A 49,432-nucleotide genomic window follows, 5' to 3' on the forward strand; every position below is an offset into this window, starting at 1 on the left:
CTTGTCTGACGAGCGCGACAGCATCTTTTCTGAACTCTTCCGAGTATTTGGCCATGATCCATATCCTCCCAGCCAGTCCTACAGAACTGGCGGACAAGAGTCAATCAAACCTTCAGCAGACCCCGTCCATATCGGCGGCCATTCGGGAGACCTGCGACTTTGACAGGGAATGGATGCCAAGGGTCTTCACGAGTTTGTCCATCCGCCTCGTTGAGACGCCAGCGAGGTAGGCGTCAGCGACGACGGTGATCATCGCCGCTTCTGAGCGTTTGCGACGTTCGAGGAGCCACTCGGGGAAATACGTGCCTGAGCGGAGCTTCGGGATCGCGACGTCTATGGTTCCGACACGCGTATCGAGTTCACGGGTGCGGTATCCGTTGCGGGAATTCACTCGGTCAGCAGAGGGCTTCCCGTACTCGGCGCCGCAGATCGCATCTGCTTCAGCTGAGAGGAGAGTGTTGATCATGGTTTGCAGCAGGGTGCGCATCAGATCCGGTGATGCGTCGCCCAGCGCGTTGGTGAGGACGGTGGCAGGGTCGACAATAGAGGGAGTGGTCATCGGTGTGACGCCTTTCGAGTGGGATGTGAGAGTTTCCTCGAAGGAAGATCCCGGTGGCCACGCTGACGTTTACTGGCCGGGATCGTTACACCACTCTACGGGGCACTACTGCGCGGCGACGGCGCAACTGGCACCGTCACCACGGCGGCAGAGCTGCACCGTGCCGCCGCAGCGTTCGATGCCGCCTCGGCCGCGCTGCGCGAAGCGCACGCAGCCAACGGCGTCGTGCGCTGGTACGACGATCCCCAGTGAGTCACGACGTGGACGGCCCGGATGCCGACACCGAGGAGCGCACCCGCATCGGGCAGGTGCTCGATGCAGCTCTGCCGCCGACGAGCGCCGACCGATAACGGTGGCAGTCTCAACCGGTCAACGCATCACCAGACCTCGATGCGGAGACCATACCTTGTCCACTCGCGACCTTCGATACGCTCACCTTGTGCAGAGCCTTCCCGATGATCTGATCGCCCTCCCAGCCGGAAAGGTAACGCTTCACGATGCGCGACGCTCCGAGCATCGCACCGTGGCGCTGGAGGCGTTCTCTCTCGGCCGTACTCCCGTCACGGTCGACACCTGCGATCTGCCGCTCAGCGGGATCACGTGGAAGCAAGCCGTGAGTATCTGCAACGAGCTTTCCGAGGCGCATGGACTGTCGACGGCATATCGCATCTCAGGCGATGAGGTGCAGTGGAAGCTCGAGTCTGACGGCTTCCGCCTGCCCACAGAGGCCGAGTGGGAGTACGGGTGCCGCGCGGGCACGAAGGGTCCACACTACGGCCCGCTTTCCGGCGTCGCCTGGACCACTCTGGACGCGGGGGAGGGACCGCACCGCGTCGCCCTGAAGGAGCCCAACGCCTTCGGCCTGTACGACACTCTCGGCAACGTCTGGGAGTGGTGCTGGGACTACCTCGATCCCGCGCGCTATGGGAACTACCGGGTCTTTCGTGGCGGAAGCTGGGCTGACAAACCGTGGAGTGTCCGCGCGTCGGTCAGGCGAGGCAGCGCCCCGGATGCACTGCTGGAAGGCAGCGGGTTGCGACTCGCCCGAGGCGCCCTTCGCTCCGGTCGGGAAGTCCAGGGGTGGTCCGAAGCGAGAGATCGCGAACGAGCGGCAGTGTCTGGTCCTTTACCGCTCGGCTGGACGCCCTTGTCCCTGCCTGGTTCGCGCTAGGAAGATTTGGAATCCTGATACCGCCGTCGTTAACGACGCTCCGGGCCGTGCTGCTGAGGTATATCCAGTGCGACAGATGTGTCGCAAAAGTGCGCACTCGGGTCCTATTGGGAACCGTAAACGACGGTCCGGTAACTGTCCTGCTGTGGTGCCCCAGATTGGTACCTACCTCGCGACGGCGCGAGTGACTCCTTCCCGCGCATCAGTCCCTACTGCCACAACTAGAGCTACGGGATTAGCTCATTCTTTTCCAAAATCCCTGACATAGGTTTCGTGCCGAACCATCACGGTACCGTGCTTATGGTTGGAAGTGCGCTCTAGTCGATAGGTGGACGGAATGGGGTCGAGGAATGTGTCGCACCCATAGTGTCCTGGAATATTGCTTATTAGCAATGTATCCGGGAGGGCGGCAGCGAGTGCCTGGGAATAGATTTCCGCACCACCAAACACGAAGATCGACTCGACGTCTGACATCTCTCCGCACACCCTCAGTGCTTCATCGACGGAGGTGGCAACACCAACTGGCTCCCCAATGCTCCGAGAAGTAATTACGAGGCTGTGGCGGCCTGGGAGGGGGCGCCGGTGAGGGGGTAGGGACTCATATGTCTTTCGCCCCATAATGAGCGCATTGATCATGTCCGGAGAAGATGTTCTAAGCGTGCGCTGCGCTGTGTATTTAGCCTCCCCTGGGATCTTCCAGGGCATTGAACCTCTTAGGCCGATGCCACGATCGTTATCGATCGCGGCGATCAGGATTACTGGCTTCATGTGACGAGCATACCGTCTGGTTCCCGTTCGTCTCCTTCAAATCCATCCTACTCGGGACCAGACGCTTCCAGAAGTGTGCGGTGCATGGGCGCTGGGAGCTTGCTCGCATGGTGTCGGAGGAGGAGTGGACGCCCGAGGTGATCGCGCAAGCAGAAGCGCATCGCGATTCCAACGTCATCTGATTCGGCAGCTGCAAGTTCACGCCGCTGAGAGGTCGATCGTCGACCGAGTCTCGGGTGTCAGGCGATGAGGACATCGCGGAGTCGGTCCTGGCTGGTGTCCCATCCGAGAACGTAGCGCGGGCGTGTGTTGATCTTCTCTGCGATCCGGTCGAGGTCGACCTGGGTGTACCGAGACAAGTCTGCTTGTTTTGGAAGGTACTGGCGCAGGAGCCGGTTAGTGTTCTCGTTCGAGCCCCGTTGCCAGGGTGAGCGGGGGTCGCAGAAGTAAACCTGGATGCCGAGCTCATGGGCGATTCGCTCGTGCTCGGACATCTCTCTTCCGCGGTCCCAGGTGAGCGACCGCAAGAGCCACGGCGGAAGATTCTGAAGGTTCCGGATCAGAGCGTCGCGTACGTCCGGGCCTTTGATCCCCGGTAGCTTCACTAAGCGAACTGCACGGGTGGAGCGCTCGACAAGCGTCGCTACGGCGCTGGGCCGGCGGCCCATCACGAGGTCACCTTCCCAGTGTCCGACCTCGTCACGTGTCTCAATGCGTGTCGGGCGATCATGGATCGAGACCATGTTCCGCAAGCGACCGCGTCCGTGTCCGGTGCGGCGCGACTGGCGCGACGTGCGGAGTCGACGGCCGGAGCGCAGGTGGACGCTCATCTCGGAGGGTAGGGCCGGGCAGGTGGCGGTGTAGAGGGTCCGATAGATCGCCTCGTGAGAGATCTGCATCGTCGGGTCGTCAGAGAAGTCCCGTCGTAGCCAGGCCGCGATTTGTTCCGGCGACCAGTCCTCATGCAGTTTCTGCTTCACGGCGGTGCGCAGCTCATCGTTCGCATCGAGCTTGCTGAGTTTGGGGCGTTGCGCGAGCTGCCAAGCGCGCTCATCTGCCTTGGCAGCCCTGTACTGGTCACGGCCGCCGTTCCGGGAGATCTCCCGCGAGATCGAGGAGTCTGACCGTCCGAGTCGAGCAGCGATCGTTCGAGCGGAATCACCGGCCGCGATTCCCCGGGAAATCTCCTCCCTCTGCGCCAGTGACAACCGCAGAGCAGCGCGACGGCGCGGTGCTGGGCGGATCCCACCAGAGTTTGCCAGGCGTCTCCGTACCGCTTCGCGGCTGCAGCGCACCGTTCTGGCAATCACGCGCATCGGCTCGCCCGCTCGCCATCTCTCCCACACGGCATCTTGCTCTTCCATGCTCAATGCCATCCCAACCGTCTCCTTCCGTCCAAGCGCATACTGCCATCACGGGTGATGCCTTGATCGGTTGAGACTGCCGTCGTTTTCGGTGCGCAGCTCGTCGAAGACGCCGAGCTGCGCGACACGCCGAGAGACGACGCACCGAAAACCCCCACCGAAACTGAATCGCACCGATACTGAGCGCGTACCGTTTATGGCATGGCCGAAGTATTTGGGTACGCGCGAGTCTCGCGCAAAGAGCAAGATCCGGGCGCACAGGAAGCCGAGCTGCGAGCGGCCGGCTGCAGTCGCGTGTTCGTCGACCACGGCGAATCGAGCCGCATCGCCGATCGCCCCGAGTGGCGCAAGCTCATCGACGTAGCCGCGCGCCCCGGCGACACGATCAAGGTCCGCAAGCTCGACAGGCTCGCCGGCAGTGAGCGCCTGATGATCGAGGTGCTATCCGAGCTGAACGATAGAGGCCTGAATATCGTGAGTCTCACGGAGCCAGCCATCGACACCACTACGCCGATGGGGAAGGCGCTCTACGGCATCGTCGTGGTCTTCGCGCAGCTCCGTGTCGACACGATCAGAGAGAACACGCGCCTTGGCTTAGAGCACGCACGGAGCCAGGGGAGAGTCGGCGGCCGCCCAACCGTGATGACGGCCGAGCGGATCGCCGCGGCCAAGAAGATGCGGGCAGAGAATCAGAGCTACGCCCAGATCGGGCGCGTGCTCGGAGTCGGCACATCGAGCGTCATGCGCGCGCTCGCAAAATAGCAGTATAACTATGGTTATATTTTCGGTAGACTGGAAGCGGAGGTGGACACTATGACGATCACAGAGATTCCCGTCGAGGCGGTCGCTGCACGGAAGGCGCAGCACTTGCGGAACATCGGAGAGCTGGACTACCGTCGCAGTCTGCTGCGGCTGAAACAGCGTGGATTGCGGCAGAAGGCGATCGCCGATCTAGTGAAGGTCTCGCAGCCGAACGTGCAGAAGGTGTTGCAGCGGGCCGCCGCAACCCCGATGCCTCGTGAAGGTTTCTCAGGTGCAGATCCTTACGAGATTTGCGAGCGGTACGCAGCCGGCCTGATCGACCGGGCGCAGCTCGTCGATGAGCTGACGCGCTGGGAGTACGTGCCGCAGGCGCAGACCAAGGATGCGTTCGACGATCTGCTGATGGATGTTGCGGGCTCGGTCGATGACCTGGACCGCGCGCTGAGCCGTGGGCTGATCGACGACGAGCTGTACGACGAGATTGGCGATCGCATCGAAGCACGGATGACGGCCGCGTGACCCCAGAGGAGCAGCGGCATATCGAGGTTGTCCAAGCGCTCTCTACTGCCGGCGGACCACTCGACAAGGATGGCCCACACGCGACTACCCGAAACCCAGCTTGGTATCGCTCCAATGGGTCGCGTAAAGCCGGACGACGGGCGACGCACGAACGCATCAAGGCCGCGGTAGTGAGCCAGTCTCCGAACGCGAAAGATGAAGGTCGAGCACTCGTGCTGGCTGGCCCGCCAGGTGCCGGTAAAGGGCGGGTCGCTGACACCGTGCTCGGTGCGGATCGTGACCACTACGTGAACATTGACGCGGACGAGTTCAAGAAGCTGTTGCTGCGCGAAGCGATGGCAGATGGCAGCTATGAGGAGTGGATCAAACCGCCCGCGGTGCGCGACTTAGAGGCGCAGGGGGAGCGGTTTTATCCGCTTGAACTTGCCTCACTCGTGCATGAAGAATCGTCGATGCTTGCACGTGCGCTGCGCACAGAGATGATCGACCAGGGAACGAACATTATCGTCGACACGGTACTGAGCGACCCAGACAAAGCAGTGGAGCTTGGTGCGTATCTTGCGGAAGCCGGCTACCAGGTAACCGTCGTCGACGTTGAGGTGCCGTTCGAGGTATCGCAGGATCGGATCGTGCAGCGCTGGCAGCACGCGATGCAGGAAGCCGAGGCGGGCAAAGCAGACGCACTCGGCGGACGATGGGTGCCGAGCGCTTACGCTCGGCCGCTGTTCGACACTGAGCATGGACGCTCGAAGTCACAGGATGCGGCAGCCCAGCTCGCGCAGACATGCCCACGAGTGATCCGTTACGAGCGCCACTACACGAGCGCCGAGGAGCACCAAGCATCGTTGGATGAGGGGCGCGAAGCCCAGCCCATTCGTGAGGTCGCACAGGTGCGATTGAAGCCTGGCGGAAAGCTCGAAGCAGAGCAGTCGGTGAGCCGTCTAACCGCGGCCAGTTTCAGTACCGACAGATCCGCACCGCGTAGCGCAGGTGCGCATGAGCAGAGGCCAGGGCCGCGTGCTGAACGAGCACCAGAGAACGGCATTGAGCGATAGACCAACCGTTCTTTTCTCTTCCCCTGATAAAAGCCGCCCCGAACAAGATAGCCACCTGTCAAGGGTGCGGCGCAGCCGCATCACGGAGTGACGCGAAGCGCCCTTGACAGGTGGCTATCTTGTGCCAGTATCTCGGGCTCAGGGGGAGGGGAAAGCCCCACCGCAAGCGAACAACTAGACCGTTGCCGGCTGCTGCGATGCAGCATCGTCGGAGAGCTTGAAATCAGATTCGAGGCCCGAAGCCGTCGTCGATACAGCGGGCGTTCGAGATGAAGTCTGAGCCGTGTTCTTACGCGGTGCCCGCTTGCGCGTGCGAGCCTTCTTATCGGGCTCTGCAAACCCGATCTTGCGCAGCTCATCGGGGCTCCATCCGGCACTGACGGCCGCGTTATACGCCTTCACATCATCGCGTTCGGCGGACGTCACTCGCTCGCTGATTCGAGCTTGCAGCTCCGCCAGCTCACGAGCACCATCCTCACGGATTGTATCGAGTTCGTTGCGCGCCTCAGCGAGCACACGGATTGCCTCGATGCGATCCTCCTGAGCACGACGGGCACGGTCCATTGCTTCTTCGATTGAAAGTTCCTTAGCCATGTCTCCATCCTACGGATGAAGACAGCTCGCGTCGACGTTCGTCGACCATATGCGAGCACGCCGCGGCGAAGCCGCGACCGCTCCCGGCTGCCACCGTGAGCGACCCTAGGGGGAGCCCCAGACGGAGCAAGCTATACAATTAGGTGACCTAATTGGGATTGATCCTCGATTTTCCGTCGAGGATGCGGCACACTGGAAGTGTGGTCACCGCGGTTGCGGTGTCGCTGCGCTGGGCTGGAGGGAGGTGCTGGGTTGTCTGCTGATTCGAATGAGGATGCTGAACCGAAGCGCCGTCAGGCTCGACGTCGTAACGTCAAGGGCGGTCGGGTTGCTCGGCACATTGTGAAGGTCAGCCCGGAGGAAGAGGGCCAGCTTCTCGCGCTCGCATTGCAGTACAAGGTGACCGTTCCTAAGCTGCTTGTCGACTCAGCATTGGCAGGGGGAGCGGCCGCTGCTGCTGCGAACGAGTCTGTGCGTCACGAGGTCATCGCACAGATGTTCGCGACGCATCGTTTGCTCGCGGGTTTGGCGAACAACGTGAACCAGATGGCGAAGGCAACGAACGCTACGGGCTCGGTGCAGGCAGAGATGGTTGCAACACTCACGAAGGTGCGTGAGGTCGCCGATCACATCGACAGATTCGTCGATGAGTTGAGTGAGGCATCGTCATGATGCCGAACATCACCCGCGGCGATCGCATGGCCGGTCTCATGACGTATCTTGTCGGAGCGGGCCGAGCTAACGAGCACACCGAACCTCACCTTGTAGCTGGGGATGCAGCGATGATGGCTTGGCACGATGATGCTGAGTTGGGCCGTGATTCTGCACTGGCGATCGCGCGACACTTGGACCGCCCTCGTAAGGCATTCGATGTTGACGTGAAGGGCGGTCACGTCTGGCATTGCTCACTGTCATTGCGCGCAGAAGAGGGCACGCTTACCGATGAACAGTGGAACGCGATAGCTAACGACTTCGTACGTGAGATGGGCTTTGACGATCACGAGGGAACCAAAGCGCCGTGCCGTTGGGTTGCCGTGCGTCACGGTGTCTCGAAGAACGGGAACGATCACATCCACATTGCAGTGAACCTGGTGCGTGAGGATGGCACCAAGGCTCCCATTCACATGGACTACAAGCGGGCGCAGACCGTTGCACGTGCGCTCGAAGTTGCGCACGGTTTGGAGTCGCTGGAATCGGTGCAGGCTGATCGCGCCACCCGTGGGTATGACCCCGCTGAACGTGAGGTGCAAGCACGTTGGCGCGCACGGGCGAAGTACGAACGTAACCGCCACTCTGCCGGCACCGATGCGCCGGAGTGGGCGAAGCTCGACGGTGCACTGCGACAGGTCTTGATCGGTGCCGAGATGCGCGCAGATCAGCCGCGGTACTTGCTCAGCTTGAAGGTGCGCGGATGCGCGGAGGCCAGCGCAGATGAGGGCGAGTTCGTACGTCGAATGCGACGTGAAGGACTCATCGTTCGCCCACGCTACGCTGACGGACGCACGGACGTCATCACTGGGTACTCGGTCGCTGAGCGCCCGACTGCAGGCGAGCGGCCTATCTGGTACGGCGGCGGCAATCTCAGCCGTGACCTGACGCTCCCACGGCTGCGTGACGGGTGGCCTGACACCCCGACTGGTGCCACTACTGCGGCAGCGGAATGGAACGCCGCGAAGCGGGGCCGGCGCGTAGTCGCACCGGGCCGGGAGACCCAAGAGCCCAACCCTGAACAGTGGACACGCAGCAGTGAAGAGCTGACCGCTCTCGTCGACCGACTGCGATCTGTGCCGATCGAGGATCGGAGCACATGGGCGACCGTTGCGCGGCAGACTGCCGGCGCTCTGGCCGCATGGTCGAACGCGACCGAGGAGACGCCAGGCGACCTCGCTGCGGCATCGGAGGCGCTGTCACGATCCGCTCAGACGTACCAGCGCACCGTGCGCCCTCAGCAGGCCGGCACGGTAGCCATCTCTGGTGCAGCAATGCTGCTTGCAAGCGCAGTGCGCGGCGGGCAGGGTGCCGTCGCTCAGGCCGCGATGATCCGGTCATTGCTGACCCTCACTCAGGCGGTGTACGCGGCATCCGTCGCGGCGTCGCAGGCGCGCCAGGCTCGATTGCTTGCGGAGGATACGCGCGCTCGCCTGAGCCGCGTTCGTGCGGCGCTGCCGGCTCCCATGAAGGGCACCGATGCGACGGCACAGCAGCAGACGGCGACGGCGACTATCGAGCGTGCGCTGCTCGATGCTGAGGCGCAGGCGGTACTTGACCGTGTGCGCGCGAGCCAGGCGCGGCCGGCTACTGAAATCGGGTCGCCTGTGCCGAACCGAGTACAACCGAACGAGCGACCGAAGACGACCCAGCCGAGGCTTCCGGGCCGCGACGGTATCGAGCGATAGAACACAACGAGAGGAGATCCCATCATGGCTGAAAGCGACGGCATCGAAGAGGCGATGGAGGGGCAGCTACGCATCCTTGTGACGGCAGCCTCGCAGGTCGGTCAGATGATGACTCGCCTACGTGAGGAGGCTCTGCGCCGTGCACGTGAGCACAGCATCCAGGAGCATCGCGAGCTGCAATCCCGCCTCGATGCGGAACGTGCAGCGGCGCGCGCTGAGCTGAGCAACGTGCATCAGCCGGAGTGGTGGGATCGAGCGACCCCGGAACAGATTGGCCATTCGTACCAGGTTGCTCGGGGCTGGGCCGGCGAGGACCAGGAGGCAGCTCGCGCCGAGATGCGGATGCGTGCCGAGCTGCAAAGTCGGTACGCGATCGACGTCGACAACACAGGCATAGATCCCAGCTCGGTACAGCAGATGGTGCGCCTACAGTTGGAACGTGCCGAACGTGACCTCGCGAACGCGGCTGAGGAACGCAACCGGGCGGCCGCTGAGGAGGCCGAAGCCGCACGGTTGATGGCGGATGCGAACCAGGCTGAGCAGGCGGCTGAGAACGCCCGTGCGATCGCGTCAGAACCGGGCCACGATAGCGAAGCATTCATCGCCGACGCCGAGCTGCGCGAACGAGAGGCTACCCGGTATCGGGAGGACTCACAGAACACCTACGACAGCTCGCAGCGACGCGATGCTACGGCTGCAAGCTTGGAACGGCAGGGGATCAGCGAACAGGCGATCGGGGCGCGTATGCGCTCCGACGTCAGCAATGCGAAGCCGGCTACTGAGGCGGCCCGCAACGGGGCAGCGAAGAAGACGAGCGCGAAGGCTCGACCCTCTCGCGGCCGCGGCGCTCAGGTGCAGCGCGCTGGCCTCGAACGGTAACCGCCTACAACGACGGAGGGCCGCACCCGATTGGGTGCGGCCCTCCGTGTTTGTGGTGGCGATCGCTTAGCCGGCGTCGTTGAGCTCAACGGGTTCGTCAGGCAGCCGCACGTCGCGGAATAACCCCTCTGGCGGTGCGGTGTACGGCAGCGGAGCGCCCTTGCGCGACTGGTTGGTTTCGTCGTTCGCGTCGGCGGCCGCGAACGGGCCGTCAGGGTCCATAAGCACGGCCATGTGGTGGTCGGCGTGATCCCGCCACCACACACTCATGCCCGTGCTCGCGTCCTGGCGCAGCTCCTCCCAGGACCGCCACAGCGCTTCGAGGCGGATCACCGCTTCGTCATAGTTCCACCAGTCGGCCGCCCACACGCGAGCGCGGCCGTTGATCGGCCGGCGGTACGCGAGACGCAGATACTCGCGGTAGAACTCGTCGACGGAACCGTAGTACAGCGGCGGTGCATCGTCGCCGCTCGATTGTTCCTCTGGGGTGCCGGCGTCGTTTGCTTCCACCTGATCGGTGATCGCGGCGGCCGCGGCGTCCTCTGCCTGAGCGCGCAGTGCCTCCACCAGCTCTTCTGTCAGCGCTTCATCTACGGCGGCCGCGGCGACTTCTGCCACTTGTTTCTTGACGGCCGCTTTCACCGCGGCGTCGACGTACTCGCTGGCTAAGCCGCCGACGTCGACGCCGAACACGTTGGTCGACGTCGACGAGCTGCGCGGTGCGACCGGCGCCGATGGTGCCGGCGTTTCCTCCCAGGAAGTCTCGCCCCAGCTCTCATCTTCGCCCCAGCCGCTCATCGGGTCGCCTCCGCTGCGGCCACGGCCGCCAGCTCCTGATCCGCTTGCTGCATCGTGTACTCGGCTTGTGGGTCATTCGCGGCCAGAGACGCGCGTACCGCGGCATCGTGCGGGCCACCCATCCACGGCACTGTGCGAATCAGCGTCGGCCTTGAGCCGGACGCGAGGACCACGGCGCGGCCCTTCGGGAGCGCCGAGAGTGCGTCGACGTCGAGGATGCGTTCGCGATGGAGCTGCGTGGAGACGGTGCGCTGCCCGCGCGACGTCGACGAGGACGAGGAGAGACGATCGTAATCGCCGATCAGCTCGGCAAGCTCTTTTAGAAACCCAACCTCGGCGACACCGCCGCCGTACACCTTCACGTTCGAGGCCGACCAAAGTTTCTTGATGCCGGCCTCGCCCCAGACTTCTGCGCCCTGTGACCAGGACTGCAGAACGGTATCGAGCACGATTCCGCGTGAGCCGTAGTGCGAGTAGAGGTTCGGAAGATCCCGCCACCGGCATACGTTCGCGGCCTCATCGAGCACGCCCACGAGGGGCATTTCCAGGCGACCGCCTCTCGAGCGAGCGGCCAGCTCTTCGGCGGCCTCGACGACCGCGACAGTGAGCGCGGTAACGAGCGGGCCGGCGGTGCCGCGGCCCTCGCGAGAGAGGGAGTAGAGCGTGCCGCCGTCGGCCTTCACGAACTCCTCGGGGCTGAACTGCGGGCGCTTATCGTCGTCGCCCAAGGGGTTCACCCACTGGGCGACCTGGCGATTCGTCAAGCAGGAGACCATCTGCTGTGCAGATCCGTAGACGCCGCCACGCTGCTTCTCGGGAGCGGTGATGACGCCGGCCACCTGATCGGCGATGAGGCGCTGCCCGTGCTCGCGCAGAATCTCCACGGGCTCTTCCTCGGTCGGGCGGGTGATCCACGTGAACACTTGCGTGATCGGGCGGCCGCCGAGCGCCGCGGCGAGGAGGAGGCCAGCGAGCAGATCTTGCGCAGCGGTGTCGAAGTAGGCATCGGCTTTCGCGCCGGGGTCACGTGAGCCGGCGGCGAAGTGATCGGCGAGCTTGGCTGCTTTCACTTCGTCGGTGACGTACGTGAGCGGGTTCCACCACCACGACGGGGGCTCATTCGCGACCGACTGCGGATCAAATACCCAAACCGGGCCACGCTCTGAGCGCGGCCCGCGGGTGTGGTCCACAATGTCTCGCTTGTTCGATGTCGCGAGCACCGAACCGGGAGCATCGAGTATTTCCGGCACGACCATCGAGGTGGTCTTTCCCGTACGGGGGCCGGCAATGGTGATCCGCATGTCCTCCCACGAGCTGAGGAGCGGCTGCCGCGTCGCGACGGTGACACCGATGGGAAGACCGGGGGCGGCGGTGACGCCCAGCCGTTCCGCCTTCGCGGTGACGGCTTTACGGCTCAGATCCTCAATGTCTCGGCCGCGCCCCATGTAGGCGGCTTGCTGATCGACGCGAGTACGTCGCTTGGCGCGGCGTGCCCGCCATACGAGCACCAAAGTGCCGAGCGTGACCACCACGGCGACGAGGCCGCCGAGCACCCACCAGCCGGCCGCACCAGGCCACTCGTACTTGCCACCGAACAGGCCGAACACCACCCCGAACGGGTCGGCGGGCACCTCCACGCCCGTACCGGCGAGGCGGTGCCCGAGGTGCATCGCAGCGTAGAGAGCTGCGACGATCACGGCCACGGCGAAGATGACGACCAGGCCCAGGATCGCTTCTGAGCTGAGGCCGCCGGGATCGCGTCTGCGGTTGTTGTTCGGGCTGCTCATGCGTTGGCCTCCTCGGGGATCGCTGCCTCTTCGTGCGCGCGCCGGCCGACGCGCGACTGCGCCGCCCACCGCTTGTTCGTGTCGTTGATAGCTCGCTCCGCCTCGGTCAGCTTCACCGCAAGCGGGATACCGGGGCGGCCGCCGACCTTCACGAGGAACCGGCCACGGCCGGGAGGTTCGCTCTCACGGCCCGTAGCGGAGTCCCAGGAGGGCGGGGCAGACCATCCGGTGAGGAGGCGCTGTTCCGTGCGTGAGAACGGCACAGCGGCCGTCAGGAGCGGCATTTCAGCCTGTGGGAGGCCGCCACAGATGAGCATGCCGGCGCGCTCGACGAAACCGCGGGCTTTCGCGCGATCTTCCTCGGGGAGCCCTTCAAGATCGTGCATCGTGTGCGTAATCATCGCCTGCCCGACGCCGAACTGACGGTTCAGGCGCGTCAGTGCGTCGATGCGGTCGACCATGCCGGCACCAGAGCGCAGCGCTTGCCACAGCTCGTCCATGATGACGAAGTAGTGGCGCTGCGGTTCTAGGCCGGCCTCAGCGAGCGCGTGAGCCACGTTCACCGTGGCGAACCCGTTGGACCAGCACGCGAGCAAGGTTGCGGCGCGCAGATCCGTGTCGGTTTCCTTCAACCCTGAAATGTCGTAGACCACGGGGCGATCGCGCACCATCGGGTTTGTCGTGTGCCTGGCGAACGTCTCGCCCAGACGACCACCGCGGGTGAGGCTGATGAGCGACGCTTCGAGGCCGCGGGTGATCTTCTGGTACTCGTTCCAGTCGCCGCGGTCGACGGCGACCTCGCGCAGTTCCTCCGGCCCTTCCTGCACCACGGCGAGGAGATCCGCGAGCACCGGCACGGTATCGGTGAACTTCCGATCCAAGACGCGCAGCGCGGCGTCGATGATGGACTCTTCGACGTCGGAGGGCGACTGCTTGCGGAGAATCGACAGGAGCGCTGACACCATCGTGAGCCGTCGCCCGTGGGCGTCGGCTTCGACTTCCTCGGCCTCTTTCACGAAGCCGGCAGCTCGCAGTGCATTGGATGCGTCGGTTGACTCGCCAGGATCGAGCACGTTCAGGTATCCGCGGCCGCGGCCGAGCCGGATCACCTGCCCGCCTAGCGCCTCGATGAGGTCGACGTAATCGGGTTTCAGATCGCCGAGAATGAACGGGATCGACCCGTACCCGGCGAGGCCGGCCGCCATGCGGCGAACCGTCGTCGACTTTCCCAGCGCCGGCAGACCCAGCACGAAGCAGCTTGGGTTGCTGATGAGCTTTGCGCGCTGGAACCAGGAGATGGGATCGGCGCACACCGTCGAGCCGGTGAACAGGTGACGGCCGAGCGGTACGCCGATCATCGGCGTACCCGTGCCGACCGAGTACGGCCACAGGCCGCACACCTGCACCGTTGTGCCGCGCCACTCGTCGGCTTGCTGCACGTACGCGGACTGGCCACGGCCGCGCCCCAGCCACCCGCGCATCGGCGGGCGACTGGGGCGGACCTCGGCCTGCTCCTTGGTGGTCTGCGCAGCGCGCTTAGCTCGCCGCGGCGACTCGTGCTTCTTCGTGCTCTTCTTGCTCACAGCTTCTCCCTCAGCTCGGCGGGAACCTTCAAGTGCTTCGGCAGCACCAGGCCCAGAGGCAGTGCGGCAGCGAACGCGCTGTCCTGAGACCCGTAAACGGGGCGCACGCGCAGGCGTGCGCCGGCCGCCAGGCTGTCGATCGCAGCTTTCGCGTCTTCGTACTTGGCAGGATCGGTGACGGTCGCGGTGATGAGCATGCCGAACTGGACCAGGCCGGCTCCGCTCGCCTCTTCGGTTGCGGTTGCGGCCGCGGCCCGCACAGCGAGGCTGTCGCGGGCGGCCGGCTTGTTCGTCGACGTCAACCGGAACTCGGCAGCGCGCAGATCCGCTTCAACGATCGCCGCGGCGCGCGCCGATTCGAGCGGCCGGTACAGGATCGACACCCGCTTGCGGGCAATCTCCTGGTGGGGGGCGAGCAGTTCGCGCAGCACTCCCGACTGGACGTTGCCGCGCGGTGCGCCCGTCATCGCCCAGGTGCAGGAGAACGCGGAATCGTGACGGTAGCCCGACCACGACGCCTCGGCCGCCGACGGTCCGACGTCCGGCCAGGTCAGCTCCGGCGTCTCGCCCTCGGCGTGCGCCTCGTCGATCAGCACTGCCGCGGCAGGATCGTAGGCAATACGGATCGCCTCGCACAGCGATTGCGCCGAGAGTGGGTTCGCAGCACCCGCTCCGGTCGCTTGCAGGCTGCCGGTGAGACCGGGCAGACGGGCGGCCAGCTCGTGCCCCATCTCGTCGTGCTTGCGCTTCTTCCCGCCGGCACGATGTGCCGCGCTCCACGTGAGCGTCACGTACGCTTTCACCGTCGACGAGCCCGACGGGTACGTGGCGATCACCTGGTGCAGCATCTCGCGCGCGAACTCGGGAGCGTCATCGTCGAGGTTCGTCAGCACCTCGCGGCGCAGCCGAGTGCCAGAGTCAGGGGCCGTCTCGATCGTCACGGATGCCGCCTCGATCCCAGGCGTATCGCCCAGGTTCGACAGCCAGTGCCCCCAGTCGGCCACCCATGCGTCGATCTGTTCCTGGTCGACGAGCGCGGCCCCGTCCGGCTCTGTGCCAATGACCACAGAGTACGAGCCCGTGGCAGGTGTGTAGAGCAACGCGAACGGGCGACCGTACGAATCGGTGTACTCATACAGTCGAGTCGCGGCCGCAAGGCCGGGGAGCTGATACGTGCCCCACAGCGCACGGCCGAGAGGCCCGCTGCGGTAGATGTTCGAGCCGTTCGACCGGGCTGCCCACCAGCCCACGCGCGCAGACCCACGAGACAGTGTGCTCTTGCCGTGAGCATCCTTGACGACCACCATCAACATAACGACCGCCAGCACCGCAAAGGCGATGACGCCTTCCAGGAGGCCGGCCGTCATGACGACGATGACAATGAGCATCAGGCCGCCGAGCAGGATCACCGTACCTACAGAGCCCAGCCCCAAGATGCCGGCACTGGTCGGCTTGCGCCAGTTGCCGTAGGTCCGCGGACCTCGATTCACTTCTGCGGTAGTCACGAACCGCTCCCTTCTGCAGTTGCTTGTTCGCCCAGATCCTTAGCTGCACCGGATGCAGCCTGACCAGCTTGTTTCGCGGCACCGAGTGCGGCACCGGCAGCCGCACCCCACGGGCCGCCTGCGGCACCCGCCGATGCTCCGGCAGCAACACCACCGCCGGCAGCCGCGCCGCCGGCAGCTGCGCCGCCCGCGGCAGCTCCGCCACCTGCGGCCGCTGCGCCTCCGCCCGCTGCGGCAGCGCCGCCACCGGCACCACCGCCTGTGGTCGCTGCACCGCCACCGCTCTTCGCAGCCGCGGTGCCAGCGCCCTGACTACCGGGCGACTGCTGCGGTGCGGACTGTGTAGCTCCCGTCGACATGGAGCTGCTACCCGTTGCACCCTGCGCGCCGTCTTCACCCTTCGAGCCGGCTAGCCGTCCGAGCTGCGCGGCACCCGTCGGGAGAGCCGCTGCGCCGCCCGCCATAGCAGCAGCGCCCATACCGGCACCGCCGGCAGCCATCGCGCCCACCATCGGCGTTACGAAGCGCATCAGGGCGGGCATCGCAAACAGCGCGAGCACCATCAAAATCATGCCCGTCAGAATCGACAACAAGCCGGTGCCGTCATCCTTGAACACGTCCGATCCGGTCAGGTAGAACGCCGTGGCATAGATGATCGCTGCGGCAGGTTTGTAGAGGATAAACGCGGCCAGCCATGCGATGCACTTCTTGAACCAGGTCTTACCCGATTCGGTGTTCGTGATCGAGGCCGCCAGCGGCAAGATCCCCGACAAGATCACGAGCATGCCGCCACGAGCGATCATCAAAATGATCTGCGTGATGGACGCGAAGATCGCGATAAGGCCTAGCAGGATGATGAGGATTGCTCCGAGCCCAGATCCTCCACCGAAGGCGAGCAGCGTTGTGACGCTGCGGCCGAAGCAGGCTCCGTCCTCAACAACGCTGCAGTCCAGCGACTTGTCGATGATCCACGCGGAGAAGCCGTCGGCGGCCGCCACCAGCAAGGCTGTGATAGTCACGCCCGCACCAGCAACAACGACAAGGGTAAGCAGGCTCCGCACCGTGTCCTTGCCCGGTTCGGCACGCTGTTCCCACACCATGCGGATACCGCCCAGGATGACCGACAGAACCGCGAACGCTCCGGTGTAGTACCAGAGCGCGGACTGTAGGAACATCACCGCGCCGCCGGCATTCGTTGGGCCATTCGGCAGCAACCCCGCGACGATCGACGAAGCTCCGCCCATCAGGACCACCGCCCCCAGGATCAGCCCGAGCTTGCCGAGTGACGCGAACCCTTCACCACGGCGCTGCTTGACCGCAATGAGAGCACCAAGAGCGAACAACGAGAGGACCGCGACCACAAGGCCGATCCAAAACACATACCCCATGACGAGGGTCAGGAACCCAGATCCCGCGCCTGCATCACCGGCCTGCACCGACGAAGAATCGCCCTCGCTGAACGTCAGAATCGGTGTACCAACGTTCACCCACATAGTGCCCAGCGAAGCAACAGCCTTACCGAGACCCTCCATGACAGCCGCCGCCATGTCTTCAAGAGCGCCACCCAGCAACTCCGAGATTGCATCTTGCGTGCATTTTCCGGGGTCGCTGAACAGTTCGATTGGGTTACAGGCCATGTGTAATCACTCCCTCCAGGCGATGTATCCGGCCAAATTTTTCAGGGGAACCACACTGATAGGTTCAGCCGAATCGGTACTGCTCTTCCAATCGCCTTCCGACCAAACCAGCTCATAGACGATTGAGGCCGTGCCTGTGCCGCTGCTACTTGAAACTTCAGTAGCGATGTCAACGCGAGCCGACTCGCCGTCATACGCGAGTAGCCTAAAACCGGCAATTTGCATACGGGTGTCGGTCTGCGATGAGCTGGTGTCGGTGTCCAAGCTCGGCCCGTCAGCGAGGAGCCGATCGCGGTACGCACCTGGTGCCAGGAAATAGTCGATCCACGCTGCTGTTGCCTGGGGGGTCTCCTGGGCAGCCACAGCGCTTGCAGCCGCGAATACCGCTCCCTCGGGTGAGCGCTGGAAGCAGTACTTGAAGCCTGATGAGTCGGTCTCTCCCGGCCCGTATTCATTTGAGACCGGGTAGGCGGTAGTGCCGCGGTAGAGCCATTCATCCGCGGTTGGTGCTTTACTCAGACGCGCCTCTTCGAGCACGTCTCCTTCGAGGCCGCAAACGCTACTGCCGCTCTCCACTCCCTCATCAGGAGCGGGAGCGGCAGTAGTCGCCGGCTTCGAGGGGTTTGAGTCAGCATCATCGTCACCGCCTAGCGTGAAGATAATCGAGAGCACGACGCCCGCGATCACCAGGAGCATGACCAGCGCTCCGGCCATCAGGAAGCTCGGTCGCGTCCAGGGGCTCTGCTGGGTTTCCTCGTTAGCCATGAGTCACGCCTTCCGATCAGGCACCCGAGAGGAAACCGACGAGAGCAACCGCGGCCGAGATGAGTACGACACCGCCAAGGATCATGCCGATCTTGCCGACATGCTCTCCGCCCTCTCCGCGGCGTGAGTTGAGACCCATCATGGCTCCGACGGCGAACAACGCGAGGATCGCGACGGCGAGGGCTACCCACTTGGCCCAGCCCATGATCGAGGTGAAGCCATCGGTGCCGGGAGGCTGCACGGGATCGGGGTTCGGCAGATCCGCCGGCAGCACTGCTGCGACTTCCACCGCTGTCTGAATGGCGGTCACAAGAACGCTCATCGTGTTTCCTTCTCTCAATTCGGGGTGCCGGCGGCACCAGTTTGGGTGAGCGTGGTCAGCTCGTCGACCATGCGACGAACCTCCCGCGGAGCGTTAGGAAGAGTGATGGGCTCCCCCAGACGCCACGATTCGATCCACGGCACCGACCAGGTGCGCGGAACACCCCCGCCGACCAGACGCGCGAAGTCGCGCAATGGTCGCGGGAGTCGGCCCGGTGCGTCGGCGACGATCGCCAGGCCGAGAACTTCAACATTCGGCACCAAGCCGGCAGCCCACTGGGTTGCCGCTGCCTGTGCCGCTTGCAGCCCACTCATCGACGAGCGGGCCACCAGTACGACGCGCGTAGGTGTCGGCGAGGCCGCGTGCGGCCACATGTGGCTGGCAGCGGGCCAGCTCGGTACGAGCTGCGACAGGCTCGACTCTCCTGATCCCCCATGCACGCCCAGCCAGCACAACGTAGCCAGCGGTGCGCGGTCGACTACGGGGATCTGCACAGCCGGCGTGGGGATGCCACGCTGCGGTGCTGTCGGGCCAGGGGGCTGCTCCACCGGCCCCACAGCTACAGGCGTCGCCGTAGGCTCAGGGTTCGCGGGTCGCGATACCCACGGATTTACTCCATCGGTCAAGACAACTCCTTGGATAATGGTATTGAGATCATTCTCAAGTCTACCATTATATAGGGTCAATTGGGGTAAGTATGCGTAAAATGATGCAAAATTATACAGATTATCGAACTTGGTGTAATCTGGTGCTATGCACAGAAGGTGGATGGCGATGAGCGCGGCGGCATCTGACGCGCTTGACGCGCTGTTCGCAGATAAACCCGAGACGCTGACCGTTGCCGAGGTGTCGACCTTGCTGCGCAAGACGACAACCGGGGTCTATGGCATGTGCAGGGCCGGCAAACTGCCGGCCTACCAAGTCGCCGGCCACTGGCTGATCCTCCGAGACGCGCTCAAAGAACAGATGCGTCAAGGGGCCTCAATCGGCCAGGCGGACGAAGAAGAGGAACCCCAAGAATAGGAGACAGTATGCGGCGGAGTGTACTTGCGGCGGCGCTGATGCTTAGTGCCGTACTCGTGACAGGGTGCGCGGGCGACTCAAAACCCGCAGATACCACTCCGTCGCCTAGTGCAAACGCGCACGCACAGGAGCAGTTCGAGGACGGGCACAGGCCGATCCCCTCGCCATCCTGGGAGGAATCGGACCGGGCCGCCGCGATCGTCGCAGCGGAAACCGCGATGCGCACGTATGCACGGCCCACCATCACCCAGGAGGAGTGGTGGGCCGGTATAGAGCCGCTGCTGAACCAGCAGGCCAGTCTCGACTACGCGTACGTGCAGCCTCAGTCCATTCCGGCAACCAAGGTGACCGGGCCAGGCTCCATCACAGATGATGAGAGCGCCCTGGTCGTGTTCGTCGACGTGCCCACGGATGCCGGTACGTACAACATCATCTTGAACCGCGACGGCGCAGGGGAACCGTGGCTCGTCGCCCGGTTCGTTCCCCCAGAGTCAGCGGGGAACTGATGGCCGGCGACAGTCAGAAGAAACTCGGCCCCATCGCGATTCTCACGGTGCCACTGTTCATCGTGGCACTTGTGTTCACCGTTGTTCTGACGGGCAGCGCTGCAAACTGCAACCCGTCGGGATCCGGCGGCGACAGCGTATCTGTCGACCCGGATAGTGTGCCCGACATCAACATCGGCAGCTACGGTCACGAACAACTCGTCAACGCCGCCCATATCATCACAGCCGGCGAAGACCTCGGCCTGAACGCCCGAGACCAGACCATCGGTGTCATGACCGCAATGGGCGAGTCGAGCCTGACCAACATTGACTATGGTGACTGGGAAACTGGCGGGGTTACTAACCCTGATGGTTCCGCAACCACGTCAATAGGGCTGTTCCAGCAGCAGGCTGGGTGGGGATCAGCCGAAGATCGGATGGACCCGTACAAGAGCGCCACCATGTTCTTCGAAGCGATGGTCAGGAATGTGCCCGAGGCGGAACGCGAAAGCCTCGCGCCGACGATCGTCGCTCACCGCACGCAGATCAACGCTGACCCATACCACTACGAAAAATACTGGGACACGGCCGTGCAGATCGTCGAGGAGCTGTCCGGCAAGACCACCCAGCTCGGCGCGGGCGGCGCAACCTGCAAAGACGACACTACGCCAGGACACGTCGGCAAGGACGGCTGGGCAAGCCCCGGAGACGGGCCGATCAACGACCGATACGGACCCCGAGCCGCAATCCCCGGAGTGATCGGCGCAGGATTCCACACAGGTCTCGATCTCGAAGCTGGCGGTTGCTACGGTCCGATTTGGGCCGCCCACGACGGCACCGTCAGCAACGTCTTTATCGACTCGTATAGCAACTGGTTCCTCATCGTCGACCACGGCGGAGGCGTCATGACGCACTACGTCCACATGTACGCCGATGGGCTGATCGCGAAAACTGGCGACAAAGTAAAAGCCGGCGAACAGATCGCCCGCACCGGATCGAGCGGCGCAAGCTCCGGCTGCCACCTCCACTTCGAGGTGCAGATCGACGGCGAATTCACTGACCCCGAACCGTTCCTCGCCGAACGCGGAATCACTTACTAGGAGAAGGAGATCCCCCATGAGCACAGACACCACGGCCGCATGGCCCCGCGTCGCTGCCGTCATCAAGGACGACGGCAGCGGAGAGGTCAACATCAGCGGGAAAACGCACCCGGTACAGGCCGAAGACCTCCCCGGAGCTCGAGCTGCAGTCGTCGAGCTCGTCGCTGAAACAGCCGACAAGCTCGGCCGCAGCGTCCGCGCCACAATGACTGACCCCGACGGCGATTGGCCCGTCATTATCGCCGCAGACGGCACCGTCGAAGCCGACGACAGCGCACCCGCGCGCCCGCGTGAGCGCGACGCCGAGGACGACGAACCAGCGTCAGCCGAAGATCCCGCGATCGCCACAGACACTCCGGCGGCCGCCGCCGTCGTGCCGTCTCCCGGCCATGCCGAAGTGCCGGCGATCGCCACGGCGACGTCGACGTCGGCCACCAGGCGCGAGGCCCGCCAGTCGTTCCTCACTCAGGAGCAGACCGAGGAGCCGGCAACTCGCGGATGGCGCGGTGCTCTCTCCCGCGTCGGGCTCCGCATGAGCCCGAGCGACGCCGAGCGCGCCGAGCGCGCCGACGTCCACGAGGTAAGCCAACACTGGCCAGGACCCCGCACAATCGCCATCGTCAACGCGAAGGGAGGGGCCGGCAAGACGCCCTCAACTGTTTTGCTTGCCGCAGTTTTCGCACGTTACGGCGGTGCCGGTGTCCTCACATGGGATAACAACCAAACGAGGGGCACACTCGGATGGCGGACCGAGCAAGGGCCGCACGAGGCTACGTTGCTTGACCTTCTCCCCCAAACTGACCGGCTCCTGAGCACGGGTGCTCAGTCAGCCGACCTCGCCCACTTCGTGCACCACCAGACGCGCGACCGCTACGACGTGCTGCGCTCAAAGCCGATGGAGCTGGCAAGCGCGCAGCGCGTCGACGCCGCCGACGTCGACGCCATCCACCAGGTAGCCAGCAAGTATTACCGGCTGATCTTCATCGACAGCGGCAACGACGAGTCAGACCCGATGTGGCGGCGCATGATCGACCACACCGACCAACTCGTGGTCGCGACCACGACCCGCGACGACCACGCAGAGGCCGGCGCGCTTCTCCTCGAAGCCCTCGCCGAACGCGACGAGCACACCGCGCAGCTCACCAAAAACGCTGTTGTCGTTGTGAACCAGGCAGACCCCAAGGCCAACAACGCCGCCCGCGTCGCAGACGGCTACCGCGCGATCGCACGCGACGCCATCACGATCCCCCACGACCCGGCAATGATCGACGGGGTACTGCGATACGGCTCCCTCCGACCCGCGACACAGCGCGCCTGGCTCGCCGCCGGAGCCGCCGTCGCACGCGGACTATGACCACCCCCGATAAGACCCACCGGGTTGCGGACTGGCCGCGCATCAGCGCGACCGTCCGCCCCGATGGGGCCGGTGTGCTCACCATCAACAAGACCGATCGACTCTGCCACGCTGCCAGCGTCGACGAACTGCGCACCGGCATGATCGCCCGCTGCGCAGTGATCGCGCAGCAGCTCCGACGCCCCGTACGGTTCGAGGTCACCGACGACACCCAAACATGGCAGCTCGCCATCCGGCCAGAGGGCTACGTGCAGCTCATCGACGACGCCGGCAAGATCCCGCCCGCATACGGGCTCACCGTCCACAACGGCCCCTGCCGAGTCTGCCGGCACACCCAGCCCATCACCGCGGCAAAGTGCGAGCAATGCGGCATCGCTGGCCCACATCGCGTCGACGTACAGGTAGTCGGCCCACCCGCAGAACACGCCATCGAGCAGACGCCGCCCACAGGCACGCCAGCGCCGGCCACCCGGCTGACGCTGCGCCTCTTCCTCAGCACAGCCCACGAACCCATCGACGTCGACAGCGCTGCAATCGGTCGACGGCCCGAGCCCGTCGACGGCCGTCGACCCATCGCCCTACACAGCCCCGGCCGCATGCTCTCCCGCACCCATGCACTCGTCGACGTCGACAACGCAGGCCAGATCCTCGTCACCGACCACCACAGCGGCAACGGCGTACAGACCGCCACCGAGCCGCCCATGATCTTCCAGCCCGGACGCCCCTACGTCGTCCAACCAGGAACCACGCTCGTGCTCGGCGACGTCACATGCAGAATTGAGCTGCATTAATGTAGATCAACACGCCGGGCACTCAATCTATGTAGATGTAGGCGCATCGGGGTAGTGTTGATGCATGGCCAGTCAACAGTACCGACGCCCCAGGGGGACACCGAAGGTTGCTCTCAACCTTTTCGTTGCCCCTGAGGTGAAGGAACTCATCGACACCTACTCGAAGAGCGCAAACGCCCCTATCTGGGCAATTGTTGAGGCAGCGATCCGGTCCGGCAAACCCGGTCCCGATGGCATTCCCGAAGGCTGGGATCTGCCGGTTGACGGCGACACCCTGCCGGGTCTGCAACGGCCGCGTACAGTGACCGTTGCTCACGATAGCGATACGGAAGGCGGTTCTATCTCGAAGACCGCATAAATGAACGATCCCCCACTCCGGGGAGTGGGGGATCGGAAGTCAGTACCTGAGCCGCAGAAGTTTGGCGACAGAAACGGATCAGGTGATTCAAAAGCCCCGAGGGGCTTTTGCCTGCCTTGTAGGAGGTGCGTTAATCATATCATTAGAGCCAGCTAACCGTACGTGTACGCCTATCGGCGTGGCGTGGGCGCTCACTGCTGAGCTGAGCCCGCGCCCCCGTGTGCGCGTCGCTGTCGAAGACGTCGAGGGCACGACCCTGAACCTCTACGCCTCCACCGCGGCGATCACCGGCCCTGCCCCCGCAGGACCGTGGGCAGTTATGCTCGCCGACCGAGACGGTCAATTCCACCTGATCGCGTTCGACCTCGACGCGAAAGCAGGCTCGTCCGCGGCCGCCGAAGACGCCCACACCATCTCCGAATACCTCACACAGTTCGGCATCGAGCACGTGATTTGCGAGTCCGGGCCGACCGGCGGCCGACACGTATGGATCGCACTCGCCGAGCCCGCAGACGCGCAGCTCGTGAAAGACCTCGGCATCTCATTCGCACGCGCCTGCCCGAGCCTGGACCGCACGCCCATCAGTAACCCGTCGACGGGCTCGGTGCGCCCCCCAGGAGCACCCCACCGACTCGGCGGGCACTCCCACGTGCTCAGCGGCGACGTCGCCACGCTCACCACGCCGACAACTACGCCAGCGCAGCTCGTGCAGCTCGCCTCACAGCTCAACACCGACTACCCGACCGACAGCAGCGCCGCTGCCCGCCCGGAAGCCGGCCCGCTACCCGTCGACGAGACCGGGCAGGTGTACCTCCCCGGCCCACGCCGGCCCCTGCCGGCCGGAAGCGCCGAAGCCCTGCACCAGGACGTCACCCGCGACACAGACGCCTCAGCAGTGCTCTGGCGCGTACTCATCGGTGCCGCTGCCGCGCGCTGGCGCTACGCCGACGTCGCAGCACTCCTGCCCACAGCTCCCGGCCTAGAGCACGCCCGCACTGAGCGCCGCAGCAAGGGCTCCGCGCAGCGCCGCCCCCGCCCCGTACACGGCTCGCACTCCTCACAAGGCGTCCTCCGCGCCCAGTGGACCCGCGCAGTGCGCCGCGTGGCCACGACTCCCCGCCAGGTCGGAGAAGACCCCACGTTCGAGCCACGCGCCCAGGCGATCGCCGAGCACGTCGACCAGGTGCAGACACGCGCCGATGCCTCCGTAGGACGCTGGACGCGCGGCGGCGGCCCCTCAGACCGCCGCATCCTCGATACCCTCTGCCTCCTCGCTCTACAGGCCGTCAGCGCCTCTGTGGAGGCCGATACCCGCCGCCTCGCTGTCCTGGCAGGCGTCGGCCGAGAAACCGCGCGCACTGCGCTTCTGCGCCTCGCGGAAAGCGGATGGATCACCCGCACTCTCGGCGCCGATGGCCCCAACGGAGCGCACTGGACCATCGACCCCCAGAACGCTATCCACAGCCCCTTAGACACCGCCCGGTCACAAGCGGGCGCACGCCCCGCAGGGGCGGCGGCCGCACACCGGGATCTACTCATCACGACCTTGACCACCCGACTGCAGCACTCTCGACACGACGTATTCACCTGCACTCGGGCTCTCGGACTCCACGCTGGAAACACCTATGCTCGGCTCTCCCTCCCCCTCACACTGGAAGACATAGCCCTGGCCACCGCCCAAACCATGCTCAGTGCTCAGCGCACCCTCCACCGTCTCGCCTCATACGGACTCGTACGCCTCACCCGTGCCGGCTGGACGTCAACTCACCCCGACGAGCGCGACCGCGTAGCCGTGCAGCTCGGTGTCCACGGCCGCCTGGCTGCACGCGCCGACGCCTACACCGTCGAGCGCGTGCATTGGGGATGGTGGCAAGCAGAAGTGCTCAGACTCAGCAGCCCCGGCAAGAACGCGAACAAACGCCCCGCCAGGCACGAACAGCAAGCATTCGTACTCGGCCGCGCATGGGATCGCTACCCCGCCTACCCCCGCACCGCCGACGGCCGCCCCGATCACGAAGCCGCCAAAATCGCCATCCGAACCGGCCTACTCCCCCAGTTCTACGAACTCGCCGCATAACCCTGCCCTGCACAGCTCCACCGCAACCAAACCCCATCTGAGGGCAAGGGGTTCGCTTGCGAAACCCGCGGCAGCCCCACCGCACCCGTTGTCGTGCGCCAACACGTGGACGGCTGCACGCACCCGACCACCTGGTGACGACGACTGTTCGGCTCGCCCGCCGCACAATGGGCACAGCTCAGCTATCGCAGGGCTGACCTGCACCCAGTGTGGACGGCCGAGCATCGTCATGGTCGGCCGCAGGCCTCCCCCCAGCAGCTCGTCGAGCTGCACCGGCCGCATCCGCGGCCGACGGCCGGCGACCGAGGCCGGCCGATTCGAGCAGGCCGCTGCGCGGCCGCACTCCCCCGCGCTGACGCGCTCATTCTTTTGCCGTTGATGCCTTCGGCAGCATAGCGACCGCTCTGCTTCTCGCATCCGTCCGGTCACCCGCTGCGCGGCCTCCCTTGACGCGCCGGCCTCGCCCGTCTCTCGCTGCGCTCGGCCGTGCGGGTTCGTCACTACGGTTGCGCTCCGCGGCCGCGCTCGCGCTGGCACAGGGTGCCATCAACGGCAAAAAGAAATCGAGGGAGAACCGGGAACACCCGACAAGCCCACCAAATAGAGGCATTATCCCTAATAGAGACAATGGAGACATTGACATGCTGACCATCACCCACACGCACGAAGCCGGAACCATCATCGAGGGCACCGAGCGCGGCGACGGCACCGCGCAGATCCTCAAAGCGAACGGATGGCGCTGGGGCCGCAGCATCTCCGCCTGGTACGTGCCGCACAGCCGCGACCGCCTGCCCAAGGATTACGTCATCACCCGCACCGCCTCAGCCCTCGAAACCGCAGGCTACGCGCTGGCCCTCGAAATCGACCGCACCACCCGCAGCGCCGGAGAGGTCGAAGCAGGCAAGGCCATGCGCCAGGCCAACCGCGCCGACGCGCTCGAAGCGAAGGCGCTGCGCAAGAGCGCAGACGCACAGCAGGCATGGAACCGGGCAGACGCGGCCGGTAACGCGCTCCCCGAGGGCGGCGAGCCCATCAAGATCGGCCACCACTCCGAGCAGCGCCACCGCAACGCCATCGAGACGGCACACCGCCGCATGGGGCAGGCCATCGCAGCCGACGCCGAGGCCGAGGAAACCGCACGGCGCGCACGCGTCGCGGCCGCCACCACGAGCGCCCGCTACAAGCCCGTGACCGTCGCGAACCGCATCGAGAAAATTACCGCCGACATTCGCCGAGTCGAGCGCAGCATCTCGGCCGACGTCTACGACCGCGAAACCGGCTACAAGCCCGCCACCGCAGAGCAGCAGGCCAAGCGCGCCGAGCACTACGCGCCCCAGCTCGCCGAGCTGCGCGACCAGCTCGCCTACTGGCAGCAGATCCGCGCCGACCAGATCGCCACCGGCCAGGCCACCAACTACAGCCGCGAGACCGTCAAGAAAGGCGACGCCGTGAAGATCCGCGGCACCTGGTCACTCGTGCAGCGCGCCAACCCCAAGACCGTACGAATCCAGGTCGAAGCCGGATGGGATCTGGCCTACGCCTGGGCCGAGGTGCAGGACCACCGCCACGCCGCAGAATAGAGGCATTATCCCTATAAGAGGTATTAGAGGTATTAGGGGCATAGGGGCCGCGCGCAGAGCGTGGCCCCAGCCGCGCCCCGATAGGGCGCGGCGCGAGGGTGCGACCCCCTCGCGCTCCCCCAGTTCGAGCCGACGGAGCGGCCCGAGCCAGACGCCGGCCGGCAAGCCGGCCGCAGTAGGCGCAAGCGCCCAATTTATTGCCGTTGATGCCTTCGGCACTGTAGCAACCGCTCCGCTGCGCGCATCCGTCCGGGCGGTCGCTGCGCGGCCTTCCTAGACGCGCCGGCCTCACCCGTCTCTCGCTCCGCTCGGCCGTGCAGGACCAGCACTACTCCTGCACTCCGCTACTGCGCTCGCTGTGGCACTACGTGCCATCAACGGCAAAAAAATGAGAGGGAGAGAGAACATGGCAACCACCTAGGGGTCTTGGTAGTAACGGGGACGGATTGAGCGCTAAGCCCTGCGAGGGCGCGAGGTAGCGTGGTGATATGCCGACTGATCAATATTTGACCGAGGAACAAGCGGTGGTGTTCGGGCGGTTCGTAGGCGAACCATCTCAGGCGGAGCTGGAGCAGTTCTTCTATCTCGACGCGGCTGACCTGGAAAGGATTGCTGGGCGCCGCGGTGACCACAACCGGCTCGGTTTTGCGCTTCAGGTTGGGACAGTGCGGTTCTTGGGTGCTTTCCTGTCGGATCCGCTGGATGTTCCGTGGTCCGTGGTGGAATATTTGGCGGCACAGCTCCGAATCAATGATCCCTCGATGATCAAGCGGTACCCCGAGCGCGTTGCGACTCCGAACGCTCATGCGCGGGAGATCCGCCGGCTCTATGGCTACGGGGACTTCACGGGAGCTGCGGTCGAGGATTTGAGCGAGTTCGTTTACTCGCGCGCCTGGACGCATGGTGAGGGGCCGAAGGCGTTGTTCGCCCATGCGGTGGCCTGGTTGCGTCGGAAACAGGTACTCCTTCCTGGCGTGACGAGACTACTGAAGTCGGTTCAGGCTGCTCGTGAACGTGCAGTGTCGGAGCTGCACGAGCGACTGGCTGGGGCAGCAATGGTCGCGGATCCTCAGTTGCCGGGACGTTTGCTTGGATTGCTGGCCGTTGATGAGGGTGCCCGTGGGTCCAGGTTAGAAGCATTACGCGCAGGGCCTGTGAGGTTATCCGGGCCTGCCTTGAACAAGGCCCTGACACGGGTCGAGCAAGTCAGTGCCCTGGGGATTGACGCGGTGGAGACTTCAGGAATGCCGGCATCTCGGTTACGGGCGCTGGCACGGTATGGGGTGGAAGCAAAGGCGCAGTCGCTGCGCCGATTGGCGGAGCCGCGCCGCACGGCCACGTTGGTTGCGACAGTGGAAGCGTTGTCAGTGGCGGCGGTCGATGATGCGTTGGACTTGTTCGATGCACTGATGGCATCGAAGGTATTGGGGCCCTCGAAGCGGGCTGCGGTCGCGGCACGGTTGGAGACACTGCCCGAGCTGGAGAAAGCCTCGGCTGTTCTTGCCCGTGTCGGCCGTGAATTGGTCTGTCTGCTGGAGGAAGCGGGCGAGCAAGTCGATGTAGCGACGGTATGGGCGCGGCTGGAAAAGGTCGCCGCAAGGGATCAGATCACGCAGTACGCCGACACGGTCGGTGCTCTCATCCCGGATGCCTCTGGACTGGAGGGCGCGATGCGTGTGCAGGTGGCCCGCCGATACCGGACGGTTGCCCCGTTCCTGGGGTTGTTGGCTACCGTGTTGCCACTGCGGGCAACGGCAACGGGACAGCCTGTGCTTGATGCCCTGGCCGGATTGGAAGCCCTGCGTGGCCGCCGGCAGCTCCACAAGGACGACGTTACCGAGGCCTTGGTACCGGCTGCCTGGCGCGCGGCGGTGTTCGGTCGCGACGGGGTAGAAGTTGACCGGGAAGCATGGATTTTGTGCGTGTTGGAGCAGCTACGCGTTTGCCTGCGCCGTCGGGACGTGTTTGCCACACCATCGACCCGGTGGGGCGACCCACGCGCCCAGCTGCTCGACGGTGAGCAGTGGGAACAGGTACGTGATCGGGCGCTGACCAGCTTGGGCCTGGAAGGGCCGGCTGCTGAACACCTGAACGATCGTGTTGAGGTACTGGATACGGCCTGGAAGAACTTGACGGCAAGCCTCGAGGAAGCGGGCCCAAACGGTTCAGTACGGGTGGAACCCTCAAGTACGGACGGGCGCACACGTTTGAAGGTTGACCGTCTGGATGCCCTGGAGATCCCGGACTCGCTGCGTGAACTCCGTGGGCAGGTCGCCTCGATGCTGCCACGGGTAGATCTTCCCGAGCTGCTGCTGGAGGTTCATTCCTGGACCGGGTTCCTCGACGCCTACACTCACATCGGGCAGTCCAGGGCCCGTATGGATGATCTGCCGCGCTCGGTTGCGGCGCTGCTGGTTGCAGAGGCCTGCAACGTTGGCCTGACACCCGTGGTTGCTGAGGGCCACCCGTCTCTGACGCGCGCTCGGCTTGGACACGTGGATGCGAACTACCTGCGCAGCGAGACTCACGCCGCCGCGAACGCGACCTTGATCAAGGCCCAGGGTGAGATCCCTGTCGCTCAGGTGTGGGGCGGTGGGCTGCTGGCCTCGGTCGATGGTCTGCGGTTCGTGGTACCGGTACGCACGATTAACGCTGCCCCGAACCCGAAGTATTTCGGCCGTGGACGCGGGCTGACGTGGTTCAACGCGGTCAACGACCAGGTGGCCGGCATCGGCGCCACTGTCGTGCCCGGCACCGTGCGTGATTCACTCTACGTGCTGGACACGATATTGAACCTCGACGGCGGCCCCCGACCGGAAACGATCACCTCGGACACGGCTTCCTACTCCGACATGGTCTTCGGGATCTTCGCCCTGCTGGGCTACCGGTTCTCGCCACGGATCGCCAATCTGTCCGACCAACGCCTCTGGCGCGCAACCCCGCGTGGCACCACGGACTCCGATTACGGGTCGCTGAACGATGTCGCCCGCAACCGGATCAACTTAGCCAGGATCGCCGCACACTGGGATGACATGACCCGCGTCGCTGCGTCTCTGGCGACAGGGACGGTGCGCGCCTACGACTTGCTGCGCGTGCTCTCGCGTGACGGCAGCCCGTCCCCACTGGGTGCCGCGATCACCGAATACGGGCGCATCGACAAGACCATCCACCTGCTCGCCCTCATCGACCCACTCGAGGAAACATACCGGCGAACGACCCATACGCAGCAGACCGTCCAGGAATCACGCCACCGTCTGGCACGCGCCATCTTCCACGGGCGGCGCGGGCAGATCTACCAGCGCTACCGCGAGGGCCAGGAGGACCAGCTCGGTGCACTTGGCTTGGTCCTGAACGCCATCGTGCTCTGGAACACCCGCTACACAGATGCCTCCATCAATGCACTGCGCGAGGACGGCAACCTCGTGGATGACGCCGATATCGTCCGGTTGTCCCCGCTCGGCGATCAACACGTCAACATGCTCGGTCGCTATGCCTTCACCACCACCACACCAAGCGGGCTTCGCCCCCTGCGTATCTCCCCTGATAGCGCTGACTGAACCATAGGTAGCGGGTCTGATACTGGTATGGACCACGCTGCTCTGAACGTAACCAGTCCCGCAAGAACCCAAGGAACGTCTACTGGGACAGCTCCTTTTGGCGAACCTGTCTGTGCGCGGTTCACAGCGATTTGGAACATTCAATTCTTGGCAGCGTGCTCGTGAGTTCTGGACTTGTGGCAGCGGGATTGCCTCCTGCCTGCCCCTCGTGGGCGTGGAAGCATCCTTAGCGGACTCCCACGCCCAGGTGATGAACATTTGCACCTGTGAGGGGGGTTATTCGTGTTCCTGACGTATCAACTCGATGGGGTCTTGGCTCTCAGTGGTGGCATTGAGAGGATGCTTCATTTCGTCTCGTCGCATTCTCCCGGCGAGTACGGCAAGGACCGCGATCAATACCGGTGTTGTCCCTGCTACGGCGAAGATGACGGTTGCGGGTACCACCATTGCGATGGGACCGACCAGGGCAATCGAAAGTGGCATCAGCGCGATCGAAATGAAAAAGTCCAGGCTTGCGACGCGGCCAATCATGTTTATCGGAACCCGCTGTTGCAGAAGCGTGCCCCAGATGACCATTCCTGCCCCTGAGCTGAATCCGACAATGAACAGGGCAGCTGCCATCACCCAGAACGATGTAGTGATACCCAGGAATGCTAGTGGGATGGTCCCGGCACCCCAGCCAAGCACCATGACACTCAGGTAGCGGCGTGGCATTCGCAGGGAAGAAACAACCAGCGATCCAACCGCCCCTCCCATCCCGAACGCAGTGAGGAGAAACCCAAAAACCTGCTCGCCATTGCCGAAGTTGTCTCGTGCAATGAAGGGAATGAGCACTTCTATCGGCCCCATGATGATCAATGTCATGAGGCACGCAAAGATGAGTGTCCAAAGCAGCCATCTCGTTTTCACCGTAAAGGAAATACCTTCACCCAGATCCGCAAAGATACCTTGTGACGCTGCGGCTCGATCTAGTTCTTTGGGGCCTCTCGGGTCTGGACGTATGAAGACCACCAGGCTCAGTGCTATCGCATAGAGTGCGGCGACGACCAACGCGCCGTGCATCGGAAGAAATGCTCCCACGATCATTCCTCCGATCGCCGGCCCGATTCCTTGCCCCATAGTGGGTCTGAGTGCACCTTCCAAACCGTTGGCCGCTAAGAGTTCATCCGGGGGCAAAATGGTGGGTAGGAAAGCACTGCAGGCCGGGTAGAAGAACGCGCTCCCAGCCCCGAGCATTGCTGAGGCAAGGGCCATGTGCCAAAGCTGGATACCTCCACTGAACGCCATAAGGGTCACCATTGCCACGGCAGCCAAGTTCGTTGCCTGGACCGAGATGATGATGGTCCGTTTCGAGAAGCGGTCGGCGGTGACACCTCCGACCAGAGCGAAGGCGAAGAGGCCGCCGCTGAGGCAGGCCGCGACCATTGATAGTGCCGTGGGTGAGTTGTCGATCGAGAGTACCTGGAAAACCATCACGATGGTCCACATGCCGGTTCCGAAAAGTGATAGACCCACCGCGCCTAGTAGTAGGCGGTAGTCACGATGATGAAGCGGGGCCAAGGCTCGCCATTTTGATGCAGAAGCGGGTTTGTGATGTGGTGACGTATTCATGAGGTGCGCCCTTCGAATGTTGAGCTTCCAGACCAGTTTTCTTTGGGGTTTGCCAAGTTGATGTGCTGCCAGCTTGCAAGGTCGCGGCGAAGTTGACGGTCGTGGGTCGCTACTATTACGGCGGCCTTCGTCAGGTGTAGCCCCTCGGTGAGTTCATCAACAAGGGATATGGACAGGTGGTTACTGGGTTCATCGAGCAACAGCACATGAGGTTTGGTTGCCAGTGCCATCGCAAGATCGAGACGGCGCTGTTGGCCCATGGATAGCTCCCGCACGGGACGGTTAAGATCGGCCGAGGATAGAATCCCGAGCGACTTGAGGGAAATCATTTCGCCTTCTTTGAGCGTTCCGGCGCTGGTCAAGGTGCCGAGGTGGGCGTTGAATGCGTCGCGTGCCCGCAATGTCGTTGCGGTAGGAGATTCCTGGGCAAGGTATGCGATTCTTGCTCCACGGGCATGATGGATTTCTCCGGTAGAAGGTGCGAGGGTTCCGGCCAACACGTTAAGGAAGGTTGATTTTCCGGCACCGTTCGGCCCGGAGACCACAAACTTGCTGCCCGACTCGAGGAAAAGCGTCGTCACTGAGGGCATCCGCCCATCGACTGCGACTTCCACCGCCTGGATCAGTGTGACACCAGGCCGCGCGGAAAGTTCGGGCATTCGAAATTCAAGCGGTGGCTCGGGAGCAGTGATTCTGTGATTTTCAAGGTCATCGCGCCGTCTGTGCACCGAACGAACAAGACCTGGGGCACGGGTTTGCCGCTGGTGTTTCCCTGTTCCCTTGGGCGGTCGCCATCCCGACACGAGCCGGTTCTGAGCGGTTGCCAGGTCTTGGGTCAGTCGGGAATGTTCGGCTTGTTGCTGTTCGTATTCATCGACCCACCGTTCACGCTCTGCTGCGCGTCCTTCCTTGTACCCCAAATACCCTCCGCCGTAGAGGCGCGGAATCCCGTCTCGGCTCGGGTCAAGATCCAAGATGTGGGTTGCAACATCTGTCAGGAGTGCCCGGTCGTGGCTCACGACGACGATTCCTCCTGGGCTACCACGCAGCTGCTCGGTGAGATAGTCCAGCCCCTGCTGATCGAGGTGGTTCGTCGGTTCGTCCAGGAGAAGGAAATCATGTTCAGCGCCCAATAGGCAGGCAAGCCTGACGCGATAGCGCTGACCCACAGATAGTTCAGACAGCAGTTTCTCTCTGTCGGTGACGGCACCCAGAGCTTCGAGAGCGACGTCAACCCGGCGATCCGCGTCCCAGGCATCAAGCGTCTCGGCCGCATTCAGGGCTTCGGTGAATATCTCCTCCGCTCCTGGTGACTGGGCCGCCAAGGCTTCTGCGCCAAGATCAAATGCGCGCAGCGCAGCGCGGGAATCGGCCAGTTGCTCGGTGATGAGATCCCCGACCGTGCGGCCGTCATCGGTGGGCATTTCTTGTTCGGCGATGCCGAGCGTGCCAACGCGTAGCACTGTGCCTGAGTCAGGTGCCAGTATCTCGGCAAGGACGTGAAGCAGGGTTGATTTTCCGCGGCCGTTTTCGCCGACGATCCCCACTCGGGTTCCTGGTGTGATGGTGAGGTCAACGTTGGTCAGGACCCTACGCCCGCCACGGACAACATGAATAGTGGAAGCTATGAGCTGCGCGCGGGCGCGTGCAGGCAAGCTAATTGTGATGGTCATTATTCCTCCGAAAGGGAGGCGCAACCGCTCGGTTAGAAAACACCCATGGTTAGAAGTGATGGGCGTGATGTGGAGCGGGAAATGCGCTCAGATCTGCTGGGACGCCACACATGACAGAAATGTCGGTGACGATGGCATGAAAAACCAGCCCGCAGCCTCGGAAAACTCACAAGGAGCAGACTGGTGTTAGCCCCAGTAGACGAAGAATAAATAATTCACAGTTGCAATTGTACCATGGCAAGTGTTCAGTGGCGGGCTCCGTTTAGACTGTCGATTGAAGCTGTCCCGCAAGCTGGTCCCCTTGCGGACGCGAAATCGTAGTGCAGAGGACTTCGGACAGTCAGTGCAGTCGGCTTAGGGAAATGACAGCGTGTTTCCGCAGGGGCGCATTCCTGTATACCCGGTGCCCGGGAAAATGCCCGGTGATGCGGGTGCTAACCGGGATACACTGCGGCCGGACGTAGCATGTCGAGAAACGGTCATTTGACGACATCCCGAACCCGTCGACGACACGCCGCGGAAACCATGTCGGAAACCCGTGCCGAAAATCAACGTCGTCAAACCCTCCAGCACCGGTATTATCGACACATGTTGATCGGATACGCGCGGGTCTCCACCGCCGACCAAAACCCTGACCACCAAACGGACGCCCTGGCCCGCGCCGGCGTCGACCCGGCAAACATCTACCTCGACCACGCCAGCGGCGCCAAGGCCAGCCGGCCCGAGCTCGACAAGGCCCTCGCCTCGGCCAACCGCGCCGGCGACCAGCTGGTCATCACCCGTCTGGACAGGCTCGGACGCTCGGTGCTCCACCTGGTGACCCTCGGTGCGGCCCTCCGCGAGCGTGGTGTGGGATTACGAGTCCTTGAGCAGGGCATCGACACCACGACCGCGGAAGGACGCGCGATGTTCGGAATGCTCTCCGTCCTGGCCGAATTCCAACGAGAACTCATCGTCGCCAACACCCGCGACGGACTCGCCGCCGCCCGCGCCCGCGGGCGAACAGGAGGAAGACGCCCGAAGCTCACCGCCGACCAGGCCCACCACGCCCAGCAGCTCTACGACGCGGGGACCCATACGGTCCAACGCATCGCCGACCTGCTCCAGGTCCCGCGCTCCACCATCTACGGGCATCTCAACAAGGCAAGCATCGGACGGCGCCCCACCGCCAAAGCGACCCTGGAGGCTTAGCGCTCAATCCGTCCCCATTACTACCAACACCCCACCTACATCTGCAAGAGCTGCGCCGGACTGGCACCCGTTGGAATCGGCTACGCGGCCGAGGGCACCGCCGCCGAGGCGCAGCAGTGCGCCGAGCGGATCGCGTGCGAGTGCGGCCAGAGCCGAACCGCGAACGCTTGGGCCGTGCTCAACTGCCCATGCACCCGCATTCTTGGCCTGTACTCGATCGAGGAAGCAGCGACGGCCGCCGCCGAATGGTTCGGCTCGTGCAGCTTCGCCTACCGACTGGACGACGCCGAGCGTGACCGGCTCATCGCCGCCTAACTAGACCTATAAACCCTATAAGACCTAACGAAAGGTAAGACCATGAAGCCCACCCGAGTTATCCCGTTCGACACCGCACACATCGCCGGAGCTGACGAGTTCCACCGCTCGACCGCCGAACAGTTCCGCCAGGCAATCGGCCCCGGCGTGTTTATGTCGCTTGGTGCAAGCCAGCTCGCAGCAGTGCCCGGCCGCTACGACCGCGGCGGCCTACTGTTCACCGCCCGCATCCTTCCATTCACGCGAACCGGCGACCGCTACGCGGCCGCTCGCAACATGGCCGTGCTCGTGAGTACGACCCCGCTCGATGAAATCGAAATCGAGGTGCGCGAGTACGCCCGCGGCATCGAGCACGCGAAGATCGAAGGCGTCTACATTGACCAGCTCGCCCGCGTCCTGCTCGCCCTGGACTACGACGGCACCGAGGCACTGAACCCCCGCTACTGGCAGCAATAGACCTATAAGGGCTATTAGAGCCAGTCGCAGCCCGCCGCCAGCTCGGCGGCGGGCGAAGGGGTCACCCCCTCGCGCTCCCCCCGCCGGTCGCATCCGCGACCGGGGCCGCCGACAGAGGGCGGCCATGCGTCGGCCGCTGCGCGGCCGCCCTCATTTCAGCTATCGCATTTTCTTGCCGTGAAGCCTTCGGCAGCATACGTTCGCTCCACCTATGCGCAAGTGCTTTCGCGGCATATCCTCGCTCGCTGCGCTCGCTCCGGTATTCCACGGTCACTTGCACTCCGGCTGCGCTCTCTGCGCGGCACATTCGTGCCTTCACGGCAAAAAAACGTGAGGGGTAGTTGGTAGTCCGAGACACCGGGAGGTTCATCATGGCACGCACGATCAAGACCCAGAAGACCGCAGAGCAGCGCCGCGCCGAGGCCGACGCCCTGCACGAGTCCATCGCTCAGCAGGTAGAGCAGCTGCGCGACTCCGACGCCTGGCAGCGATTCCTCGACTTCGCCCGTTCGTTTCACTCCTACAGCTTGAACAATGTGCTGTTGATCCTCTCGCAGATGCCGACCGCGACCCGCGTAGCCGGGTTCCGCAAGTGGCAGCAGCTCGGCCGCCAGGTGCGCAAGGGAGAGCGCAGCCTGAAAATCTTCGGGTTCCGTGAGCGTAAGGCCAAGGCCGACGAAGAGAACGAAGACGGCACGCTCGACCAGCTCGACACAGGCGAGCGCGTCGTGCGCTACTTCCCGATGCTCAGCGTGTTCGACATGAGCCAGACCGACCCCACCGACGAATGGATCGACCCGAACCCCGCGCAGCGGCTCGACGGAAACGACGAGGCCGGAATCTACGCCGCCACCGCCGACTACCTCACCGCCCAGGGCTGGACAGTCACCCGTGAGACGATCCCCGGCGAAACCAACGGATACACCACGACAGACGGCACCAAGCGCGTAGTCGTAGACGCAGCGCTCAGCGACGCGCAGGCCGCTAAGACGATCCTGCACGAGGCCGCGCACGTCATCCTGCACAGCTCGGAGGATCACGCCGAGTACGTCGCGCACCGAGGCTTGAAAGAGTGCGAGGCGGAAAGCGTCGCCTACATCGTCGCCGGGATCATCGGCCTTGACACGAGCGCCTACAGCGTCGGCTACGTGGCCGGATGGATCGGAGACGACACCGACACCATCAAGCAGACCGCCGCAAACGTGCTGCGCGCTGCGCACACCATCGCAGACGCGATCACCGAGGCCGACGAAGAGCAGGAAGCCAAGGCCGCCTAAATAGGCCTATAAGACCTATAAGGGATGCCCGAGCAGCCCGCCGCCAGCCAGGCGGCGGGCGAGGGGGTGCCCTCGCGCTCCCCACCACATCGACGGCCGCAAGCGGCCGCAGGGCTTGAACGCTTCGCGTTTCTTGCCGTGAAGCCTGGCGGCACACTACATTCGCTCCACCTACGCGCAAGTGCTTTCGCGGCATATCCTCGCTCGCTGCGCTCGCTCCGGTATTCCACGGTCACTTGCACTCCGGCATCGCTCATTACGAAGGCGTAAACGCCTTCACGGCAAAAAAACGAGAGGGAGAGAGACACCATGCAGAGCATCAGCACCATCACGACCATCGTTCCCATCGTGGATGACACCGAGATTCCGCGACAGCTTCGCAAGCTCGCAGAGCGCGACGAAGACCTGATGAGCTACGCCCGCAGCGGCTACCGGCTCGCAAGCACCGTGGCGATCACCGGCCCTGAGTTCGTCACGTTCGTAGACACGCTGACCCGTGACCCCGAGCACAGCTAAATAGACCTATTAGACCCAAAGGAGATAAAAGTATGTTCAAGTTCCGCTCGCAGCTCACTGCCGCCCAATGGGCGACGATCCGCGACCTATGCCTGCACGAGCGGCAGCGCCCAGCAGCGCAGCGGCAGGCATTCGGCAGCATTGAAATCATCGTCATCGAGGACGACTTGACCGTGGAGAGCATCACCGTGCACCCGGACGGCCGCGCCGAGAAGTCGGTACTCAACGGCATTGGGGAGGGCTGGACAGAAAGTCAGCTCGATCAGTCCGAAATGGAGTGGATCGAAACCTAGACACCATTAGACCTATTAGGTACAATAGACCTATAAACCCCATAACCCCGAAACCGAACCGAGAGGTTGCACCCATGACCATCACCGCCGAGCACCTGACCATCACTCTCGAAGACGGCCGCGAGCTGACCGGCCGAACCCCCGTCGAGCTGGCGCACAAGTGGGCAGAGACCGAGCACGGCGAAGAGTGGCAGCAGCTCAGCGCCGCAAAGCAGAGCATCGAAATCACCGCGGCGCTCGATGCGCTCAACAGGGCAGCGCAGGAGTGCAGCGAATGAGTGCCCGCCGCCCGCGGCCGTTCGGCCGCGGGCACCAGGCGGCAGCGCCTAAGCGCTGCACCGGCCGCATCCGCGACCGGTGCAGCCGACAGAGGGCGGCCATGCGTCGGCCGCTGCGCGGCCGCCCCTCTTTCAAATCGTATTTTGCCGTGAAGCCTGCGGCATTCTACGTTCGCTCCACCTACACGCAAGTGCTTTCGCGGCATATCCTCGCGTCTCTCGCTGGCGCTCGGCCGCTCCGGTATTCCACGGTCACTTGCCCTCCGGCTGCGCTCGCTACGAAGGCACATGGTGCCTTCACGGCAAAAAAACGTGGGGGGAGTGTCAGAGGGAACCGAGGCACTGGGCAGGAAAGGAACCGATCATGAGCTTTACAGTCACCGTCTACAGCAAGCCGAGCTGCGTGCAGTGCAACGCGACCTATCGGGCGCTCGATAACAAGGGCATCAACTACCAGGTGATCGACGTGACCGCCGACGATGCGGCCGCCGAGTACGTCAAGGGGCTGGGCTACATGCAGGCACCCGTCGTCGTCACCGATGACGAGCACTGGTCAGGCTTTCGCCCCGACAAGATCGAAGCGCTCTCGCAGCGACTCACTGACACCGCGGAATAGACCCATAAGACCCATAAGGGGGAAATATCATGCTGACCAAAGAAGAGCGCGCCGCGTGGATCGCGAAGCGCGAGGCCGAGCACCAGAAGATCAAAGACCGCATCCGTGCAGCCGGGATCAAGTACCCGCTGGGCTGGGATGAAATGGGATCGAGTGAGAAAGATATGTGGGAAGACCGCATGATCCGCTCTATCGACCGGCTCGAAGGGAAGAGCAAGTGAGGGCGGGCGCGCTGCGCACGATCCTTGCAGGTGTGCTCGCAATCGCAAGTGCCACCGGCCTACAGAGCTGCACCGAGACGAGCGCGGCCGACGCCGAGCTGCTGCCCGCTGAGAGCGCACAAGTGATCGCCGTAGTGGACGGCGACACCATCGACGTGCAGACGGCCGGGGGAGAGGCGCGCGTGCGCCTCATCGGCCTCGATACACCCGAAATCAACCGTGACGGCGGGCAGGATGACTGCTACGCGCAAGAGGCGCGCGACGAGCTGAACACAATGGTCTACGGGCAGGCGGTCGAGCTGCGCGCCGATCCTACTCAGGATGACACCGACCGCTACGGGCGACTGCTGCGCCACGTCTACATCGACGGGCAGAGCGCAGCCGTCGTGCTGCTCGAAGCAGGAGCCGCGCACGAGTACACCTACGATGCGCCCTACATCGGCCAGGCCGAGCACCGCGACGCAGAGCGCGCAGCGCAGGCCGACGCGCTGGGAATGTGGGGGAGCTGCACCGGGTAATCTGCCGAAACCATAGACACGACTAGACCTATTAGGTACAATAGACCTATAAACCCCATAATCCCGAATACCGAACCGAGAGGAAAGATCATGACCACCTTCATCAGCTTCACCGGGAACCTGGCCAAGGCACCCGAGCTGCGCACCGACAAGAACGGCCGCCCCTACACCTTCGCTCGCGTCATCCGCACGGATCGCGTGAACAAGGGCGGTGAGTTCGAGGACGGCGGCACCGAGGGTTACGACGTTGCAGTCTGGGGAGCCGACGCCGAGGCGCTGTGCGACCTCGCTGAGCGTTGCGGGAACGTGCGCGTGAACGTCGCGGGCGAAGAGCTGCTGGACACCTACACGAACGACGAGGGCAACACCCGCACCGTTCGCAAGGTGCTCGATGCAGAAGTGACCGTGAGCCTTCGCGGGCAGACCGTCACCGTCGAGCGCCGGAACTAGACCGCCGAGATAGTGGGCTGCCAAGGTGCAGCCCACTATCTGCCCCCAATAGGGGTATTAGTACCATTAGACCTGAAAGAAGGGCACCATGATTCTTGCGTATTGCAACCAGAAGGGCGGAGTGGGGAAGTCCACCACCGTCTACCACCACGCCCGCGCCGCGATCCTCGACGGACAGCGCGTGCTTGTGATCGACGCCGACCCGCAGGGGAACATCACCAGCGTTCTCACCGAAGACATGCAAGAGGGCGACGTCGGAGTGGCAGACGCGCTCAGCAGCCGCAGCGAAGACACGCTGGCCGACGTGCTCGTGCCCGGTATCTGGGAAGGCCTCACAGTCGCGCCGACCGTGGGCGACAACCTGGCCGACGTGCGAAACGAACTCGTTATCTCATCGGAGCCAGGCCGCGAATCGCGGCTGCGCGCGCAGCTCGCCGCGATCCAGGCCGAATATGACCTGGTGCTCATCGACTGTGGCCCCGCTATCGACCCGCTAACGATCAGCGCACTCACGGCCGCCGAGGCAGTCGTGATCGTCTCACAGTCGAAGCTGTGGAGCGTCAACGGCCTCGCGAAGCTCATGACCACCGTGAGTCAGGTGCGCGAGCACTATAACCCGCAGCTCACGGTCGCCGGTCTGGTGCTCAACGCGCACGAGGCGCACACACTCGCAGGAGGCTACTGGGCCGACGAGCTGACGGCGGCCGCCGAGGCCGCACAGCTCCCGATTCTTACCCCACCCGTGCCGAAGCGGCAGGCAATCGCAGATGCCACCGAGACGGCCCGCGGCTTGGACGAAGGCGACGCGCAGGCGCGCGACCTCGCCGCGATCTACGCCGCACACATCGACCAGCTCATGAAGGGAACTGCTCATGTCTAAGAAACCCGAACGCCGACGCTCACAACTCGGCGGCCTGTCGCCCGTAGCGCCGATGAGCGGCCGCGTTGAGACGGCACAGCCGGCCCCTGAGAGAACAGCACCCGCAGCGGCCGCGCCCGCTGCGCCAAAGCGCACCGTGGCGGCCGCCAGCTCGAAGCCTGGCACCCGCACGAAGATGGGCTATTACGCGGCCCCGGAGGATAGCGAACGCATCCGTGCAGCGTTCATTGCAGCGAGGAACGCAGGGCGGCCGTATCGGTCACTCTCTGACTTCCAGCTCGAAGCAATTCTCGACAAGGTAGTGCAGCTCGAAGCCGAGCTGAACGGCGGCCGACCGTTCGAGGGCGCACCCGCGCACAGCCTGTCACCCGGCCGCCCGATGGAGTAGGGGAGTAACCACAATGGCAATCAACGAGGAACAGCGGCAGCTCGAAATCGCCGCCGAGGTCGAAGAGCTGGCGCGTGCGCTCGCGCACTCAACCCGTGACGTACCGCACCCGCGCGACTCATACCGGCTGCTCGGTGAGCTGGGCGCGACTATCGACCACCTGGCGCAGGTGATCGACCAGCTCGGCAAGTGGCACAGCCGCACCGAGGACGGCACGCACTACGACGGCGAAGACGGCGACGGCACCGGCAGCGCCCGTGCGGCCGCTGACGAGCTGACCACCGCAGCAAACATGCTCAGGCTGGCATCGAGTCACGTTCACCGGGCACACGGCCATAACGGCGTCGTGCGTTGGTATCAGGAGCCGCAGGAGAGCTGATGAGCGCGCTACAGATCATCGGCTCTGTTGCAAAGATTGGCGGCAGTCAGAGGTAGGCTGTCGCTCTGCGCCGATCAGGCGGCTGCTGCGAAATGGTGGTTGAGCATGCCCATGGCCTCCGTCAGCGCCGAGGGCCCAATGCCAAAAGCTCTCTCCACAAGGCGCACCTCGCCCCTGATGCCGGGCTGCAGGCACCAGGGGCGAGCCTGTCCTTTGCGCAGGGCTCGCATGACTTCGAATCCCTTGATCGTGGCATAGGCCGTGGGGATCGATTTGAAACCGCGCACCGGCTTGATCAGTATCTTGAGCTTTCCGTGATCGGCCTCGATCACGTTATTGAGATACTTCACCTGCCGGTGGGCCGTCTCCCGGTCCAGCTTTCCTTCGCGCTTCAATTCGGTGATCGCTGCACCATAGCTCGGCGCTTTGTCGGTATTGAGCGTGGCAGGCTTTTCCCAGTGCTTCAGGCCTCGCAGGGCCTTGCCCAGGAACCGCTTCGCTGCCTTGGCGCTGCGGGTCGGCGACAGGTAGAAATCGATCGTGTCGCCCCGCTTGTCGACTGCCCGGTACAGGTAGGTCCACTTGCCCCGCACCTTGACGTAGGTTTCATCCAGGCGCCAGCTCGGATCAAAGCCACGCCGCCAGAACCAGCGCAGCCGCTTCTCCATCTCCGGGGCGTAGCACTGGACCCAGCGATAGATCGTCGTATGGTCGACCGAAATGCCGCGTTCCGCCAGCATTTCCTCAAGGTCGCGATAGCTGATCGGATAGCGACAATACCAGCGCACCGCCCACAGGATCACATCACCCTGGAAATGGCGCCACTTGAAATCCGTCATCGTTCCGTCCGTCCAATCTCCGCCAAGCATGCTCAAGCTTCACGATTTTTGCAACAGAGCCCCCGCGTCCTCGATGACGCGACGGCGCTGCACGCTGTACTGAGGCGTACGGCCGGTGCGCAGTTCGGGAGGTATGTCGGCGTCGACGTACCCATGCTCGGCCAGCTCGCGGCCTGGCATGAGCGCGTCGTCGACGGGACGCACTACAACGGCGAGGACGGGCGCGGCGGGTCAAGTCCCGGGTGGTGGTGTAACGGTTGGTCCTTCGTGGTGATGGGGTCAGGCGCTGAGCTCGAGAACGGTATCGATCACCCCCTCGACGTCGTTGTCTGTGACGAGGGTGAGGCGGCTCTTCGCGAGGATGTCGAGGCCGAGGTAGCGGCGTCCTTCGGCCCATTCGTCGGTTTGCTCGGCGAGGACCGCGCCGACGAGGCGGATAATCGCGTCCCGGTTCGGGAAGATCCCGACGGAGTCAGTGCGGCGGCGGATTTCCCGGTTGAGACGCTCATTCGGGTTGTTGGACCAGATCTGCTGCCACAGGCCTTCCGGGAACTGCGCGAAGGCGAGAATATCGGCGCGGGCCGCGTCGAGGTGCTCGTGAGCGTCGGGCAGTTTCCCGTCGACGTAGTCCAGGAGCCGGTCGAACTGAGCGTGGACCGCGTCGGCGTCGGGCTGGTCGTAGACGGAGTGCAGCATCGCTTTCACCGCCGGCCACATGGCCTTCGGTGTCACACTCATCAGGTTCGCTGCGTAGTGCGTGCGACAACGCTGCCAAACAGCACCGGGCAGGTTCGCTGCGATTGCTTCGACGAGTCCTTGGTGGGCGTCGCTGGTGACGAGGCGGACGCCTCCGAGACCGCGGGCGACGAGGTCGGCGAAGAACGAGTTCCAGGCTGCTCCTGTCTCGCTGGTGGCCACGCGCAGGCCGAGCACCTCGCGACGCCCGTCGGCATTGACACCGGTCGCGACGAGCACCACTGCACCTATGACGCGGCCGCCCTCGCGAACTTTCATGGTGAGAGCGTCGGCAGCAACGAAGGTAAACGGACCGGCGTCGTCGAGCGGTCGGTGTCGGAACTGCTCGACGTGTGCATCGAGCTCCGCCGCCATCCGGGACACCTGCGACTTCGACAGGGAATGGATGCCGAGGGTCTTGACGAGCTTGTCCATCCGGCGTGTGGACACGCCGGCAAGGTAACAGTCGGCGACGACGGTGATCAGCGCGGTCTCGGCGCGTTTGCGGCGCTCGAGCAGCCATTCGGGGAAATAGGTTCCCTGCCGAAGCTTCGGGATCGCGACATCGATCGTACCGACCCGGGTGTCGAGGTCGCGGTGTCGGTAGCCATTGCGCTGCGTGATCCGGTCGGATGAGGGCTTGCCCCATTCAGCGCCGACCACGGCGTCCGCGTCCGCGGACAAGAGCGCGTTGATCATGGTCTGCAACAGACTGCGCATCAGATCCGGGGACGCGTCGGTGAGAGCTTCGCTGAGCAGGCCGGCAGGGTCGACAATAGTAGGAGCGGTCATCGTGTTGATGCCTTTCGAGTGGGTTGTAGGAGATTCCTCGAAGGATCACACGGTGACCGCGTCCACGTTCTACGACGTGCTGGCCACCGTGCGCTACACCACTTTACGGGGCACTACTCGCTAGTCGGCCATGGCGAAGCAGCGTCGCCGCCGTGTTGCTCCTGCTCACGCCTCACAACTCACATCGAGTCGCCGCTCGCCCATGAGCCGAACTTCGGGGACGCTGCTGTACCACGCATGATGAGAATCACGCAGGGCACGTAGAGTGCTGCGGCGCAGAGCCAGAGGAAGCCGTCGGCGTTGATGTAAGTGAGCGCGAAGATCGTTGTGAAAGCGACCGGTCCGAAGATCGATGTGATGCTGTTGATGCTGGCGAGCACACCCTGGAGGCGCCCTTGGTGCTGTTCATCGACGCGCTGGGAGAGAAGGGTTTGCAGAGCGGGGAGGCCGATGCCACCGATCCCCAGTGCCGCCAAGATAGGCGCCATGGAAAATGCGTCAGTGACAATCGCCAGGCCTACGAGACCCAAGGCGTCGGTAACACACCCGATGATGACTGTTTTTGCCTCACCGATCCACTCCACGATGCGGCCAGTAAGGAGGGCCTGCACGAGAACCTGTACGATCCCGAAGACGGACAGGGAGATTCCAACTTCGACGGGACTCCAGTCGAGGCGGTGTTCAGTAAACAGCACCCAGGTCGCACCTGGAGCCTGCCCAATGAATTGAACAAGGCCGAATGCGACTAATAGGAAGGTAATCCCAGGCACCGCGCTGAGGCCGGGGCGACCACGATGCTGAGCGAGCGACGCAGAGCGCGCAGGGGAATCAGGACGGGTCTCGCGTAACAGGATAAAGGTGAGTGCCAGATTGCTCGCTGAGAGAAGAGCAGCGAGCAAAAACGGCAGATGTGGTGAGATGGCACCGAACAGTCCACCCATGGCTGGCCCCGCGATCATTCCGCCGCCATAGCAGGCACTGAGTAAACCGAAACGCTTGGCGCGCTGGTGGGGTGGCGTGATGTCGGCGATCACGGTGGCGGTGACCGCATTGGTCGCTCCGGTTATCCCAGCCACTGCGCGGGCGATATAGAACACCGACAGAGCGGACGTCGTGGCGAGCACGAGATAGTCGACGGTCGCACCGGCCAGGGAAACAAGCAGCACCCGGCGGCGGCCGAATCGGTCCGACAGTGTTCCCAGTACGGGGGCAAAGATGAACTGCATTACCGCGTAGAGCGCGATCAGCACTCCGACGTTCAGCGGAACCGCATCAGCGGTGACCCCTGCCTCGTGTAGCAGTGCGGGGAGAATCGGCATCACCAGGCCCATGCCGGCGGCGTCGAGGCTAGCCGTGATGAGGACCGTGGCCAACGAGCCACGAGCGGAAGTGAGAGATGACACCTTATCAACGATAAAGTTATCGATGATAAAGTGCAAGCATGGCTCAGAAACAAGCGCGACTCGATCGTGCAGCAGTCTTGCGCGGTGCGAGGCATGTGCTCAATAACACGGGGATCGACGGTTTCACCACGCGGGCGCTGGCTGCGCATCTGCGGGTGCAGCAGCCAGCGCTCTACTGGCACTTTCGGACAAAGGCCCACCTGCTCGGATCGCTCGCAGCTGATGTGCTTGATCGCGAACACCACGCCTCACTCCCAGAGCCAGGGGAGCGCTGGGACGACTTTCTCCTGCGCAACGCGCGGAGCTTCCGGACAGCGCTTCTGGCAGTCCGGGATGGAGCACGGCTGCACGCAGAGTTTCACCGTCAAAAGAGTGACCAGATGCCAGCGGGCTCGGATGCCCCCGAAAGTCAGATCGAGTTTCTCGTGTCCGAAGGATTCGCTGAGGGCTCTGCGGTCCGAGCTCTCATGGCTATCAGCCGCTATACGGTCGGTTTCGTACTAGAAGAACAAACAGCGCTCGACAACGGATGTGAGCCTGTCGATCAAGACCTAGATTTCGAGTTCGGGTTAGTTGCAATGGTTGAAGGGCTGGCATCAAAGCGATGAGGGATGCTCGCACTTTGGGTCTCTGCGTCAGTAAGGTCAATCCTTTCCCGCTCCCGCAGCACCTTCTCCGCGATACTGACGATTCGCTCATGGCTACGGGGCTCACAAACGAGCAAATCAGGGACCGTATGCATGTCGCGTCGCGATCGCGGAACGGCACATCAGCAGCATCTTCACCATGCTCGACCTTAACGAGCGCACAGGGAACAAGCGCGTCATCGCCGTCCTCGAGTACCTCAAGAACTAAGCGTCGAGTGCGCGACCGGCGCGATGACCATAGGTAACGGCGGTTTAGCATCGGTGCCGCATCTTGACACGACTCAATCCGCGACAGCTAACCTCCGCATATGGAGTTCGACGGAATGGAGATCCCCGACGATATCGAGGTCACGGTCTGGGGGAGCAACGAGCACCGGCTCTGTAACGTCTGCCGCGCAGAATGCGACCCCGAGCCGAGCGGCGCCGACGGGTACGGCGTGCGAATCATCTACGTCTGCCGCGACCACGGACTCCAATCCGTCGTGGACCCATTCGAGCATCTCCGTTGAAGCGCGTTCTTCGCTATCTCCCTGCATTGACGCAAACATCGCGCTCTCCGCCTTCCGAGGGTAGATCCCAAGATCTGCGGCGCACCTGCCCAGTGTGACGATTTCGATCAGGGTCATGACCGCTGGGGACGGGTACCGGTACCTGCTGAACGCAGTTGTCGCTGGCGACGGGGATCGCGATGCGTCGTCAGCGCTGACAAGGTACTACCTTGAAGCAGGGACGCCTCCCGGCATCTGGCTCGGGGCCGGCCTCCCAGGACTCGCCGGAGAGATCGCCGTCGGTGCCTCGGTGAGCGAGGAGCAGTTACGGCGCCTCATGGGGCACGGGCAGGATCCGAACAGCGGCGAGCAACTGGGGCGTCCGTGCCGAAAGTTTGCCACCGCGGGCGAGCGGACGCAGCGCCGCCTCGATCAGCTCCCGAAGTCACTCACCGCAGGTGAGCGTACCGCGCAGCAAGCGCTGATCGAGGCGGAGGAAGCACAGAAGCCGACCAATGCGCCGGTCGCAGGGTTCGATCTCACGTTCTCGGTCCCGAAGTCCGTCTCGACCCTCTGGGCAGTTGCCGACGGCGGGACACAAGCACTCATCGCTCAAGCCCACCACGCAGCGATCCATGACGTAATCGCTCTGCTCGAACGCGACGTCGCGATGACCCGGGTCGGCGCGAAAGGACCGCGCGGCGCCGTCGCGCAAGTCGACGTGCGGGGTGTGATCGCGACCGCCTACGATCACTACGATTCCCGCGCCGCGGACCCACAACTCCACACGCACGTCGTCGTCGCCAACCGGGTGCAAGCCGTCGATGACGGGAAGTGGCGTACGCTCGATTCCCGCGCCATCCACGCCGCCGTCACGGGCCTATCGGAGCACTACAACGCCGTCCTCTCGGACCGTCTCACCCAGATCCTCAGTGTCGGGTGGGAAGGCCGCGACCGCGGTGCCGGGCGCTCCACGGCGTGGGAGATCGTCGGCGTGCCGCAGGAGCTGATGGACGAGTTCTCTTCCCGCACACGCGATATCGAGCAGGTCAAAGACCGGCTGGTCGACGACTACGTCATGAAGCACGGGAGGCAGCCGTCCCCGAAGCTGGTGTGGCAGTTCCGGCAGCAGGCCACGCTCGAGACCCGGCCGCCGAAGCAGCAGCACTCCCTCAGCGACCTCACCTCCCAGTGGCGAGAACGCGCGACCGCGTTGCTGGGTGAGGACGCGCCAACCTGGGCGTCGGCACTGCTCGCCGGCAGCGCGGGCGAACCGTTGCTGCGGGCGGACGATATCCCGTTGGAGGATCTCGAGGAGGTCGCCGAGGTTGTGGTGCAGCAGGTCGGTGATCGGCGGGCGACGTGGAAGCGGTGGAACCTCCACGCGGAGGCGGTGCGACAGACGATGGATCTCCGCTTCGCGTCCGCGAACGACCGGGACTCGATCACCCAGCAGATCGTCGATGCCGCAGAGCGGGTCTCGCTGCGTCTCACCCCGCCCGAGCTCGCGACGAGCCCCTCGCTGTTTCGTCGCGCGGACGGGTCGAGCGTGTTCCGACCCAAAGCCGGAACGGTGTTCTCCTCCGAGCAGGTGCTCGCGGCAGGGTCAAGTCCCGTGGAGTGGTGTAACCGTTTCGTGATCCTTCAAGGATGTGGGGGCTAGTTTTCGTTGTGATTGCAGATGCTCGCGACGAGCTCACTCACGGTGTCGGAGTACAGCCCAGGAGTGGGGGCGCTCATGCTGCGGCCCCGAGCTCGGGGAGCTCATGGTGCTGGCCGATCGTGTCGGTGTCCACGAGCGTGAGGCGGCACCTCGCGAGAACGTCAAGGCCGAGGTAACGGCGACCCTCGGCCCATTCGTCAGACTGCTCCGCAAGAACGGCCCCGACGAGGCGGGTGATCGCGGCCCGGTTCGGGAAGATCCCCACCACATCGGTCCTGCGGCGGATCTCACGGTTCAGACGCTCGTTCGGGTTATTCGACCAGATCTGCTGCCACACATCTTTCGGGAACGTGGTGAACGCGAGAATGTCAGCCCGGGCAGCATCGAGGTGGTCGTGCACTTCGGGGAGTTTGTCCTCGACGTAGTCCAGGAGCCGGTCGAATTGGGCCTCAACACTTTTCTGGTCGGGTTGGTCGTACACGGAATGCAGCATCGCTTTCACCGCCGGCCACATGCTCTTCGGGGTCACTGACATCAGGTTCGCAGCGTAGTGCGTGCGACACCGTTGCCACGACGTCCCAGGGAAGTTCGCGCGCATCGCTTCAACGAGGCCAGCGTGCGCGTCAGAGGTGATGAGTTTCACCCCGGTGAGGCCGCGCGCGACAAGGTCCGCGAAGAACGCGTTCCACGACATCGTGGTCTCCGCGGTCGCCACTTGCATGCCCAGGACTTCCCGATGCCCGTCAGCGTTCACCCCGGTCGCGACGAGCACCATGGTGTTGATCACCCGCCCGCCCTCACGCACTTTCATCGTGAGTGCGTCGCACGCGACGAACGTGAACGGGCCGGCCTCACCTAACGGCCTCGTGCGAAACTCACGCACATGCTCGTGGGTCTGCTGAAGCTTTGATTGACTCTGGTTTCTTCACGCCGCGAGTGCGACGCTGCCTACATTAACAACTTCAAACTCGACCGGGGTCAACTTCCCAAGCCCACGCTGGCGACGCTTGCGAT

Annotated in this window: 50 protein-coding genes and 2 pseudogenes; 33 read left to right on the top strand and 19 right to left on the bottom strand. The window is 64.0% G+C overall.

Annotated elements, in window-relative coordinates:
- Positions 1-124: 124 nt before the first annotated feature.
- Positions 125-559 (bottom strand): annotated as a pseudogene (locus AC1C2N_RS15600) (transposase); the annotation flags it as partial.
- A gap of 439 nt (positions 560-998) precedes the next feature.
- On the opposite strand from AC1C2N_RS15600, the gene AC1C2N_RS15605 reads away from it, so the two are divergent.
- On the top strand, positions 999-1,730 hold the full coding sequence (locus tag AC1C2N_RS15605; RefSeq protein ID WP_229730639.1) for a formylglycine-generating enzyme family protein: 732 nt from the start codon (positions 999-1,001) through the stop codon (positions 1,728-1,730).
- A gap of 240 nt (positions 1,731-1,970) precedes the next feature.
- On the opposite strand, the gene AC1C2N_RS15610 is transcribed toward AC1C2N_RS15605, so the two are convergent.
- Together AC1C2N_RS15610 and AC1C2N_RS15615 are read right to left on the bottom strand one after the other, a co-directional pair.
- Complete coding sequence (locus tag AC1C2N_RS15610) at positions 1,971-2,498, bottom strand: dihydrofolate reductase (protein WP_082943283.1); 528 nt, start codon at positions 2,496-2,498, stop codon at positions 1,971-1,973.
- A gap of 239 nt (positions 2,499-2,737) precedes the next feature.
- The gene (locus tag AC1C2N_RS15615) at positions 2,738-3,874 is read right to left on the bottom strand and encodes an IS30 family transposase (RefSeq protein WP_064846213.1); all 1,137 of its coding nucleotides are present in this window, start codon (positions 3,872-3,874) and stop codon (positions 2,738-2,740) included.
- A 189-nt stretch (positions 3,875-4,063) separates the two neighbouring features.
- On the opposite strand from AC1C2N_RS15615, the gene AC1C2N_RS15620 reads away from it, so the two are divergent.
- The 3 genes from AC1C2N_RS15620 to AC1C2N_RS15630 are packed head-to-tail and all read left to right on the top strand — an operon-like array spanning position 4,064 to position 6,198.
- On the top strand, positions 4,064-4,624 hold the full coding sequence (locus AC1C2N_RS15620) for a recombinase family protein (protein WP_495434496.1): 561 nt from the start codon (positions 4,064-4,066) through the stop codon (positions 4,622-4,624).
- A gap of 51 nt (positions 4,625-4,675) precedes the next feature.
- Positions 4,676-5,143 (top strand): hypothetical protein, encoded by a 468-nt coding sequence (locus AC1C2N_RS15625; protein ID WP_139770732.1) that lies wholly within the window; start codon positions 4,676-4,678, stop codon positions 5,141-5,143.
- A complete protein-coding gene (locus AC1C2N_RS15630) occupies positions 5,140-6,198 on the top strand; it encodes a zeta toxin family protein (RefSeq protein WP_495434497.1) in 1,059 nt (352 codons plus the stop codon). Before AC1C2N_RS15625 ends, AC1C2N_RS15630 begins: the two co-directional genes overlap by 4 nt.
- Positions 6,199-6,372: 174 nt before the next feature.
- Here AC1C2N_RS15630 and AC1C2N_RS15635 read toward each other — a convergent pair whose 3' ends face one another.
- Positions 6,373-6,792 carry a hypothetical protein gene (locus tag AC1C2N_RS15635; protein ID WP_495434498.1) on the bottom strand — a complete coding sequence of 140 codons (420 nt, stop codon included), beginning with the start codon at positions 6,790-6,792 and terminating at the stop codon, positions 6,373-6,375.
- Between the two features lie 252 nt (positions 6,793-7,044).
- On the opposite strand from AC1C2N_RS15635, the gene mobC reads away from it, so the two are divergent.
- From mobC to AC1C2N_RS15650, 3 genes are all read left to right on the top strand, one after another.
- A complete protein-coding gene (gene mobC, locus AC1C2N_RS15640; protein ID WP_495434499.1) occupies positions 7,045-7,464 on the top strand; it encodes a plasmid mobilization relaxosome protein MobC in 420 nt (139 codons plus the stop codon).
- 206 nt (positions 7,465-7,670) lie between these two features.
- On the top strand, positions 7,671-9,188 hold the full coding sequence (locus AC1C2N_RS15645) for a relaxase/mobilization nuclease domain-containing protein (protein ID WP_495434500.1): 1,518 nt from the start codon (positions 7,671-7,673) through the stop codon (positions 9,186-9,188).
- A 24-nt stretch (positions 9,189-9,212) separates the two neighbouring features.
- Positions 9,213-10,067, top strand: a complete 855-nt coding sequence (locus tag AC1C2N_RS15650; RefSeq protein WP_495434501.1) for a hypothetical protein — start codon at positions 9,213-9,215, stop codon at positions 10,065-10,067.
- Positions 10,068-10,133: 66 nt separating this feature from the next.
- Here the strand turns inward: AC1C2N_RS15650 and AC1C2N_RS15655 are convergent, their stop codons facing one another.
- The 8 genes from AC1C2N_RS15655 to AC1C2N_RS15690 form a co-directional block, all read right to left on the bottom strand.
- Entirely contained in the window at positions 10,134-10,865 is a 732-nt protein-coding gene (locus AC1C2N_RS15655; protein ID WP_495434502.1) for a DUF4913 domain-containing protein, read from the bottom strand.
- Positions 10,862-12,652 carry a type IV secretory system conjugative DNA transfer family protein gene (locus tag AC1C2N_RS15660; protein ID WP_495434503.1) on the bottom strand — a complete coding sequence of 597 codons (1,791 nt, stop codon included), beginning with the start codon at positions 12,650-12,652 and terminating at the stop codon, positions 10,862-10,864. Before AC1C2N_RS15660 ends, AC1C2N_RS15655 begins: the two co-directional genes overlap by 4 nt.
- On the bottom strand, positions 12,649-14,133 hold the full coding sequence (locus tag AC1C2N_RS15665; RefSeq protein ID WP_495434522.1) for a putative type IV secretion/conjugal transfer ATPase: 1,485 nt from the start codon (positions 14,131-14,133) through the stop codon (positions 12,649-12,651). The genes AC1C2N_RS15660 and AC1C2N_RS15665 overlap by 4 nt, the downstream gene beginning before the upstream one ends.
- Before the next feature lie 98 nt (positions 14,134-14,231).
- A complete protein-coding gene (locus AC1C2N_RS15670; RefSeq protein ID WP_495434504.1) occupies positions 14,232-15,740 on the bottom strand; it encodes an SCO6880 family protein in 1,509 nt (502 codons plus the stop codon).
- Complete coding sequence (locus tag AC1C2N_RS15675) at positions 15,737-17,377, bottom strand: TrbL/VirB6 family protein (RefSeq protein ID WP_495434505.1); 1,641 nt, start codon at positions 17,375-17,377, stop codon at positions 15,737-15,739. The genes AC1C2N_RS15670 and AC1C2N_RS15675 overlap by 4 nt, the downstream gene beginning before the upstream one ends.
- A 6-nt stretch (positions 17,378-17,383) precedes the next feature.
- Positions 17,384-18,142: a DUF8175 domain-containg protein gene (locus AC1C2N_RS15680; protein ID WP_495434506.1), complete on the bottom strand. Its 759-nt coding sequence runs from the start codon at positions 18,140-18,142 to the stop codon at positions 17,384-17,386.
- A gap of 16 nt (positions 18,143-18,158) precedes the next feature.
- Positions 18,159-18,464, bottom strand: coding sequence for a hypothetical protein (locus AC1C2N_RS15685; RefSeq protein WP_495434507.1), 306 nt, complete (start codon positions 18,462-18,464; stop codon positions 18,159-18,161).
- Positions 18,465-18,478: 14 nt separating this feature from the next.
- Complete coding sequence (locus AC1C2N_RS15690) at positions 18,479-19,090, bottom strand: DUF6668 family protein (protein ID WP_495434508.1); 612 nt, start codon at positions 19,088-19,090, stop codon at positions 18,479-18,481.
- A gap of 148 nt (positions 19,091-19,238) precedes the next feature.
- Between AC1C2N_RS15690 and AC1C2N_RS15695 the strand changes: the two genes are divergently transcribed.
- The 9 genes from AC1C2N_RS15695 to AC1C2N_RS15735 all read left to right on the top strand — a co-directional run bounded on the left by AC1C2N_RS15695 (position 19,239) and on the right by AC1C2N_RS15735 (position 30,789).
- Positions 19,239-19,487: a helix-turn-helix domain-containing protein gene (locus AC1C2N_RS15695; protein ID WP_495434509.1), complete on the top strand. Its 249-nt coding sequence runs from the start codon at positions 19,239-19,241 to the stop codon at positions 19,485-19,487.
- A gap of 218 nt (positions 19,488-19,705) precedes the next feature.
- On the top strand, positions 19,706-19,993 hold the full coding sequence (locus tag AC1C2N_RS15700; protein WP_495434510.1) for a hypothetical protein: 288 nt from the start codon (positions 19,706-19,708) through the stop codon (positions 19,991-19,993).
- A complete protein-coding gene (locus tag AC1C2N_RS15705; protein ID WP_495434511.1) occupies positions 19,993-21,072 on the top strand; it encodes a M23 family metallopeptidase in 1,080 nt (359 codons plus the stop codon). The genes AC1C2N_RS15700 and AC1C2N_RS15705 overlap by 1 nt, the downstream gene beginning before the upstream one ends.
- 16 nt (positions 21,073-21,088) lie before the next feature.
- Positions 21,089-22,426, top strand: coding sequence for a MinD/ParA family ATP-binding protein (locus AC1C2N_RS15710; protein ID WP_495434512.1), 1,338 nt, complete (start codon positions 21,089-21,091; stop codon positions 22,424-22,426).
- Positions 22,423-23,217 (top strand): FHA domain-containing protein, encoded by a 795-nt coding sequence (locus AC1C2N_RS15715; protein ID WP_495434513.1) that lies wholly within the window; start codon positions 22,423-22,425, stop codon positions 23,215-23,217. The genes AC1C2N_RS15710 and AC1C2N_RS15715 overlap by 4 nt, the downstream gene beginning before the upstream one ends.
- A gap of 64 nt (positions 23,218-23,281) precedes the next feature.
- Positions 23,282-23,575 carry a hypothetical protein gene (locus AC1C2N_RS15720; RefSeq protein WP_360029293.1) on the top strand — a complete coding sequence of 98 codons (294 nt, stop codon included), beginning with the start codon at positions 23,282-23,284 and terminating at the stop codon, positions 23,573-23,575.
- A gap of 178 nt (positions 23,576-23,753) precedes the next feature.
- Positions 23,754-25,652 carry a hypothetical protein gene (locus tag AC1C2N_RS15725; protein WP_495434514.1) on the top strand — a complete coding sequence of 633 codons (1,899 nt, stop codon included), beginning with the start codon at positions 23,754-23,756 and terminating at the stop codon, positions 25,650-25,652.
- Between the two features lie 641 nt (positions 25,653-26,293).
- Complete coding sequence (locus tag AC1C2N_RS15730) at positions 26,294-27,232, top strand: DUF3560 domain-containing protein (RefSeq protein ID WP_495434515.1); 939 nt, start codon at positions 26,294-26,296, stop codon at positions 27,230-27,232.
- Between the two features lie 488 nt (positions 27,233-27,720).
- Complete coding sequence (locus AC1C2N_RS15735) at positions 27,721-30,789, top strand: Tn3 family transposase (RefSeq protein ID WP_495434516.1); 3,069 nt, start codon at positions 27,721-27,723, stop codon at positions 30,787-30,789.
- A 276-nt stretch (positions 30,790-31,065) separates the two neighbouring features.
- Here AC1C2N_RS15735 and AC1C2N_RS15740 read toward each other — a convergent pair whose 3' ends face one another.
- Complete coding sequence (locus tag AC1C2N_RS15740) at positions 31,066-32,400, bottom strand: MFS transporter (protein ID WP_075728825.1); 1,335 nt, start codon at positions 32,398-32,400, stop codon at positions 31,066-31,068.
- Positions 32,397-34,073 carry an ABC-F family ATP-binding cassette domain-containing protein gene (locus tag AC1C2N_RS15745; protein WP_096253937.1) on the bottom strand — a complete coding sequence of 559 codons (1,677 nt, stop codon included), beginning with the start codon at positions 34,071-34,073 and terminating at the stop codon, positions 32,397-32,399. The genes AC1C2N_RS15740 and AC1C2N_RS15745 overlap by 4 nt, the downstream gene beginning before the upstream one ends.
- A 588-nt stretch (positions 34,074-34,661) precedes the next feature.
- Here AC1C2N_RS15745 and AC1C2N_RS15750 point away from each other — a divergent pair.
- The 14 genes from AC1C2N_RS15750 to AC1C2N_RS15815 all read left to right on the top strand — a co-directional run bounded on the left by AC1C2N_RS15750 (position 34,662) and on the right by AC1C2N_RS15815 (position 41,851).
- Positions 34,662-35,264, top strand: a complete 603-nt coding sequence (locus AC1C2N_RS15750) for a recombinase family protein (protein ID WP_495434517.1) — start codon at positions 34,662-34,664, stop codon at positions 35,262-35,264.
- Positions 35,265-35,438: 174 nt separating this feature from the next.
- Complete coding sequence (locus AC1C2N_RS15755) at positions 35,439-35,579, top strand: hypothetical protein (RefSeq protein ID WP_495434518.1); 141 nt, start codon at positions 35,439-35,441, stop codon at positions 35,577-35,579.
- Positions 35,580-35,621: 42 nt separating this feature from the next.
- The gene (locus tag AC1C2N_RS15760; protein ID WP_086991050.1) at positions 35,622-36,035 is read left to right on the top strand and encodes a hypothetical protein; all 414 of its coding nucleotides are present in this window, start codon (positions 35,622-35,624) and stop codon (positions 36,033-36,035) included.
- A gap of 371 nt (positions 36,036-36,406) precedes the next feature.
- Positions 36,407-37,312, top strand: coding sequence for an ArdC-like ssDNA-binding domain-containing protein (locus tag AC1C2N_RS15765; protein WP_086991049.1), 906 nt, complete (start codon positions 36,407-36,409; stop codon positions 37,310-37,312).
- A 309-nt stretch (positions 37,313-37,621) separates the two neighbouring features.
- Positions 37,622-37,828, top strand: coding sequence for a hypothetical protein (locus AC1C2N_RS15770; protein ID WP_047524888.1), 207 nt, complete (start codon positions 37,622-37,624; stop codon positions 37,826-37,828).
- A gap of 32 nt (positions 37,829-37,860) precedes the next feature.
- The gene (locus AC1C2N_RS15775) at positions 37,861-38,121 is read left to right on the top strand and encodes a hypothetical protein (RefSeq protein WP_086991048.1); all 261 of its coding nucleotides are present in this window, start codon (positions 37,861-37,863) and stop codon (positions 38,119-38,121) included.
- Positions 38,122-38,195: 74 nt separating this feature from the next.
- Complete coding sequence (locus AC1C2N_RS15780; RefSeq protein ID WP_086991047.1) at positions 38,196-38,399, top strand: hypothetical protein; 204 nt, start codon at positions 38,196-38,198, stop codon at positions 38,397-38,399.
- Between the two features lie 364 nt (positions 38,400-38,763).
- Entirely contained in the window at positions 38,764-39,015 is a 252-nt protein-coding gene (gene nrdH, locus AC1C2N_RS15785) for a glutaredoxin-like protein NrdH (RefSeq protein WP_047523863.1), read from the top strand.
- A 29-nt stretch (positions 39,016-39,044) separates the two neighbouring features.
- Positions 39,045-39,236: a hypothetical protein gene (locus AC1C2N_RS15790; RefSeq protein WP_047523862.1), complete on the top strand. Its 192-nt coding sequence runs from the start codon at positions 39,045-39,047 to the stop codon at positions 39,234-39,236.
- Positions 39,233-39,754, top strand: a complete 522-nt coding sequence (locus AC1C2N_RS15795; protein ID WP_159456878.1) for a thermonuclease family protein — start codon at positions 39,233-39,235, stop codon at positions 39,752-39,754. The genes AC1C2N_RS15790 and AC1C2N_RS15795 overlap by 4 nt, the downstream gene beginning before the upstream one ends.
- Before the next feature lie 90 nt (positions 39,755-39,844).
- On the top strand, positions 39,845-40,204 hold the full coding sequence (locus AC1C2N_RS15800; RefSeq protein WP_086991045.1) for a single-stranded DNA-binding protein: 360 nt from the start codon (positions 39,845-39,847) through the stop codon (positions 40,202-40,204).
- Positions 40,205-40,292: 88 nt separating this feature from the next.
- Complete coding sequence (locus AC1C2N_RS15805) at positions 40,293-41,084, top strand: ParA family protein (protein WP_086991044.1); 792 nt, start codon at positions 40,293-40,295, stop codon at positions 41,082-41,084.
- Entirely contained in the window at positions 41,077-41,472 is a 396-nt protein-coding gene (locus tag AC1C2N_RS15810; protein ID WP_143244612.1) for a ParB family protein, read from the top strand. Before AC1C2N_RS15805 ends, AC1C2N_RS15810 begins: the two co-directional genes overlap by 8 nt.
- Positions 41,473-41,485: 13 nt before the next feature.
- Complete coding sequence (locus AC1C2N_RS15815) at positions 41,486-41,851, top strand: hypothetical protein (RefSeq protein ID WP_086991042.1); 366 nt, start codon at positions 41,486-41,488, stop codon at positions 41,849-41,851.
- Between the two features lie 74 nt (positions 41,852-41,925).
- Here AC1C2N_RS15815 and AC1C2N_RS15820 read toward each other — a convergent pair whose 3' ends face one another.
- From AC1C2N_RS15820 to tet(33), 4 genes are all read right to left on the bottom strand, one after another.
- Positions 41,926-42,690 carry an IS6-like element IS6100 family transposase gene (locus tag AC1C2N_RS15820; RefSeq protein WP_001389365.1) on the bottom strand — a complete coding sequence of 255 codons (765 nt, stop codon included), beginning with the start codon at positions 42,688-42,690 and terminating at the stop codon, positions 41,926-41,928.
- Between the two features lie 39 nt (positions 42,691-42,729).
- Positions 42,730-42,870 (bottom strand): hypothetical protein, encoded by a 141-nt coding sequence (locus tag AC1C2N_RS15825; protein ID WP_495434519.1) that lies wholly within the window; start codon positions 42,868-42,870, stop codon positions 42,730-42,732.
- A gap of 99 nt (positions 42,871-42,969) precedes the next feature.
- Entirely contained in the window at positions 42,970-44,217 is a 1,248-nt protein-coding gene (locus AC1C2N_RS15830; protein WP_495434520.1) for an IS256 family transposase, read from the bottom strand.
- 179 nt (positions 44,218-44,396) lie between these two features.
- Positions 44,397-45,620: a tetracycline efflux MFS transporter Tet(33) gene (gene tet(33), locus AC1C2N_RS15835; protein ID WP_495434523.1), complete on the bottom strand. Its 1,224-nt coding sequence runs from the start codon at positions 45,618-45,620 to the stop codon at positions 44,397-44,399.
- A gap of 38 nt (positions 45,621-45,658) precedes the next feature.
- Here tet(33) and AC1C2N_RS15840 point away from each other — a divergent pair, with 38 nt between their 5' ends.
- From AC1C2N_RS15840 to mobF, 3 genes are all read left to right on the top strand, one after another.
- Positions 45,659-46,228 (top strand): TetR/AcrR family transcriptional regulator C-terminal domain-containing protein, encoded by a 570-nt coding sequence (locus tag AC1C2N_RS15840; RefSeq protein ID WP_011867690.1) that lies wholly within the window; start codon positions 45,659-45,661, stop codon positions 46,226-46,228.
- Between the two features lie 347 nt (positions 46,229-46,575).
- On the top strand, positions 46,576-46,776 hold the full coding sequence (locus AC1C2N_RS15845) for a hypothetical protein (RefSeq protein ID WP_069408167.1): 201 nt from the start codon (positions 46,576-46,578) through the stop codon (positions 46,774-46,776).
- A 94-nt stretch (positions 46,777-46,870) separates the two neighbouring features.
- A complete protein-coding gene (gene mobF / locus AC1C2N_RS15850; protein WP_495434521.1) occupies positions 46,871-48,418 on the top strand; it encodes a MobF family relaxase in 1,548 nt (515 codons plus the stop codon).
- A gap of 73 nt (positions 48,419-48,491) precedes the next feature.
- On the opposite strand, the pseudogene AC1C2N_RS15855 reads toward mobF, so the two are convergent.
- Positions 48,492-49,343, bottom strand: a pseudogene (locus tag AC1C2N_RS15855) (IS256 family transposase); the annotation flags it as partial.
- Positions 49,344-49,432 lie beyond the last annotated feature (89 nt).

It is taken from the genome of Mycetocola sp. Y791 (assembly GCF_059445325.1).

Bases quoted from the DNA above. Each gene is read 5' to 3' on its own strand.
- AC1C2N_RS15765 (WP_086991049.1), top strand. From the start codon at position 36,407: ATGGCACGCACGATCAAGACCCAGAAGACCGCAGAGCAGCGCCGCGCC.
- AC1C2N_RS15625 (WP_139770732.1), top strand. From the start codon at position 4,676: ATGACGATCACAGAGATTCCCGTCGAGGCGGTCGCTGCACGGAAGGCG.
- AC1C2N_RS15695 (WP_495434509.1), top strand. From the start codon at position 19,239: ATGAGCGCGGCGGCATCTGACGCGCTTGACGCGCTGTTCGCAGATAAA.
- AC1C2N_RS15740 (WP_075728825.1), bottom strand. From the start codon at position 32,400: ATGAATACGTCACCACATCACAAACCCGCTTCTGCATCAAAATGGCGA.
- AC1C2N_RS15815 (WP_086991042.1), top strand. From the start codon at position 41,486: ATGGCAATCAACGAGGAACAGCGGCAGCTCGAAATCGCCGCCGAGGTC.
- AC1C2N_RS15775 (WP_086991048.1), top strand. From the start codon at position 37,861: ATGTTCAAGTTCCGCTCGCAGCTCACTGCCGCCCAATGGGCGACGATC.
- AC1C2N_RS15805 (WP_086991044.1), top strand. From the start codon at position 40,293: ATGATTCTTGCGTATTGCAACCAGAAGGGCGGAGTGGGGAAGTCCACC.
- AC1C2N_RS15705 (WP_495434511.1), top strand. From the start codon at position 19,993: ATGGCCGGCGACAGTCAGAAGAAACTCGGCCCCATCGCGATTCTCACG.
- AC1C2N_RS15680 (WP_495434506.1), bottom strand. From the start codon at position 18,142: ATGGCTAACGAGGAAACCCAGCAGAGCCCCTGGACGCGACCGAGCTTC.
- AC1C2N_RS15800 (WP_086991045.1), top strand. From the start codon at position 39,845: ATGACCACCTTCATCAGCTTCACCGGGAACCTGGCCAAGGCACCCGAG.
- AC1C2N_RS15650 (WP_495434501.1), top strand. From the start codon at position 9,213: ATGGCTGAAAGCGACGGCATCGAAGAGGCGATGGAGGGGCAGCTACGC.
- AC1C2N_RS15825 (WP_495434519.1), bottom strand. From the start codon at position 42,870: ATGCCAGGCCGCGAGCTGGCCGAGCATGGGTACGTCGACGCCGACATA.
- AC1C2N_RS15770 (WP_047524888.1), top strand. From the start codon at position 37,622: ATGCAGAGCATCAGCACCATCACGACCATCGTTCCCATCGTGGATGAC.
- AC1C2N_RS15845 (WP_069408167.1), top strand. From the start codon at position 46,576: ATGGAGTTCGACGGAATGGAGATCCCCGACGATATCGAGGTCACGGTC.
- AC1C2N_RS15620 (WP_495434496.1), top strand. From the start codon at position 4,064: ATGGCCGAAGTATTTGGGTACGCGCGAGTCTCGCGCAAAGAGCAAGAT.
- AC1C2N_RS15715 (WP_495434513.1), top strand. From the start codon at position 22,423: ATGACCACCCCCGATAAGACCCACCGGGTTGCGGACTGGCCGCGCATC.
- AC1C2N_RS15685 (WP_495434507.1), bottom strand. From the start codon at position 18,464: ATGAGCGTTCTTGTGACCGCCATTCAGACAGCGGTGGAAGTCGCAGCA.
- AC1C2N_RS15660 (WP_495434503.1), bottom strand. From the start codon at position 12,652: ATGAGCAGCCCGAACAACAACCGCAGACGCGATCCCGGCGGCCTCAGC.
- AC1C2N_RS15750 (WP_495434517.1), top strand. From the start codon at position 34,662: ATGTTGATCGGATACGCGCGGGTCTCCACCGCCGACCAAAACCCTGAC.
- AC1C2N_RS15730 (WP_495434515.1), top strand. From the start codon at position 26,294: ATGCTGACCATCACCCACACGCACGAAGCCGGAACCATCATCGAGGGC.
- AC1C2N_RS15840 (WP_011867690.1), top strand. From the start codon at position 45,659: ATGGCTCAGAAACAAGCGCGACTCGATCGTGCAGCAGTCTTGCGCGGT.
- AC1C2N_RS15700 (WP_495434510.1), top strand. From the start codon at position 19,706: ATGCGCACGTATGCACGGCCCACCATCACCCAGGAGGAGTGGTGGGCC.
- AC1C2N_RS15665 (WP_495434522.1), bottom strand. From the start codon at position 14,133: ATGCGCGGGTGGCTGGGGCGCGGCCGTGGCCAGTCCGCGTACGTGCAG.
- nrdH (WP_047523863.1), top strand. From the start codon at position 38,764: ATGAGCTTTACAGTCACCGTCTACAGCAAGCCGAGCTGCGTGCAGTGC.
- AC1C2N_RS15720 (WP_360029293.1), top strand. From the start codon at position 23,282: ATGGCCAGTCAACAGTACCGACGCCCCAGGGGGACACCGAAGGTTGCT.
- AC1C2N_RS15610 (WP_082943283.1), bottom strand. From the start codon at position 2,498: ATGAAGCCAGTAATCCTGATCGCCGCGATCGATAACGATCGTGGCATC.
- AC1C2N_RS15615 (WP_064846213.1), bottom strand. From the start codon at position 3,874: ATGGCATTGAGCATGGAAGAGCAAGATGCCGTGTGGGAGAGATGGCGA.
- AC1C2N_RS15635 (WP_495434498.1), bottom strand. From the start codon at position 6,792: ATGGCTAAGGAACTTTCAATCGAAGAAGCAATGGACCGTGCCCGTCGT.
- AC1C2N_RS15830 (WP_495434520.1), bottom strand. From the start codon at position 44,217: ATGACCGCTCCTACTATTGTCGACCCTGCCGGCCTGCTCAGCGAAGCT.
- AC1C2N_RS15710 (WP_495434512.1), top strand. From the start codon at position 21,089: ATGAGCACAGACACCACGGCCGCATGGCCCCGCGTCGCTGCCGTCATC.
- AC1C2N_RS15675 (WP_495434505.1), bottom strand. From the start codon at position 17,377: ATGGCCTGTAACCCAATCGAACTGTTCAGCGACCCCGGAAAATGCACG.
- AC1C2N_RS15820 (WP_001389365.1), bottom strand. From the start codon at position 42,690: ATGACGGATTTCAAGTGGCGCCATTTCCAGGGTGATGTGATCCTGTGG.
- AC1C2N_RS15745 (WP_096253937.1), bottom strand. From the start codon at position 34,073: ATGACCATCACAATTAGCTTGCCTGCACGCGCCCGCGCGCAGCTCATA.
- AC1C2N_RS15760 (WP_086991050.1), top strand. From the start codon at position 35,622: ATGAAGCCCACCCGAGTTATCCCGTTCGACACCGCACACATCGCCGGA.
- AC1C2N_RS15810 (WP_143244612.1), top strand. From the start codon at position 41,077: ATGTCTAAGAAACCCGAACGCCGACGCTCACAACTCGGCGGCCTGTCG.
- AC1C2N_RS15780 (WP_086991047.1), top strand. From the start codon at position 38,196: ATGACCATCACCGCCGAGCACCTGACCATCACTCTCGAAGACGGCCGC.
- AC1C2N_RS15735 (WP_495434516.1), top strand. From the start codon at position 27,721: ATGCCGACTGATCAATATTTGACCGAGGAACAAGCGGTGGTGTTCGGG.
- AC1C2N_RS15790 (WP_047523862.1), top strand. From the start codon at position 39,045: ATGCTGACCAAAGAAGAGCGCGCCGCGTGGATCGCGAAGCGCGAGGCC.
- AC1C2N_RS15655 (WP_495434502.1), bottom strand. From the start codon at position 10,865: ATGAGCGGCTGGGGCGAAGATGAGAGCTGGGGCGAGACTTCCTGGGAG.